The sequence below is a fragment of the Paenibacillus xylanilyticus genome (genome assembly GCF_013359935.1).
GTDB classification, from domain to species: Bacteria; Bacillota; Bacilli; order Paenibacillales; family Paenibacillaceae; genus Paenibacillus; species Paenibacillus xylanilyticus.
On the sequence record NZ_JABMCB010000132.1, the window covers coordinates 1 to 50,076 of the forward strand.

Annotated in this window: 46 protein-coding genes, 1 tRNA gene, 1 rRNA gene, 1 other RNA gene and 1 riboswitch; of the genes, 38 read left to right on the forward strand and 11 right to left on the reverse strand. The window is 47.4% G+C overall.

The window, feature by feature from the left end; genetic code table 11:
* The 11 genes from rrf to HP552_RS02780 form a co-directional block, all read left to right on the forward strand.
* Positions 1-97 (forward strand): 5S ribosomal RNA (gene rrf, locus HP552_RS02730); the annotation flags it as partial.
* A gap of 342 nt (positions 98-439) precedes the next feature.
* Positions 440-1,897 (forward strand): IMP dehydrogenase, encoded by a 1,458-nt coding sequence (gene guaB / locus HP552_RS02735; protein WP_175394132.1) that lies wholly within the window; start codon positions 440-442, stop codon positions 1,895-1,897.
* 415 nt (positions 1,898-2,312) lie between these two features.
* Entirely contained in the window at positions 2,313-3,701 is a 1,389-nt protein-coding gene (locus HP552_RS02740) for a D-alanyl-D-alanine carboxypeptidase family protein (protein ID WP_376768938.1), read from the forward strand.
* A gap of 245 nt (positions 3,702-3,946) precedes the next feature.
* Positions 3,947-4,828: a pyridoxal 5'-phosphate synthase lyase subunit PdxS gene (pdxS, locus tag HP552_RS02745; RefSeq protein ID WP_175394133.1), complete on the forward strand. Its 882-nt coding sequence runs from the start codon at positions 3,947-3,949 to the stop codon at positions 4,826-4,828.
* A 17-nt stretch (positions 4,829-4,845) separates the two neighbouring features.
* Positions 4,846-5,436, forward strand: coding sequence for a pyridoxal 5'-phosphate synthase glutaminase subunit PdxT (gene pdxT / locus HP552_RS02750; protein WP_175394134.1), 591 nt, complete (start codon positions 4,846-4,848; stop codon positions 5,434-5,436).
* Positions 5,437-5,713: 277 nt separating this feature from the next.
* Positions 5,714-6,997, forward strand: coding sequence for a serine--tRNA ligase (gene serS, locus HP552_RS02755; protein WP_175394135.1), 1,284 nt, complete (start codon positions 5,714-5,716; stop codon positions 6,995-6,997).
* A 148-nt stretch (positions 6,998-7,145) separates the two neighbouring features.
* Positions 7,146-7,234: transfer RNA gene (locus HP552_RS02760), tRNA-Ser, on the forward strand.
* 189 nt (positions 7,235-7,423) lie between these two features.
* A complete protein-coding gene (locus HP552_RS02765) occupies positions 7,424-7,765 on the forward strand; it encodes a hypothetical protein (protein ID WP_175394136.1) in 342 nt (113 codons plus the stop codon).
* Positions 7,766-7,789: 24 nt separating this feature from the next.
* Positions 7,790-7,966 carry a hypothetical protein gene (locus tag HP552_RS02770; protein ID WP_175394137.1) on the forward strand — a complete coding sequence of 59 codons (177 nt, stop codon included), beginning with the start codon at positions 7,790-7,792 and terminating at the stop codon, positions 7,964-7,966.
* A 22-nt stretch (positions 7,967-7,988) separates the two neighbouring features.
* Positions 7,989-8,141 (forward strand): small acid-soluble spore protein P, encoded by a 153-nt coding sequence (locus tag HP552_RS02775; RefSeq protein ID WP_095293452.1) that lies wholly within the window; start codon positions 7,989-7,991, stop codon positions 8,139-8,141.
* Between the two features lie 269 nt (positions 8,142-8,410).
* Positions 8,411-9,505 (forward strand): hypothetical protein, encoded by a 1,095-nt coding sequence (locus tag HP552_RS02780; protein ID WP_175394138.1) that lies wholly within the window; start codon positions 8,411-8,413, stop codon positions 9,503-9,505.
* Positions 9,506-9,587: 82 nt separating this feature from the next.
* On the opposite strand, the gene HP552_RS02785 is transcribed toward HP552_RS02780, so the two are convergent.
* A complete protein-coding gene (locus tag HP552_RS02785; RefSeq protein WP_175394139.1) occupies positions 9,588-10,157 on the reverse strand; it encodes a GNAT family N-acetyltransferase in 570 nt (189 codons plus the stop codon).
* A gap of 37 nt (positions 10,158-10,194) precedes the next feature.
* Positions 10,195-10,695, reverse strand: a complete 501-nt coding sequence (gene tadA, locus HP552_RS02790) for a tRNA adenosine(34) deaminase TadA (RefSeq protein WP_175394140.1) — start codon at positions 10,693-10,695, stop codon at positions 10,195-10,197.
* Positions 10,696-11,025: 330 nt separating this feature from the next.
* Here tadA and HP552_RS02795 point away from each other — a divergent pair, with 330 nt between their 5' ends.
* Both HP552_RS02795 and rluF read left to right on the forward strand, forming a co-directional pair.
* Entirely contained in the window at positions 11,026-13,365 is a 2,340-nt protein-coding gene (locus HP552_RS02795; RefSeq protein WP_175394141.1) for an ATP-binding protein, read from the forward strand.
* A gap of 18 nt (positions 13,366-13,383) precedes the next feature.
* Complete coding sequence (gene rluF / locus HP552_RS02800; protein ID WP_175394142.1) at positions 13,384-14,085, forward strand: 23S rRNA pseudouridine(2604) synthase RluF; 702 nt, start codon at positions 13,384-13,386, stop codon at positions 14,083-14,085.
* Positions 14,086-14,224: 139 nt separating this feature from the next.
* On the opposite strand, the gene motB is transcribed toward rluF, so the two are convergent.
* Both motB and motA read right to left on the reverse strand, forming a co-directional pair.
* A complete protein-coding gene (gene motB, locus HP552_RS02805; protein WP_175394143.1) occupies positions 14,225-15,040 on the reverse strand; it encodes a flagellar motor protein MotB in 816 nt (271 codons plus the stop codon).
* A complete protein-coding gene (gene motA, locus HP552_RS02810; protein WP_095362317.1) occupies positions 15,027-15,827 on the reverse strand; it encodes a flagellar motor stator protein MotA in 801 nt (266 codons plus the stop codon). The genes motB and motA overlap by 14 nt, the downstream gene beginning before the upstream one ends.
* Positions 15,828-16,062: 235 nt before the next feature.
* On the opposite strand from motA, the gene HP552_RS02815 reads away from it, so the two are divergent.
* From HP552_RS02815 to rbsK, 3 genes are all read left to right on the forward strand, one after another.
* Positions 16,063-16,356: a hypothetical protein gene (locus tag HP552_RS02815; protein WP_175394172.1), complete on the forward strand. Its 294-nt coding sequence runs from the start codon at positions 16,063-16,065 to the stop codon at positions 16,354-16,356.
* A gap of 258 nt (positions 16,357-16,614) precedes the next feature.
* Positions 16,615-16,911 (forward strand): 4a-hydroxytetrahydrobiopterin dehydratase, encoded by a 297-nt coding sequence (locus HP552_RS02820; protein ID WP_175394144.1) that lies wholly within the window; start codon positions 16,615-16,617, stop codon positions 16,909-16,911.
* 46 nt (positions 16,912-16,957) lie between these two features.
* Entirely contained in the window at positions 16,958-17,941 is a 984-nt protein-coding gene (rbsK, locus tag HP552_RS02825; protein WP_175394145.1) for a ribokinase, read from the forward strand.
* 74 nt (positions 17,942-18,015) lie between these two features.
* Here the strand turns inward: rbsK and HP552_RS02830 are convergent, their stop codons facing one another.
* The 5 genes from HP552_RS02830 to HP552_RS02850 all read right to left on the reverse strand — a co-directional run bounded on the left by HP552_RS02830 (position 18,016) and on the right by HP552_RS02850 (position 23,030).
* On the reverse strand, positions 18,016-18,372 hold the full coding sequence (locus HP552_RS02830) for a c-type cytochrome (protein WP_095293462.1): 357 nt from the start codon (positions 18,370-18,372) through the stop codon (positions 18,016-18,018).
* 135 nt (positions 18,373-18,507) lie between these two features.
* On the reverse strand, positions 18,508-18,999 hold the full coding sequence (locus HP552_RS02835; RefSeq protein WP_175394146.1) for a GNAT family N-acetyltransferase: 492 nt from the start codon (positions 18,997-18,999) through the stop codon (positions 18,508-18,510).
* A 314-nt stretch (positions 19,000-19,313) separates the two neighbouring features.
* A complete protein-coding gene (locus HP552_RS02840; RefSeq protein WP_175394147.1) occupies positions 19,314-19,784 on the reverse strand; it encodes a C40 family peptidase in 471 nt (156 codons plus the stop codon).
* A gap of 3 nt (positions 19,785-19,787) precedes the next feature.
* A riboswitch (cyclic di-AMP (ydaO/yuaA leader) is annotated at positions 19,788-19,925 on the reverse strand.
* 260 nt (positions 19,926-20,185) lie between these two features.
* On the reverse strand, positions 20,186-21,028 hold the full coding sequence (locus HP552_RS02845; RefSeq protein ID WP_175394148.1) for a hypothetical protein: 843 nt from the start codon (positions 21,026-21,028) through the stop codon (positions 20,186-20,188).
* A gap of 10 nt (positions 21,029-21,038) precedes the next feature.
* A complete protein-coding gene (locus tag HP552_RS02850; protein ID WP_175394149.1) occupies positions 21,039-23,030 on the reverse strand; it encodes a M1 family metallopeptidase in 1,992 nt (663 codons plus the stop codon).
* A gap of 101 nt (positions 23,031-23,131) precedes the next feature.
* Here HP552_RS02850 and HP552_RS02855 point away from each other — a divergent pair, with 101 nt between their 5' ends.
* On the forward strand, positions 23,132-23,635 hold the full coding sequence (locus tag HP552_RS02855) for a YwhD family protein (protein WP_175394150.1): 504 nt from the start codon (positions 23,132-23,134) through the stop codon (positions 23,633-23,635).
* Positions 23,636-23,824: 189 nt separating this feature from the next.
* On the opposite strand, the gene HP552_RS02860 is transcribed toward HP552_RS02855, so the two are convergent.
* Positions 23,825-25,903, reverse strand: coding sequence for a transglycosylase domain-containing protein (locus HP552_RS02860; protein ID WP_175394151.1), 2,079 nt, complete (start codon positions 25,901-25,903; stop codon positions 23,825-23,827).
* Between the two features lie 416 nt (positions 25,904-26,319).
* Here HP552_RS02860 and speE point away from each other — a divergent pair, with 416 nt between their 5' ends.
* The 7 genes from speE (at position 26,320) to argS (ending at position 34,483) form a co-directional block, all read left to right on the forward strand.
* Positions 26,320-27,147, forward strand: a complete 828-nt coding sequence (gene speE, locus HP552_RS02865) for a polyamine aminopropyltransferase (RefSeq protein WP_175394152.1) — start codon at positions 26,320-26,322, stop codon at positions 27,145-27,147.
* 14 nt (positions 27,148-27,161) lie between these two features.
* Entirely contained in the window at positions 27,162-28,031 is an 870-nt protein-coding gene (gene speB, locus HP552_RS02870; protein WP_175394153.1) for an agmatinase, read from the forward strand.
* A gap of 898 nt (positions 28,032-28,929) precedes the next feature.
* Positions 28,930-30,111, forward strand: a complete 1,182-nt coding sequence (locus HP552_RS02875; RefSeq protein WP_175394154.1) for a beta propeller repeat protein — start codon at positions 28,930-28,932, stop codon at positions 30,109-30,111.
* 222 nt (positions 30,112-30,333) lie between these two features.
* Positions 30,334-31,815: an alpha-N-arabinofuranosidase gene (locus HP552_RS02880; RefSeq protein WP_175394173.1), complete on the forward strand. Its 1,482-nt coding sequence runs from the start codon at positions 30,334-30,336 to the stop codon at positions 31,813-31,815.
* Positions 31,816-31,930: 115 nt separating this feature from the next.
* The gene (locus tag HP552_RS02885) at positions 31,931-32,113 is read left to right on the forward strand and encodes a DUF6171 family protein (protein WP_246310734.1); all 183 of its coding nucleotides are present in this window, start codon (positions 31,931-31,933) and stop codon (positions 32,111-32,113) included.
* A gap of 265 nt (positions 32,114-32,378) precedes the next feature.
* A complete protein-coding gene (locus HP552_RS02890) occupies positions 32,379-32,804 on the forward strand; it encodes a YwiB family protein (RefSeq protein ID WP_175394156.1) in 426 nt (141 codons plus the stop codon).
* A complete protein-coding gene (gene argS / locus HP552_RS02895; RefSeq protein WP_175394157.1) occupies positions 32,801-34,483 on the forward strand; it encodes an arginine--tRNA ligase in 1,683 nt (560 codons plus the stop codon). Before HP552_RS02890 ends, argS begins: the two co-directional genes overlap by 4 nt.
* Positions 34,484-34,665: 182 nt before the next feature.
* Here the strand turns inward: argS and HP552_RS02900 are convergent, their stop codons facing one another.
* Complete coding sequence (locus tag HP552_RS02900; RefSeq protein ID WP_175394158.1) at positions 34,666-35,820, reverse strand: S8 family peptidase; 1,155 nt, start codon at positions 35,818-35,820, stop codon at positions 34,666-34,668.
* Between the two features lie 427 nt (positions 35,821-36,247).
* On the opposite strand from HP552_RS02900, the gene rpoE reads away from it, so the two are divergent.
* From rpoE to HP552_RS02970, 14 genes are all read left to right on the forward strand, one after another.
* Positions 36,248-36,826: a DNA-directed RNA polymerase subunit delta gene (rpoE, locus tag HP552_RS02905; RefSeq protein ID WP_175394159.1), complete on the forward strand. Its 579-nt coding sequence runs from the start codon at positions 36,248-36,250 to the stop codon at positions 36,824-36,826.
* 493 nt (positions 36,827-37,319) lie between these two features.
* Positions 37,320-38,924: a CTP synthase gene (gene pyrG / locus HP552_RS02910; protein ID WP_175394160.1), complete on the forward strand. Its 1,605-nt coding sequence runs from the start codon at positions 37,320-37,322 to the stop codon at positions 38,922-38,924.
* 250 nt (positions 38,925-39,174) lie between these two features.
* Positions 39,175-39,561, forward strand: coding sequence for a response regulator (locus tag HP552_RS02915; protein WP_175394161.1), 387 nt, complete (start codon positions 39,175-39,177; stop codon positions 39,559-39,561).
* Between the two features lie 259 nt (positions 39,562-39,820).
* Entirely contained in the window at positions 39,821-40,675 is an 855-nt protein-coding gene (gene fba / locus HP552_RS02920; RefSeq protein ID WP_175394162.1) for a class II fructose-1,6-bisphosphate aldolase, read from the forward strand.
* A 147-nt stretch (positions 40,676-40,822) separates the two neighbouring features.
* Complete coding sequence (gene murA / locus HP552_RS02925; RefSeq protein WP_175394163.1) at positions 40,823-42,076, forward strand: UDP-N-acetylglucosamine 1-carboxyvinyltransferase; 1,254 nt, start codon at positions 40,823-40,825, stop codon at positions 42,074-42,076.
* Positions 42,077-42,548: 472 nt separating this feature from the next.
* Entirely contained in the window at positions 42,549-43,874 is a 1,326-nt protein-coding gene (gene rho, locus HP552_RS02930) for a transcription termination factor Rho (RefSeq protein WP_175394164.1), read from the forward strand.
* 99 nt (positions 43,875-43,973) lie between these two features.
* A complete protein-coding gene (locus HP552_RS02935) occupies positions 43,974-45,248 on the forward strand; it encodes a radical SAM family protein (RefSeq protein WP_175394165.1) in 1,275 nt (424 codons plus the stop codon).
* A 103-nt stretch (positions 45,249-45,351) separates the two neighbouring features.
* Positions 45,352-45,549 (forward strand): 50S ribosomal protein L31, encoded by a 198-nt coding sequence (rpmE, locus tag HP552_RS02940; protein ID WP_175394166.1) that lies wholly within the window; start codon positions 45,352-45,354, stop codon positions 45,547-45,549.
* Positions 45,550-45,686: 137 nt separating this feature from the next.
* Positions 45,687-45,954: signal recognition particle sRNA large type (ffs, locus tag HP552_RS02945), an RNA gene on the forward strand.
* A 173-nt stretch (positions 45,955-46,127) separates the two neighbouring features.
* On the forward strand, positions 46,128-47,882 hold the full coding sequence (gene dnaX / locus HP552_RS02950; protein ID WP_175394167.1) for a DNA polymerase III subunit gamma/tau: 1,755 nt from the start codon (positions 46,128-46,130) through the stop codon (positions 47,880-47,882).
* Positions 47,883-47,931: 49 nt separating this feature from the next.
* Positions 47,932-48,243: a YbaB/EbfC family nucleoid-associated protein gene (locus HP552_RS02955; protein ID WP_095293487.1), complete on the forward strand. Its 312-nt coding sequence runs from the start codon at positions 47,932-47,934 to the stop codon at positions 48,241-48,243.
* A 34-nt stretch (positions 48,244-48,277) separates the two neighbouring features.
* Positions 48,278-48,877: a recombination mediator RecR gene (gene recR / locus HP552_RS02960; RefSeq protein ID WP_175394168.1), complete on the forward strand. Its 600-nt coding sequence runs from the start codon at positions 48,278-48,280 to the stop codon at positions 48,875-48,877.
* 214 nt (positions 48,878-49,091) lie between these two features.
* On the forward strand, positions 49,092-49,367 hold the full coding sequence (locus HP552_RS02965; protein ID WP_175394169.1) for a DUF2508 family protein: 276 nt from the start codon (positions 49,092-49,094) through the stop codon (positions 49,365-49,367).
* Between the two features lie 30 nt (positions 49,368-49,397).
* A complete protein-coding gene (locus HP552_RS02970; RefSeq protein WP_175394170.1) occupies positions 49,398-49,667 on the forward strand; it encodes a pro-sigmaK processing inhibitor BofA family protein in 270 nt (89 codons plus the stop codon).
* The last annotated feature ends 409 nt before the right edge of the window (positions 49,668-50,076 follow it).

Below are 50,076 nucleotides of genomic sequence, written 5' to 3' on the forward strand. Positions count from 1 at the left end.
GGTTCCACACGTACCCATCCCGAACACGACCGTTAAGCCCTCTAGCGCCGATGGTACTTGGACCGAAGGGTCCTGGGAGAGTAGGACGTTGCCAAGCAAAGAACCACTGCCGATGTAATTCGGTGGTGGTTTTTATTTGTTCAGGCGCTAATTTGTGGAAGTTCGTTGAAACAAAATTATAGAAGTTTTTAGAGTAAACACCATTTTAAAGAGCATGGTGTTTTTATTATATTCGATGCTTGTCCGCACAAGAGATACAGTTGTATGCATGAGACAGTACACCTGATATAACCAGGGACTTTTCCTTGACAGTCTAAATATCGCTTTGCTAAGATGGCAATAATAAATTTTTCAGAAAACGTATTTTCGGCATAAATACTGCCTGAGATCTTCGGGTTTTGGACCGTAAAGCTGAGCAAACATAAGGAGGAACACCTGCGTGTGGGAAGATAAGTTTGGTAAGGAAGGTTTAACCTTTGACGATGTATTGCTGGTGCCACGGAAATCCGAGACACTGCCAAAAGAAGTGGATGTATCTGTTCGTTTGAGCGATAGCGTAAAGCTGAATATTCCTTTGATCAGTGCGGGTATGGATACCGTTACTGAAGCAACATTGGCTATTGCCATTGCCCGTGAAGGTGGTATTGGTATCATCCACAAAAATATGTCTGTTGAGCAGCAGGCAGAAGAAGTGGACCGGGTTAAACGCTCGGAGAGTGGTGTTATTACCAATCCGTTCTCACTGACTGCTGAGCACCTGGTATCCGATGCAGAAGAAGTTATGGCAAAATACCGGATCTCCGGTGTACCGATTGTTGAAGGTGATCAGAAGCTCGTTGGTATTTTGACAAACCGAGATTTGCGTTTTATCCATGACTACGGTATTAAAATCAGTGAAGTCATGACTCGCGAAAATCTGGTTACTGCTCCTGTAGGTACAACCCTGCAAGAAGCAGAAGGGATTCTCCAAAAGCACAAAATTGAGAAACTTCCATTAGTGGATGAGTCCAACACGCTGAAAGGCCTCATCACGATTAAAGATATTGAAAAAGCCATCCAATTCCCTAATGCAGCCAAAGATGCTCAGGGGCGCCTGTTGGTTGGTGCAGCAATTGGTATCTCCAAGGATACATTTGAACGTGCGGATGCACTCGTACAAGCTGGTGTAGACCTGATCACCGTTGACTCGGCTCATGGACACCACATCAACATCATTGAAGCGGTTCGTCAACTACGGGAGCGTTTCCCGAATTTGACTATCATTGCAGGTAACGTTGCTACGGGTGATGCTACTCGCGATCTGATCGAGGCCGGCGCATCTGTTGTCAAAGTCGGTATTGGTCCAGGTTCCATTTGTACAACGCGCGTTATTGCGGGTATAGGTGTACCTCAAGTCACTGCTGTTTACGATTGTGCGACGGTAGCACGTGAATACGGAGTTCCGATCATCGCCGATGGCGGGATCAAATACTCAGGTGAAATTACTAAGGCACTGGCTGCAGGAGCACATGCAGTTATGCTGGGAAGCCTGTTTGCAGGTACCGCAGAAAGCCCGGGAGAAACTGAAATCTTCCAAGGACGAAGCTATAAAGTGTACCGCGGTATGGGTTCAATGGCTGCGATGAAACAAGGCAGTAAAGATCGTTACTTCCAGGATGATGACAAGAAACTGGTTCCGGAGGGCATCGAGGGCCGTGTAGCTTACAAAGGTCCATTGTCTGATACCATTCACCAACTGATCGGTGGCCTGCGCTCGGGTATGGGTTATTGCGGAACAAGTAACCTTGAGCAGCTTCGCAACGATACAGGCTTTATCCGTATTACAGGTGCGGGACTTCGCGAAAGTCATCCGCATGATGTACAAATTACTAAAGAAGCACCTAACTACTCGTTGTAATCCGAAGAGAGTTAATTATTCCCAGGGCAGGCTTGGCGATTTTCGCCGGGTCTGTCTTTTTTTGCGGATACCCCTGTGATAGAATAGAAAAAGCGGTGACGATCCTTTAACGGATTAGGGCGTTGCGGCGGCTTTTTGACGTGAATCTATGAATATTGCTTTATATGGTATGTTGGGAACAAAAGGCTGCCCAGCGGTAAAGAAGCGCGGACGTCCTTTTACATAAGCATTCACGTAATGCTAACTAAGTGACAATCGATAATGAATTTCTGGAGCAATGATATTGCTCTTTCGATACAGCGCATAAATGACACATCTCACAACATCTTCTACACCCGTTAGGGATCAAGAAAATCGCAGCTCTAGCTGCACTGGGGCATTAAGTTATGCTTCGGAACGAAGGGAGTATTCATCATTGAAAGCCAAACAAATGAATAAAAAGAAACGCCAAATGCTCAAAAAAAGCGTAGCCTCGGTTATGCTGGTAAATATGCTGTGCATGTCTGCAGTAATGCCAGTTATGGCTGCGGCGAATGATTCAGGTCAGGTACTGACAGCTGCGGCAACAACGACGAAGGCAGAGAAAGCAGTGCAAGTCCCTTCTGTCGATTCACTTGGACTTGAAGTTAGATCTGCGGTGCTGATGGAGGCTTCAACAGGCCAGATTTTGCTCAATGTGAATGCAGATAAAGCCATGCCGCCTGCCAGCATGACGAAGATGATGACCGAGTATATTGTCGCTGAGCAGGTGAAACAAGGAAAATTAAGCTGGGATGATGTAGTCACAGTCAAAAGAAATGCTGCAGAGAGCATAGGTTCACGTATTTTCCTGGCAGAAGGCGATCAGCATACAGTTAAAGAACTGTATATTGCGATGGCTGTAGGATCGGCAAACGATGCTACGGTAGCTTTGGCTGAACATGTGGCTGGGTCTGAGGAAGACTTTGTCAAAATGATGAATGAAGAGGCGAAACGGATGGGGATGAAGGATACATACTTCATAAACTCCTCAGGTCTGGATCGTGCTGATATGCCTGCGGACTTCCGTCCAGCCGAAGATAAAGAAACGGTCATGTCAGCATTGGACGCAGCGATTCTGTGCAGATACATCATTCAGGATCACCCGGACTACAAAGATTTTACAACTATACAATCTTACAAATTCCGTCCCAATGATAAAGATCCAATTATCAACTACAACTGGATGTTGGAAGCGAATAAAAATATAACCAATTTCAAAAGCTATGCCTATGAAGGTCTGGACGGGATGAAAACAGGCCATACCACGAATGCAGGAAATAACTTTACTGGTACAGCTGAGCGTGATGGCATGCGTTTGATCAGTGTGGTCATGGGTACCGATTCAGAGCCGGCACGTTTCAGAGAAACGAAGAAAGTTTTGGATTATGGTTATAACAACTTCGAAGTGAAGCAAGCGGTCGCTGGCAAAACCAAAGTGACTGGCTGGGAAACTGTCCCTCTGAAAAAAGGTAAAGAAACGAATGTGCCTGTCGTAACCGATAATGCGGTAAGCTTTGTTGTTCCCAAAGGCACTGAAAACCTGGATGTCACTTTCAAAGCCAACGTTACAGAAGCAGACAAGCTGGTTGCTCCAATTAAAGCAGGAACAAAAGTCGGAACGGTTACTTATACCTATAAGGCCGATGGCATGGAGCCTCAAGAGAAAACAGTAAACCTGATTACCGCAGAAGAGGCTGAAAAAGGCGGCTGGTTCCGTCTGTTCTTCCGTGCCGTCAAGGATTTCTTCGTTGATCTGTTTGATGGCATTAAAAACCTGTTCTAATCGTCTATAGTTTAGTATTTCGGCATAGAAATACAGTGTTTTGCTATTTGTATCGCTTACAACAGACAATATGCAATTAATTCCGACTGAATGCATTGTATATTTACAAATTTTCCGGTAAAATATCAAGTTAGAATTCTACGTATGAATCAGTTGAAAAGTCTAATGTTCTTCTACCCATTACAGCGGATTATTCGCTTTATATAAGGGAAGGAACGGCACATACATTACGGGGGGCATGGAATATGGAAACAGGAACATCACGCGTTAAAAGAGGTATGGCTGAAATGCAAAAAGGCGGCGTCATCATGGACGTCATGAATGCCGAGCAAGCTAAAATCGCTGAAGCAGCAGGTGCAACAGCTGTTATGGCTTTGGAACGTGTTCCTTCTGATATTCGTGCAGCAGGCGGAGTAGCTCGTATGGCTGATCCGACAATTGTTGAAGAAGTGATGAAAGTTGTATCGATTCCGGTAATGGCAAAAGCACGGATTGGTCATTATGTTGAAGCAAAAGTGCTTGAATCACTCGGTGTCGACTATTTGGATGAGAGTGAAGTACTGACTCCAGCGGATGAAGTATTCCATATCGATAAGCACGAATTCACTGTACCATTTGTATGTGGTGCCAAAGACTTGGGAGAAGCATTGCGCCGGATCGGTGAAGGAGCTTCCATGATTCGTACCAAAGGTGAACCGGGAACGGGAAATATCGTAGAAGCAGTACGTCACATGCGTTTTATCAACAGCCAGATTCGTAAAGTAACCAACATGTCCAAGGACGAGCTGTATGCGGAAGCTAAAAACCTTGGCGTTGCTTATGAGCTGCTCCTTGATGTACATGAAAATGGAAAACTGCCTGTCGTGAACTTTGCAGCAGGCGGAGTAGCCACTCCTGCAGATGCGGCCCTGATGATGCACTTGGGTGCAGATGGCGTATTTGTAGGCTCAGGGATCTTTAAATCGGACAGCCCTGAGAAATTTGCACGTGCTATCGTGGAAGCGACGACGCATTACACAGATTACAAACTGATTGCTGAAGTGTCCAAAAACATTGGAACACCGATGAAAGGTATCGAAATCTCCAAACTTACGGCTTCTGAACGTATGCAGGATCGCGGCTGGTAAGAGAAGGGGAATTGCAGATGAAGATTGGTGTTTTAGCACTTCAGGGTGCAGTTACCGAACATATTCGCAGTGTTGAACGGGCAGGAGCAGAGGGACTGGCTATAAAACAGGTTGCACAGTTGGATGAGCTGGACGGCCTGATCCTTCCTGGCGGTGAAAGCACCACGATCGGCAAATTGATGCGTAAATATGGGTTTATGGAAGCCATTCGGGACTTCGCTGCAAGGGGGAAACCGGTGTTTGGTACCTGTGCGGGCCTGATTGTAATGGCTGAACGTATTACGGGACAGGAAGAGGCCCATTTGGAATTGATGGATATGACGGTATCCAGAAATGCATTTGGCCGCCAGAGAGAAAGTTTTGAAACGGATCTGCCTGTCAAAGGGATTGAGGAAACAGTAAGAGCGGTGTTTATCCGTGCGCCTTTGATCGAGAGTGTCGGGGAAAAGGTTGAAGTACTTTCCACTTACAAAGGTGAAATTGTTACTGCGCGTCAAGGACACTTGCTAGCCTGCTCTTATCATCCTGAATTGACCGATGATTATCGCCTGCATGCTTATTTCGTTGACATGGCCCAAACGTATAAGCAGTCGGCCCAGAACCAATAGTGTATGATATACAACCTATGATATCCCGGTAAAATTGGATCACTCCCCATGCAGCCTGTAAGGCTGCATGGGGAGCTGTATCTGGTCGGATGCCTGATGTTGCCCGTATCTGCTTCCAAAGCGGGAATCGCAGCGTAGGGTGTCACCGGGGTTCTATAGGTTGTTTTTTTATTTTAGAATTTGATTAAGATTAAGTTATACGGGACTCCACAAAGACTGTGTGTAGGTTTAGGCTTATTTGTATGGTTTTTGTGTGGTTATTTAGGAGGAATATGTCATGCTAGATGTGAAGATATTGCGGAATGAATATGCACGTGTGGAAGAAGCGTTAACGAATCGGGGTAAGTCACTCGACCTCATTGCTGGATTTTCCGAGATGGATGCGAAGCGTCGGGAATTGCTGCAAGAGAGTGAAACGCTGAAGAATCGCCGGAATACGGTATCGGGTGAAGTGGCCAAGCTTAAAAAGAATCGTGAGAATGCAGACGAATTGATTGTTGAGATGCGTGAAGTATCCGATCGGATCAAAGCAATGGACGAAGAAGTCCGTGATTTGGAAGCAAAGATTAACGATTTAACTATGGCAATCCCTAACATCCCGAATGAGAGTGTACCTGTTGGTGCTTCTGAGGACGATAATGTGGAGATTCGCCGCTGGTCAGAACCCAAGTCATTTGCTTTTACTCCAAAAGCACACTGGGAAATCGCGCAGGATCTCGATATCCTTGATTTTGAAGCTGCTGCCAAAGTAACGGGTTCCCGTTTTACGTTCTATAAAGGGCTTGGTGCACGTCTGGAGCGTGCCCTGATTAACTTCATGATGGATCTGCACAGTGATCAGCATGGATACGAGGAGATTTTGCCTCCATACATCGTTAACCGTGACAGTCTTTTCGGAACAGGTCAATTGCCGAAGTTCGAAGAGGATCTATTCAAGCTGAAGGACACTGAATATTACCTGATTCCTACGGCAGAAGTTCCGGTAACGAACTACCATCGCGAAGAGATTCTGAATGCAGAAGATCTGCCTAAGCACTTTGTGGCATACAGCTCATGTTTCCGCTCCGAGGCCGGTTCGGCTGGACGTGATACACGCGGATTGATCCGTCAGCACCAATTCAACAAGGTTGAGCTGCTCAAACTGTCTTCCCCCGAGACTTCTTACGAGGAATTGGAGAAAATGACGCAAAATGCAGAGCGTGTGCTTCAGCTGCTGGAACTGCCGTACCGCGTTCTTACGCTGTGCACAGCAGATATGGGCTTTACTTCTGCCAAAACCTACGATCTTGAGGTATGGTTGCCAGAGAGCAATACATATCGTGAAATCTCTTCCTGCTCGAACTGTGAGGATTTCCAGGCACGCCGTGCCAACATTCGTTTCCGCAGAGAGCCAAAAGCTAAACCTGAGTTTGTTCATACGCTGAACGGATCTGGATTGGCAGTTGGACGCACAGTAGCTGCCATTTTGGAGAATTATCAACAGGAAGACGGAACGGTAGTTATTCCGGAAGCGCTGCGTCCATACATGGGCGGAATCAGTGTAATTGCACGTCGTTCTTAACATAAGAAGAGTACGGTTCTATCCTTAGAATAAAACAAATCAGCCCGTCATTCATTTGATGACGGGTTATTTTGTAGAAAGGCTTGCTTTTTACTCTGAGAATGTGGTATGATCTATTTCGTGGCAAGTTTATAAAACTTCAATTTCTGGAGAGGTACCGAAGCGGTCATAACGGGGCGGTCTTGAAAACCGTTAGGGTGCAAGCCCACGTGGGTTCGAATCCCACCCTCTCCGCCATACTACACTTATAACAAGGATTCGAGCGTTAAGCTCGGGTCCTTTTTTGCGTCTGCATTTTCTGACCTGCAGCGAGAGTACATACGATGAGAATGGATCAGTTATGATATCTATACTCAGCTATTTGAGCTCCTTCGAATGTATAAAAACATCTTTTTCGCCGCATTTTATAGGAGTGGAGGTGGTTAGATGAACCGCGAGTTAAACATAGATCAGACAGAGCTTGTAGGCGCGTGGCAGGAACGTTTGCCTGAAGTCCTGAATGTCGGGGATCAGGCTCAGGTGATGGCAGATGAAGCTGATCAGAAGGCAATTCGGATTCATATCGCGACTGCAGGGCACCAAATGTACTCATTCGATTTCAAATGTGCTTATGTGGACTCCCGTGAGGTCAGTGTACAGCTGATTGATGTGGAACGGGATGGACAAACGACAGATGAGCGTACAGAACCCATTCAGGAACTGGCTCAAGATTATACACGGCATATTCATGAATGTGCCCAGTCGTTGCAGTCCAAGACAAGACCATAGACCGAATTGAAGGAGTGAATCGGAGTGAGCAAAGGCAAAGCCGGGATTGATAAAAACTTGCAGAATGTTGTCGCTGATCTGGAACAGCCGGCCGTAAATAGCCATCATGCGCAGCAGATTCAGCAGGATACAAATGATCGTCGTCATCAGGATTCGCTGAATCATGACAAAACGGAAGATATGGATCCATCCCATTCCTAATACATGAAGAGGGGGTAACTGCATGAGCAAACCCAAAGCGATACCAGTACCTGAAGTTCAAGCTGCTGAACAACATCGGCGCCCGGAAAAGCATTCATCTGGACAGGAACCGTTGTCCGGATCCAAAAAAGTCAAAAATCAGAATCATGTGGATCATAACAACCCTCAAGGATAAGAGAATGAACAAGGTGTCACTTAAAGTTTGAGAAACATATATTTCTTCTTCTATACAAAACCCCCCTGTTACCTAACAGGGGGTTTTTGCGTATTCATACATAGGTAGAGACCAGTGGTTGAGGATATGTAAAGCTAACATAGGTCTTTGTAGCCATTTTAGAGTGGAAAGATCACAAATTTCCCAAATCGTGTTTCCGTTTCAGAATAAATGGTATATCATTGATGTTGAATTACTTTTTTGGGGTTATCACGAGAGGAGAGAAACAAATGACTAAACGTATGGGGGCGCTGCTTCTTACGTTGCTGTTAACCGTATCCTTGGCATTGACAGCATGTAGCAGCAAACAAGAACCAAAAGAGGCACTGAAGACGGCCGCAGCCAATGCTTCTAAACTGACTTCGTATGAGATGAGTTCCAATTTTACAATTAATGAATTGAGCTATAAACCTGCAGACGAGTCACAACAAGATCCAACAATGACACAGTTTATGAGCATGCTGAAGGATGCCCAATTTAACGTAACGGGCGTTTACCAAAGCGAGCCAATGCAAACAGAAATGACAGTTAGCCTTGAGCTCAAGGGTGATATGGGTATGACATTCACCATTCCTATGGTGATGACAGCAGAGAAGCTTTATGTGAAAGTACCGAGCATTCCGTTCTTCCCAATTCCGGAGACAGTGGTTGGCAAATTCCTGGAGCTTGATCTGAAAGAACTGGCTGAGCAAGAGGGTACCGAATGGAATCCTGACGCTATGGACGCAGCCAAAACACAAAAGCTGAGTAACGAAGTTATGGACGCTGTTCTGAGTGAATATGACCAGGATAAATTCTTCAAAAACGTAGATGTTAAGGATGCGCAGCTTCCAGAAGGTGTAGATGCCAAACAGGTCGTACAGTTCTCTGTTAACAATGACAACGTAAAAGAAGCAATTACTGTACTGGTGACTAAAGCAATGCCTAAAGTGCTGGATATCTTGTCCAAGGAAGAATATCGCGATATGCTGCAAATGGATCAGGCTGATATTGATCAAGCCAAAGAGGATCTGAATATCACTGAAGCGGATCAGGCTGAAATGTCGAAGGATCTGGATCAGTTGAAAGACATTTTGACAATCAACAAGTTCAACATCGATTTCGCATTGGATAAGCAAGACTTCCCAGTGTATCAAAAGATTGCTGCTGATCTGCTGATCAAACCAGTAGATACCAAAGATGAAGTGAAGTTGGCCTTCACCGGTTCCAACACTTACACGAAAATCAATGAGAAGGCAGCTTTCAAAATCAATATCCCTACAGGTGAAAACGTGATTACTATGGAAGAGTTCGAGGAACTGATGAATGCTTCCTACGGATACTAAGTTCACCGTTAATAATGAGTGAGAAAAAAGCCGCTTCGACGTTAAGTCGAGCGGCTTTTTGTTGTTTTAACGTGTAAAGCTGTCATTGCAGTAATTCAGATAAGTCCTCAGCAAGGACAGCATAAATCCGGTGATCCTGATAGCTTCCGTTAATTTTCAAATATTTACGAGCGATTCCTTCCGCTTGAAAGCCGTTCTTCTCCAGCACACGCATGGAACCGGTGTTGGAGGGCAGGATGGCTGCCTGAACACGGTTCAGCTTCAGGGCACGGAAGGCATAGCCTACAGCCAGTTTAACAGCGGCAGTCATCCGTCCACCGCCTTGATAGTCAGGATGGATAAAGTAGCCCATATCGGCATAATTGGCAACACCGTATGAAACGTTGTTTAGACTAACTTGTCCAATCAGAATGTCATCCGTAATGGTGTAAATTCCAAATTGATAACCGCTTCCTTCTTCTGCCGCTTTTAATCTATCTTCAATCCGTCTTCTTTGAGCATTCAGCGTATAGTACTCATCATCCCGAAGAGGCTCTACAGCTTGATAGGGAATGCGGGTGACCTGAATCAAGTCAAGGTAGGCTTGTGTATCATCGATCGTGAGCAGCCGAAGGCTAATCCCGTTCGGGGTATCATATAGTGTCAAGGCCATCGTTATGCACGTCCTTTCAAGAGTGGGAATATAGATATTACTTTTTGCGTAAACGACGGAAAAATTGAGTCAGCATGGTGGAGCATTCAGGCTGGAGGACATCAGGGATCACTTCGGTACGATGGTTGAACCGGGGTTCCTGCAGCAGATTCATTAGGGTCCCGGCACATCCTGCCTTGGGATCGGCGGTGCCATATATGACGCGGGGCACTCGGGACTGTACGATTGCTCCTGCGCACATCGGACAAGGCTCCAGTGTGACATACAGACTGCAGTCAAGCAGACGCCATGCTCCAATCGTTTCGCTCGCCTGGCGAATTGCGACCATCTCCGCATGAGCTGTGGAATCGAGAGTGGTTTCACGCAAATTATATCCTCGCCCGATGATCTGATTGTTTTGCACAATTACAGCTCCAATAGGAACCTCTCCGAGCGCCTCAGCCTTATAAGCCTCAGCAATCGCTTCCCGCATCCAATATTCGTGCTGTGATTCCTCCGAAAGATGAGAGAGATCAAGCGTAGTTGAGTGTTCGTTCATTACAGTGAAGCTCCTTCCAAAGCATTTATTCAGCGAACAAATATTCGTTTGTTAACATGATGTGCATAAGTCTGTGGATAACTGCCGAGTTGCTCACATAGTTATGAACATACTATCCACAAGCCTGTGGATTTGTGTATAATTTTAGTGATTAATCTCATTGTAGGCACGGAAAAGACAAAAAACAATGAAATTCGCGCTTTTCAGCCAAGCGGTAACTTTTGGACTAGGGGCATTTATCCTTTTCAAAACCCCACACAACCGTTATGATGGAGATAGGTTTTGCCATATATCGCCAGAGGGTACAAGCCGAGAGGTGAACAAAAAAAGTTGTCTATTAAAACGAAATTATCCATGATTATGTCGTGCTCGGTGCTTGTTATTCTGGTTCTGAATATCGCGCTGAGTTATTATACTACAGAGGAAAATCTTAGACAGGACAGCGAAACTAAAATGGTCCTCACGGCCAAACAGATTGCAATTTCTGTCGAACAAAATCAAAATAGTTTGGATTATGTAAAACGCCAGATTGGAAATAATCTATGGCTTGCTTCAGTCATGGCTGCAGAAGAATTGGACCCGGATATTAATAATATCACAAATGAAGAACTCGTACGCTTGAGCAAAAAAGTTGGGGTATCGCATATCTCTCTCATGGAGCAAACAGAGGATGATATCGTTGTAACCCGTTCTTCAGATCCACGGGAAGTCGGTTTATCCACAAAGAAGATGACGTATTGGTATCAGGCATTTAAGCAATTGTTCGAAAAACATCAAGTTACCATCACCGAGGGACAGAAATTGGACCATTTTTGGTCCGATGGCTTCGAGTACTCTACATCCAGTCCATCGGATATTGATATCTGGGGTTATTATCATGATGGGAAGAGGAACTACATAATCAATCCCTTCTATAATAATGCTGAAGTTGATGGCTATGTAAAGATCTCTGGTCCGGATGAGATTTTGACCAAGATTCGTGAAGTGAATCCTTCCATTTTGGAGATAACAGGTATCAATCCATTGACCTTTGGCAGTCCAAACATGAGCGACGATGGAAGGGATAGCAATTACAGCAAGTTGAATAATAGACCGATTCGTTTTGGTACTTACCAGTATGGTACAGCAGATGAAGACCACCGTGCGGTGGTGAGGGCCATCCGTACCGGGCAGAACGTTTCTTTTGTCAGTGAGACGCATGATCAGAAGGTGTTAAAAAGTTTTATACCTATTTTTACTCCAAATGAAGCGTCCTATGTGATCAGTATTGTCATGGACTATAAACAAATATCCTCCATGGTATCCGAACAATTGGTCAGCCATGCATCCATATCACTGGTGCTGCTGGAAATCGTCATCTTTGGCAGCTATTTGCTAGCAGGATACATCACACGTCCGATTCAGTCCATTCTGGGCAAGGTCAATGATGTGGCCGATGGACACTTCGACTTCCGTCTGAAAGTGAGAAGGAAGGATGAACTGGGTCAACTGGCCAATCGGATTAATGCCATGATTCGCAATCTGGGTCACTATACCAACCGGCTGAAACAGATGTATGAGGAGAACAGGGCTGTCAAAGAACATCTGGAATCCATCATTAATCAGACCGCAGATGCCATTCATATTACGGATCTTGATGGAAAGGTGCTGCGGGTAAACCGGGCGTTCGAGCAGTTATATGGCTGGCGGAGCCGTGAAGTTGAAAACCGCAAGCTGAAGATTATCCCGCCTGAAGCAGAAGAGGAAATGAAGGAACAGCATGCTCAGTTAGTCGAAGGGCTGTCCATCACCTCTAATGAAACCGTTTGGATGAAAAAAGATGGCACACGGGTTGAGGTTAGTGTCAGCACCGCACCCGTACGAGACGAATTGGGCGAAATTACAGCACTGATCAGCGTATCCAGGGACATCACAAGCCGCAACCGTATGGAAGAGCTGCTTCGCCGCTCAGAGAAGCTGACAACCGTAGGCCAACTGGCTGCAGGTGTTGCGCATGAGATCCGTAATCCGCTTACGACGCTGCGCGGCTTCCTACAGCTTCAGCAAGAGACGAACAAGCTTAATCATCGTCATCTCGATTTGATGTTGTCTGAGCTTGATCGCATCAATCTGATTGTAGGAGAGTTCCTGATTCTGGCCAAGCCGCAGGCTGTTCACTTCCAGGAACGGGATATTCGCTTCATTCTTGGCGATGTCATCTCCCTGCTGGATAGTCAGGCGCATCTGCATGGGGTGGAATTTGTATTAAGTGCGTCACCTGATTCAGCTATGGTACACTGTGAAGAGAATCAGCTGAAGCAGGTGTTTATTAATCTGCTCAAGAACGGTATGGAAGCCATGCCGGATGGAGGCAGCATTCGGATTCGGCTTCATCATGACAAGGAGCTGAACCGGGTACGGATTGAAATTAAGGATGAGGGCATTGGGATTCCGGAAGAGATGATGCCGAAGCTTGGCGAGCCGTTCTTTACCAACAAGGAGTCTGGGACAGGGCTTGGTTTAATGGTCAGTCAGCGCATCATTCAATCACATAAGGGCATGATGGATATTAAAAGCGTCATGAACAAGGGCACGACCGTTATCATTGACCTTCCTGCTTCCAAACAGCTTTCAGAGAGCGTGGAGGTAGAGAATCAGGCGGATCATGCTCCTACAGACGAAGAGAACTAGATGAGGTGAGATTACCTTTTGCGTATTAATAAATTTATTAGTGAAACAGGTTATTGTTCCCGGCGTGAAGCGGACAAATTGGTGGAGAGCGGGAAAGTGACCATTAATGGTGCAACCGCTGAACTGGGCAGTCAGGCAGAAGAAGGCGATGATGTACGCATCAATGGTCAGCCCATTAAGGAAAAAAGAAAACATGTATACATTGCACTGAATAAACCTGTCGGCATAACGAGCACAACCGAACGGCATATTCAGGGGAATATTGTTGACTTTGTAGGCCACAAGGAGCGCATTTTTCCGATCGGTCGACTGGATAAGGATTCGGAAGGACTTATTCTGATGACTAACGATGGGGATATCGTTAATCGGATCCTCAGAGCAGAGGGACGGCACGAGAAGGAATACATTGTTACAGTAGACCGTCCGGTCACGCCGAGTTTTCTGAAGGGTATGAGTACAGGTGTCAAAATTCTTGGTGAAATGACGCTGCCCTGCACCGTTACAAGGATCTCCGAGCGGGTATTCCGCATTATACTGACCGAAGGGAAAAACCGGCAGATTCGCAGGATGTGTAGTGCATTTGGTTATGAGGTGCGCAAACTGAAGCGTGTTCGTATCATGAATATTCATCTTGGTGAGCAGGCTTCAGGCAAATGGAGAGAACTGACAGCAGCAGAAAAATCGGAATTGGGTAGTCTGCTGGACTACACTTTGGAGTAAGATTTCATTTTCTTAAAAAGCTCTACCTCCCTTGCTGAAGGGCAGGCAGAGCTTTTTTTTATTTTAACAAACGGAGCATACAAAAAAAGTCGCTCTCCTCTAACCTAGAGAAGAACGACCTATGGAACCGTATAAGCTTCTAGTTTGCTTGATCGACTGCTTTGACAGCCTTATTGTTACTTTGGTACTTCCGGATGATCGAAACCTCTACACGGCGGTTCTGTGCCCGTCCGACATTGGTTTGGTTGCTGGCGATCGGGTGGTACTCTCCATAACCGCTAGGTGTGAATTTCGCAGGATCGAGTGCATCGTTCAATAACAGGATTTTAAGGAAGTTCAGCGCGCGATCCGCACTCAGATCCCAGTTATCCTTATATTGGCTGTTCGAAATGGGAATATTATCAGTGTGGCCAGATACAACCACCTCATATTCCGGGAATTCCTGCAGCATGTTGGATATGGCTTTCGCCAGTGAGCGTGATTCAGGCTTCACATCTGCCCGGCCTGAAGAGAACAGAGCATTATCACTGATGGTGATCTTTAGCTCAGACTGATTCAGCTTGGTGTTGAGTTGGTCGGAAAGCCCGTTTTTGCTAATATATTGATCCAGTTGTTTCTTGAGTTTTTCGAGATCTTCCTGCTCTTTTTGAGCCATCTGTGCATCGGTTATCTGAGACTTGTTTTTGGTGATCTCTTCAGGCACCTGTTTGTTTTTGCCCAGGTCTGTAGTGGCTTCCGTAGGGTTCATGGATGTATGATCCAGTACACCTGCGCCACCGTTCAGCGCACTGCTCAGTGCCGAAGCCATCTGCTCAAACTTGGCTGCATCGAGTGAACTCATGGAGAACAGGGTGATAAACAGGGCAAGCAGCAGTGTCATCAAGTCAGAATACGGGAGCAGCCAGCTCTCGTCTATATGTTCTTCATGCGGCTCATGTTTTTTAGCCTTTTTCACCTGATGATCCCTCCTTCTCTTCCAGCTGTCTACGTTCGGAAGGTGTCAGGAATACAGATAATTTTTGGTTGATGGCAATGGTGGATACTCCGGATTGAATGGATAACAATCCTTCAACCATCATCAGCTTGATCTCCATCTCTTTCTTGGACATCCGCTTCAACTTGTTGGACATGGGATGCCACAACACGTAACCACTAAAAATACCAAGGAGTGTAGCGATAAACGCAGCCGCAATAGCGTGAGACAGTTTTTCCATATCACTAAGGTCGGCCAGGGCTGCAATCAGACCTACAACGGCCCCGAGAACCCCGAGTGTTGGTGCGTACATCCCCGCTTGTGCGAAGATTAATGCTCCACCACGGTGACGTTCCTCAGTGGCATGGATATCTTCCATCAAAACATCACTAACAAATTCCTGGTCGTTGCCGTCAATAATCATGCGCATACCGCTGCGAAGGAATTGATCATCAATCTCTTCGACTTTTGATTCAAGTGCCAGCAAACCTTCACGACGGGTAGTGGAAGCCCAATCCATAAATGTGCCGATCAGGGAAACACGGTCAATCAGTTGCTGTTTTTTGAACAATACCCCGAAAAGCTTGGGGATTTTCTTAACTTCAGACATTGGAAATGCCATGAAGATTGTTGCTGCTGTACCAACAAAGATAATAACGTAGGCTGCAGGGTTGTTAACCAGATTGATCAGGGGAGCACCCTTCAGGAACATCCCGAGTACAAGTGAAACCAGCCCCAAAACTAGTCCGATAATCGTTGAAATTTCCATCATACACCTCATCCATGAGATAAAATTGAATCCTTTCAAGCGGCTGTATTCGGGCTTCCGGACGAATGTTTGGCCGCAATCCGTTTAACCTTTGGCATTTTATAGAAATGCTGTAACAGTTAAAACGGTCATGTATAGTATTTATCGACCAGTAGGCCTTTTTTTTTAAGGGTTATTTTCAGGTATAATAAGAACAAATCAGCTCTTTAGGGGCCAAACAGGAGTGAAAAAGCCAATGGGCGTAAAGCATGGACGGGATTATGAAGGAATATTGACAGATTTGACACAGGCGATTGGCCGCATACCGGACCGGTATGTATTCTTTGAAATGGATGAGGAAGAGTGGGGCCGCCTGGGTGAAAATGAGCAGCTGGAGGTGGATGAGGCTCTGGCAGAGGATTTGTTCTATGCTCTGGGCACTCAGTCTGTCATTCCTGTAGGGAGTGGTGTGGTTATTCATGACAAGGAACAGCACCGCATTCATATTTTGATTGGAGAAGAAGAACTGACATTTGTACCGCTAATCTAGTGGGAAATCAAGGGCTGTTTTAGCGTGGAAACGGAGAGGGGAAACTCCTGGAAGCCTTGCGGGTATTGGCTCTAACCCGGTTCGCAGTATTGGATTTTGAGTTGTGTACGTGGTAAGATGATAGTCATGAAACGGGCGGGCCGCAGAGCGGTTAACCTATGACGGTTGGGGTTACTGTGGTAGCACCAAGGTTTCGATGACATGAGGAACGGGGACAGATACTACCCTAGTGTCATCTTATGGGGAGGAAGATAACGTATGGTTTTTACGCAAGAGGAAGTCGAAGCTCATCTGGGAAGGCTGGAAGGCTGGGAACTGGAAGAGGGACGGTGGATTATCCGCAAGTTCGTATTTTCCAACTACATGAAGGGGATTGCATTCGTGGATGAGGTCGCCGCGATCTCGGAAGCATTCAATCATCATCCTTTTATTACAATTGATTATACAACGGTTACCCTTCGTCTCACGTCGTGGGATGAGGGTGGAATTACATCTGTAGATATTAAGGAAGCAGAGCAGTTTAACGAAACGTTTGAGAAAATGAGGACGACGTAACCGGAAGTCGGTTAATGTTGTGCTGCCAGAAATGAGTGAAGCGTACATGTCAGACTCGAATCAGAATAAGCCTCTTATCGCGGTTGTCGGCAGTCTCAATATGGACCTCGTGGTGAAAACCGATACGATTCCAGAGGAGGGAGAAACCGTAAGCGGGGAAGAACTTCACTACCTGGCAGGGGGTAAGGGAGCCAACCAGGCTGTGGCTGCTGCACGTCTGGGGGGACAGACGACCATGATTGGGGCGGTGGGCTCGGATGTTTTTGGTGAACGCCTGCTGCACAGTCTGACCGAGAGTGGGGCAGATGCCTCGCAGGTTCGCGTATTGGAGGATACGGTTACCGGTACAGCCTCCATCTGGCTCTCCCAGGGAGATAATCGGATTATCGTTATTCCTGGTGCGAATGGGCAGGTGGTGCCGGAGATGCTGGAAGAGGCGGATACGGTAAAAAGCCTGACTGCAGCCGCAGCGGTGCTGCTGCAGCTTGAGACCCCGCTGCCAGCGGTTACCCGCGCCGCCGAACTGGCGGCAGAAGGCAGCGCACTGGTGGTGCTCAACCCGGCTCCAGCAGTGCCGGGTCTGCCCCAGGAGCTCCTGCGGTGCGTCGACGTGGTCACGCCGAACCGCAGCGAGCTCGCCGTGCTCACCGGCCGGGATGATCTCCGGCCGGAAGACGTGGATGCGGCGGTCGCAGAGCTCGCCGCATCGCTCGGGGCCGCTGTCGTCACGACGCTCGGCCCCGAGGGGGCTGTGTACGCGGCGGCGCCAGGCGGCCGCGTACAGGCAGGGCGTGCCGGCGCGTGCCGTGCGCCCGGCTACGCCGTAAGCGCCGTCGATACGACCGGCGCTGGCGATTGCTTCAACGGCGCGCTGGCGGTCGCCCTCGCGCGCGGAGAAACACTGGACGCGGCAGTAGGCTACGCCATGGGAGCGGCCGCGTTATCCGTGACGAAGCTCGGCGCCCAGTCCGGGATGCCGTCTGCACGTGAAGTCGAGGCCTTTTTGGCAGAACACGCTGCCAAAGGCTGAACCCTATGACAAAGAGGCCCTTACTTTCCCGAAAGGGAAGGCAGGGGCCTCTTTGCTGTTTATCCAAATTATCGTTATTTCTTCTCAGCCAGCCACATCGCAATATTGGCAATTTCCTCGTCCTTCAGTTTGTCCTTGAAGGATGGCATGCCGCCTTTACCTTTGATAATGGTAGAGTAGATCTTCTCCACATCATCCTTGCTGCCGATGTTTGCGAGAGCAGGTCCTACGCCACCTTGAAGCTGATCTCCGTGACACGTGATACAATTGGCTTTGACCAGTGCTTCAGCCTGTCCGGCATCCATTGCCACTTCCGGCATGGTTGGTTTCGCTTCTTCAGCCACTTCCTCTTTCCCTGGAAGCGTAAACATTAATACAATAGCCAATGCGCATGCTGCAAAAAATACCCCGCTCATGATCCATTTGTGCATCCGTTATGTCCCCTCCAGAATGAAACTGTCCATATCATTATAACGGAACCTGTTATGACATCATAGCATTTTGTGGTAATTTTTTGAACTAATCACATAACCGGATATAAAATCCGTTCATGGCGGGCCAAAATGCTAACGAGGTCCTTCATAAACCATGCAGTAAAAAGGCATTAAACCGCTCGGTGTCTGTCGTTCGTATGTGTCCTGAGTGACAAATCCCGCCTTGAGGTAAACCCGAATGGCCCGCGTATTCCAGGTGAGCACTTCAAGATCAATCTCATGGGTAGGATTTCGCCGAATGGCTTCCCTCACGATCGCAGAGACGAAGGCAGTACCATGGCCTTGTCCACACTGTTCGGGATGCATGCCAAGCCCGATCCGCGTCACGCCTTCGAGCGGAAAGTATTGAGCGAATCCGCATAGTTGATCCTGCTCTCCGAGTACGACCGCATACTGCTCTTTCCGAAGCTGCTCATCACCGAATTCGACCTCCAGCGCCTTCATCTGTTCCCAGGGCAGCCAGCTATAGATGTTATAAGGCGGATCATACTGCCAGCTGCAGATCAATTCTGCATGCTCTTCTTGCATCGGCACAACGTGAAACGTTACAGAAGCTTCATCCATACCACTGCACGCTCCTCTCATGGTGTGCAGGTCACCTGAATTCATTTCATAAAGGTTTTGCTGCATATGTCATTCCATATTTAATCCTGATGAGTTCACTCTACAAAAGAGGAGGGCATTTGGCAAGTTTCCGTTCATTGAAAAAAATGAAACAAAAGATCCGGTAATTCCGTTTATATTATAGTAGGATGGGTAAAAACATCATAAGGGCATGGACGAACAAGCACAAAAAAACCGCCGGATACATTCCTGCGGAGAATGTACCGGGCGGTTGATTTATGCTTCGTTACAGTATGATGTTGCTCAGCTTGTCCCTAGTCGAGGGCCAGTGACTCATATGCGTCCGTGCTCATAATCCGTTTAGCGCCAACATAGCGGTTAGCCCAGTAGTTCTCACTCAAAGAACTGATGGTAACCCCTTTGGAAGACGAGGAGTGTGCAAACTTCCCTTCCCCCACGAAAATGCCTACGTGTGAAACCCCTTTACCCGATGTATTGAAGAATACCAGGTCGCCTGGTCTCATGTCCATGCGGGATACCGAGTCACCCATGTCGAATTGGGAGCTGGATTGGCGAGCCAAATCAATGCCCAGCTTTTCGAATACATACCGTGTGAATCCAGAGCAGTCAAAGCCGTTAAGCGTTGTTCCGCCGCTTTTGTATGTAGTTCCCATTGCTGAATCAATTACTTTATCCATTTTTGAATCTGCGAACGCGCTGCCTGCTCCAAGTGATAGTGCGAATGTTAAGCTAAGTACAGCTGCGGTTAATTTCTTTTTGAACAAGAGATATACCCCTTCCAACGCCTGCGAGGTTAGCTTAAGGATTCGGTTGAAGGTCCCCTATGATCCCTCTGTAGCAAGATCAATTCACCCATAACTGGTTCCCCCGCTTCCCAGGTGCCAGGAATTTGGCTATGCTAGTTGTGCACCTGCGAAATCAAGAAATGACGATTTAATTTTAAGTAGTTACAATTCATAAGGTAAAGATTACAAAGTTGTTACTAAAAACTCACTGCGATTATTGTAACAGAGGAGCAAGGCTTTGGCAACGTTTAACAGCAAAATTAGCAAAAAAAACCTCGACCTTTGACGGGGAAAGGTCGAGGTTTGCTTTTGTGAAGCGTTATCATTGACACGAGTTTACATGGAGATGGTAACAATTTTCAAATGGTTCATTACACTTTTTAACCTTTGGAAGACTTGGACTGCCACAGACGGAAATGGGCACATATTTTCCACAGGTCCAATAAACATCTGGCAAGCGGGTACGTCTGCTGCAGAATAAGCCCGATTAGTCCGGTTAAAAACCAGGAAGCGGATGTAAAGGTACCGAAGATGAGCAAATGGAGTCCTCCCAAAAGCACTGCAATGCCAGTGACAGAAATGATATGACGCAGGGCAAGCAGCAGAGCCTGAAATGTACCTCGTGCCCCGCCCTGTCCATCAGGTGCGGAGACACCAAACTGCATATAAAGCAACGCATGATGTATGAACCACCCATAAATGATCCAACCCGCTACGTATGGAATGCCTGGCAGCAGCAGCTGCAGGGAGTGGAACCCATCCAGGAAGATGCCATACAGCTTGGGGACAAGCCAGTATGCAGGCAGCAGCAATAATAACGTTTTAATGAAGTGCAGCAGCAGCATGGGTTTCCATAATACCTTGATCCCCCGTACAAATGGAATACGTTCTTCTGTGTGATTGAAGTGCTGCAACGAATAGATCAGCCCTGCCTGGATAAGGGGGGTGAGCAGCATGCGAAGCAGCAGCATGGCTCCCATTATCCAGAGATAGCGATGTACCTCGGGATGTGTAGACAGACTGAGCTGGCTTTCCATTTTGAATAGAATCGTACTGAGCTCTCCAGCGTCAGGGTCCGGATAACGCAGCAGCAAGGGAACGACAGCCGAATGTACCATCCTATAGATGAAATAACCCCATACCAGTTGATAGAGAAACAAGAGTGCCGCAATGAACATATGCTGACGGACGAGAAACCAACCCTCACGTATTTTTGCTTTCACTGTCTCCACCTCACCATGACAGACCTCCGAATATGGCTTCAATAATTTTGGTTGCACTCATGCTCCAGCGGAATTTGGTTGGTTCATCCAGCCCTGCCTTCAGAAAGTTGTTCATATGACGATTCTCCAACACAACGGTATATAACGGGTCGGTCATTGCCCAGGATACAGGTGAACTATAAGTTAACTTGTACGTGATTCTCCCATTACTGCCATCCCACTCCTTGGTGATGATGTGTCCATCTTCAAAAACAATGCGAACAGGTACCTTCTCATAGTCGCTGCCTTTCTTCAATAATGTAACCGATGACTCGTACAACATCTGACCGTCTTTCTCCACAGGCTTGATCTCGATGTTCTCCACAGCGAAGTCAGCCATGCCATCCCCATATACGTATTGATCAAAATACTCAGTCCAGGACGTACGGGTCACTTGTTCCACGACCTTTTGAAAATCGGCTGACGTGGGATGTTTGAACCGGTACTTTTTCACATAAGTCGATAGAATGCGTTCCATCGTTTTTGTCCCCACTTGTTGTTCGATGCCTAACAGGACGAGCTTGCCCCTTGTGTAGGCATTGGCTGCGTAATGATTCTGGGAATCAAACTTCCAGGATTCCTGTGTAAGTGAGGCGGGAGAAGTGATTAAACCAGATTGAACCGGAAGGTTCGGAATAAGTCCGTATTCCTGCTCCATCAGTTTGTCTTCTGCGTAAGAGGTGAACCCTTCATCCAGCCAGGCCTCCTCAAATTCATTGCTGGCAACCATACCATAGAAGTACTGATGTCCGATCTCGTGTACAACCGTGCGTTCCAGATCGTAACCTGGCGTAGTGTCATCAGCACCAAAGGCCGTAATTAAGGTCGGATACTCCATGCCGCCTGCTCCATTGCCCGTTTTTGGGGGAACCACAATGGAAAGTGTAGAATAAGGGTACGGACCAAACCACTTGCTGTAATTGGAGAGTGCTGCCTTGGCCGCATAGAAGTAACGTTCCTTCAGATCCTGGTGTGCAGGGTCCAGATAAAGCTTGATTCGTACACCGGGAACGTTTGGAGAAGAGAAGGGTTCTTCAGCATAGACAAAATCGGGTGAGGCTGCCCAGGCAAAGTCGTGCACATCGTCAGCATAGAATTGATAGATCTTCTCGCCGTTCTTAACAACGGCCTGCTTCGTTGGAAATCCGGTCGCGGCCACTTTGTATGTTTCCGGTACCCGAATACGTACACTATAGATGCCAAAATCGGCATAAAACTCGGAGTTGCCATGATACTGGTGCAAATTCCAGCCCTCTGCTGTACGTCCTCGCGTGCCTGCGGGCTCGTATACGCTAAGTTTGGGAAACCACTGTCCTGCCATAACAAAGTCTTCGGCTGTTCCCATGCGGGCAAAAATTTTGGGCAGCTTGACCTCAAATCGGGTGTGAAGTGTAATGCTCTCTCCGCCCTTGACAGGTTTGGGCAGCCTGACTTTAATGAGCGTTTTGTCTTTCATGTTTCCGTCATCCGGCTGTACATACTGCATTCGATGGAGGAGAGAGAGCCCATCCTCCGTTTTCATCTCTGTAATGTTCATGGAGCCGTAGCCGTCCGTTGGCATCACATCACCGCGAAGTTTTCCGCCAGATTCTTTCATAAATGTCGTGTCGGAAGAAGAAAATGCGTTGGGGTACAGGTGAAAATAAAGTTCGCTGACTGTTTTCTTCCCCGGATGAGTCCAGGTAAGTGTCTGCGTTCCCTCCAGTACATTACCGTCTACCAGCTTCACATCCATGTGATATTCCACCACGCGGTTGCTGAATACCTCAGCAGTTGGTGTCTGTACGCTTTCTGGAGGTGCCGGAGTTTGGACTTTTCCTGGAGGCTTGCCCAATTCCGGGGCGAGCGTTGGCAAGTCGGATGTCGTAGAGCGAGTGTAGCCCAGAGCGATCCATATGCCTCCGGTAAATACACACAGGGCGAGGAATGCAGTGAGCCAGCTCTTGGCGCGTAGTGGAATCATCGTTAAATACCTCCCGTTGACAAGCATCTACAGCATGTATATGTTTGCAATGGGACGATTATTAGTTAAAATATTTGTATCAACCCTTGGAGGCTATAAATATGGATCAAAACGAGCAAAACGGCAAAAAACAGATTGCCTTGAATATCGTAAGTGCCAAAAGCAAACACAAAGGTTTCGGTGCAGGCTCCATTGATCTGAACAATCTGTCACCGGTCATTATTGACAATGGCGAAGCGAAGATTGATATTGGTGCCATGCACGCAAAGAGCAAGGTGGAACGCGGTATCAAGTTTTCCACGAACCGGGAAGATGTACCTAACGGACGCCAGGTATGGCTCGTATGGGTAGCTGTGGATCGTACGGAGCAGGGTCAATTGTATGGCGGTGCAACGGCATGCGAGATGTGGATTGATACAGAGGCAAAACGCGGATGGAAACTGCTGGCTGACCATGTGAACCGGATGGATTATGCGATGAAGCGTCGTTTCATGCTGGATGAACTTGGTCCAGAAGACCGTGCTGCCCTCAAAAAGTTGCTGGTTACACACAACGAAGAGTGGTGGAATGCTTCTCCGGATGAATTGAAAGAAGCGCTCGCCTGATTACTGTGTTCATGCTGTTTCACCCAAAAAGAACATGAAAAGCCCCATAACCGAAAATATCGGTTTGGGGCTTTTGTTTTATAGGTGGGGAAAGAACTGAATGAGTCGTACACAACGGAATGTACGAGTGAGTTAGAGGTGACCCAACCCAATATTATAGTGACGCAACTAAGTCATTACGTATTTGCGTCATTCTACCCACCAGCGTTTGAAGTCCTTCCACCACGAATGCTTCTCTTCCTGTATTCCTTGTTGATTCTCTGCTTGACGGCTGCCATCGTCCTTCTCGGAATCTGTCCCATCTGTTGTGCCGCGGCAGGTTTCTGTTGGCTCTGTGCCATCAATGAATACTTCAAGCCGCTTCTCTTCACAGCCGTTGCCTGCCAATTTGCCGGATTCCGGGTCGATATACACGCTGACCACATGATCAGGGACAGGGAAAATCTTCGGCGGCACACTCGCAAGAGCCTGCTCTGTAAATTGGGCAAACATCGGTGCTGCACGGCGGCCATCCGAAGTGGAAATGGCTTTGCCCTGATCATAACCAACCCATACGGCAGTGGAGAGCTCGGGAGTGAAGCCGACCATCCAGGCATCGGTATTGGTCGTGCCTGTTTTGCCGGCAACCGGACGCTTAATGGTTGTAGCTACCCGATTCCCTGTACCACCATTCTCGAAAACACTTTCCATTAAACGTGTTAAAACATAAGCGGCAGCAGGTTCTACTACTTTTTCAGCCTTGGTTTGTGGTGCTTCGTAAATTACACGTCCTGCCGCATCTGTCACTTGCAGGATGGCAACAGGAGGTGTTCGTTGTCCGCCTGCAGCGATAACAGAAAAGGCTGAGGCCATTTCCAATGGACTCACGGGTGAGGTGCCCAGAGCGAGAGAGGGGACAGCACTCAGTTTGCTGGTAATGCCCAGGTTTTTAGCCATGTCCACGACCTGCTCAGGTCCGATCTGCATGATCGTGTTCACCGCATAGATGTTGTCCGAGGCGGCAATTGCCTGCCTTAAATCAATTTCCCCCAGATATTTGTCACCAAAATTGCCAGGTTTGTAGGTTTTACGGTCATTGTCATAGTGGAACAAAGTTGGTTCGCTATTGAAGATGGATGCACTGGTCAGCTGTTTGGATTCCAGCGCAGCCAGATACATAATTGGTTTAAATGCCGACCCTGGCTGACGTGTTGTCGCCAGTACATGGTTGATCTGATTGGTGCGATAATTTTTGCCGCCTACCATTGCCTTGATATATCCAGTGCGAGGGTCTATGGACACAATGGCCGTCTCCAGCTCGCCTTTAGGGTCCATGCCTTTGGCTACGGCGTCTTCAGCAGCCTTTTGCACACGCAGATCCAGTGTGGTGTATATATTTAGTCCCCCGTGGTCCAGCATCGCTTCGCTAATGCCCAGCTCCTTAACTGCCAGGCTGCGGATGTAGTCCCGGAAATAGGGAGCACTTTCTACCGTTTTTCGTTCACTTTCTGGCTTGAAGGAGAGCATTTGCTCATAGGCCTTGTCTGCTTCGGCTTTTGTTATTTTACCGATATCGACCATAGCGGCAAGTACAATCTTTTGCCGATCCTTCGCATTCTTCATATGGTTATATGGAGAGTAGTAGGTTGGACCCTTCGGAATGCCTGCAAGCATGGCGCTTTCCGCCAAATCCAGTTGTTTGGCTGATTTGCCAAAATACATGCGAGAAGCAGCTTCAATCCCGTAAGCACCATGACCATAATAAATTTCATTGAGGTACATTTGAAGAATTTCTTCCTTGCTGTATTTCATTTCAAGCTGTGCGGTGTACATCGCCTCTTTTGCCTTCCGAGTCCATGTCTTCTCATGGGAGAGATACAGATTACGCGCAAGCTGCTGTGTGAGGGTGCTGGCTCCTTGAGACATCTCCATATGTTCCAGGTTAACGAGCACAGCTCGTCCCATTCCTTGAATGTCGAAGCCATAATGGTTATAAAATTTGCGATCCTCGACAGCCAGTGTAGCGTTAATCAGGTCTGGTGAGATATCTGTCAGCAGCACGGGTACGGAATCTTTGCCGCCTGCAGAAAAGGTAGCAATGACCTCACCCTGGCTATCGAGCAGCCTGGAGTTGCGATCCGAATCGGCCAGGGGCAGGCTGGTAGCATATAGATAGACCAATCCTGCAACAGTGGCGATCATCACAAGAACAGCGAGCAGGGAGAGGCTTTTAATCCATTTGAATAAACGGAACCCGCGTTTGCGGGTCTTCTGGCGAGTTTGGGTCATGGAACGGGCTCCTTTCTATCTTTTATTCCCAGTATGGGGTTTCATTGACAGGGATATTCAGTCTTCTGCCGAACAGTTTAAAATGTAGCATTGATGCAGTAAAAACCGTTTTGCAGTATAAACATCTATCGCGTATAATGCAAAAGGTAATGAAAAGGTACAGTTTGGCACAACATACAATAAGGCACGGAAGAACGAACAGCATCAATCGTCATTGATTTGTTGATTCAATCAAACGCTTCGCACGTTCTGGTCAAGTTTAATCTATATAATGAAGTGAAACGCGGATCTTTCCGCGGCCAGCAACCATAACGCTAAATGGCGCCATGACGCTGGAGTGCTTGGGTGAACCGGCGGGCACAAGTGCTATGCTGGGTACGGCTGATCATTAACTTTACGGAAAGAAGGTAGAGATCATGGAATTATGGTTCACGGAGAAGCAGACCCCGGCATTCGGGATCACCGCGAAGATTAAGCAGACATATGTAAGCGAAAAGACGGACTTTCAAGATTTGGCCATGGTAGAAACCGAGGAATTCGGGAACATGTTGCTGCTCGACGGCATGGTAATGACTACGGTGAAAGACGAATTCGTTTATCATGAGATGGCTGCTCACCCTGCGCTGAACACTCACCCGAATCCGAAAAAAGTTTTGGTTGTAGGTGGCGGCGATGGCGGGGTCATTCGTGAAGTCATTAAGCATGCTGCAGTAGAAAAAGCAGTTCTGGTCGAAATCGACGGTAAAGTCATTGAATATTCCAAAAAATATTTGCCTGAAATTGCCGGCAAACTGGACGAGCCCAATGTTGAAGTGCTCGTCAATGACGGCTATATGCATATTATTGAACATAAAAATGAATACGATGTAATCATCGTGGATTCCACGGAGCCTGTAGGCCCGGCTGCTCCACTGTTTGAGCGTGGTTTTTACCAGGGTATCCATGAAGCGCTGAAAGAAGACGGCATCTTCGTTGCTCAAACCGATAACCCTTGGTTCAAGGCGGATTTGATTCAAAAGGTAAACAAGGATGTTAAAGAGATCTTCCCCATCGTACACGTATACGGCTGTAACATTCCAACTTACCCAAGTGGTCTGTGGACATTTACAATGGGCAGCAAAAAATATGATCCACTTGAAGTGGACGAGACCCAAATTCCAGAGATGGATACCAAATATTACTCACCACGTTTGCACAAGGCAGCCTTTGTACTTCCTAAATTCGTGGAAGACTTAACGAAATAAAGGGGAAATCATTCATGAAATTGGATCAAGCTTATTCTGGTAACGTATTTATTTGCAGTTCTGAGGATTATGAGAATTCCAAAGCGGTCATCTATGGGATGCCGATGGACTACACTGTCAGCTTCCGTCCGGGTTCCCGGTTCGGTCCTTCCCATATCCGTCAGGCATCGGTTGGACTAGAAGAGTACAGCCCATACCTCGATAAAAGCATTGTCGATATGACATACTTTGATGCAGGAGACTTGCTTCTGCCTTTCGGTAACGCAGGACGCAGCCTTGAAGTGATCAGTGAATACATCGGCAGCCTGCTGGCTGACGACAAATTCCCGATTGGCCTCGGTGGAGAGCATCTGGTTACTTGGCCGGTCATCCAACAAATGTACAAAAAATACCCGGACCTTATCCTGATTCATATTGATGCCCACGCGGACCTTCGTGAACATTATGAAGGCGAGCCATTGTCCCACTCGACGCCAGTGCGCAAAGCAGCCGAGCTGATGGGCGGCAAAAATATTTATCAGTTCGGAATCCGTTCCGGCTCCCGTGAGGAGTTCCAATATGGACGGGAGAACATTAACTTCTATCCATTTGAAGTGGCAGCTCCGATGAAAGAAGCCCTTCCAAAAATGGGCAACCGTCCGGTGTACGTAACCATCGACATCGACGTGCTTGATCCGTCCGCAGCACCGGGAACAGGTACAGCAGAAGCGGGTGGCATTACATCCAAAGAACTGCTGGAAGCCGTTCACATGATTGCAGCTTCTGATGTAAATGTAGTCGGCTGCGACCTGGTTGAAGTAGCGCCGATCTATGATCCAACACAACAAACACAGATTGTCGCTGCGAAGATGATCCGTGAAATGCTGCTTGGATTCGTGAAGTAACAGCCAAGTTGAAGTTGACTTCATTGGAACATCAGCCAGGGTGTTCTGGTTCAGCCATATACGGCAAAAAGAGCCTTTGTCATTGGTAGCAACAAAGACTCTAGGTTTAGAAGGCTGTGGATCGCCACGGCGCCCTTTAAACTTCATAGCTTAGTTCAAGCGAACCCCACCGTCATGCTCCTACCTATGAGGTGGGTTTTTGCTTGTTACGCAACTTTTTACGCAACCAGCGGTATAGCCTTTGTACACTCAGTGCTAGACTGAGAATGGCAGCAATCTACCGGATTACATCAAGCAACGCCACAAGTTTGACCTTCGACGTCACTCCCTTTTGGGAATCTGCGCCGTGTCATGAAAACATCCACCATGATTTAAAGTCCATAAGAGCAATTATAGTACATTTGTTCCCATGACAATACCATTTGTTGTAGATTTGATGCAATTATGAGGGATAATTCTGTATAATATGGGAATAGAGGAAGGTGGATATTTATGAATGCGATTCGGGCTCATTTGAGTATGGTTCCCAAGTGGTTTAGTGTGGTACTTATGATATTTATAATCAATCTAATATTAATGATGACAGTATTCTTTAATTTATCTTTCATATTGGTTAATCTAGCGATCCTTTTCGCTGCATATAGTATTCGGGAATTTAAGTATAACAAACTGCATTTCGGATTTTGCCTGTTTTTAAGTATCAGTTTTGTTATTATTGCTATTGAGACAATTTCGGTTTAACTTAGATCAAACAACGTTTTGAGAAGGACCGCCTGTACCTATGGATACCAATCATGGGTGTGGGTGGTTTTTTTATTGCAATAATGTCACTCAGGATAAACAGATTGTTACGTTAGAACTCGCATAATCGGGTAAAAACATAGAAGGAGGTGTCGCGATGACAACCAAGAGTACAACGACATGGAAACGGATTGGCGCACTGGCATTATCGTTAACAATGGCTTGGGGACTGGGACCGGTACATATGCAGTCAGGTGCAAGTTCAGCATCTTCCCCGACATGCGGAAGTGGAGATCACGGATTGTCTGCTACATTGAACGAGGGCAGCGGTGTGGAAGATCAGCAACTGCAGTTTACTGACATTGATTTCCTTAACAACACAACTGGCCGGGCAGCCGGAGAGGGTTTCCTCATCGGCACCTCGAATGCAGGGTGTACATGGCAGTCCATCTATACCGGGCAATGGCAGTTCACACAGCTTGATTTTCCTAATAATGTGAACGGATTTGCTCTTGCGCAAATGAAAGATTCAGCCAAGACATACTTTATTCGCACAACCGATGGTGGATCACACTGGAAGCGGCTTGATACTCCTGGCATTCAGTTCAAGCGAATTGATTTTAAAAACAAAAATGAAGGCTACGGCTACACCTACAATGGAGCGTATCGGACACAGGACGGCGGATTGACCTGGACTAAAATCAACACTCCGGCGAATACGCGATCAGTAGCTTTCGCAACAGATAAACAAGGGTATGCCGTTGTAGTCGTGCCTGGCTCAGGCTATCACTTGCTCTGGACTTCGGATGGAGGCAAGAACTGGACAACCTCTCTCCGAATCGTTTCTGCTGCATGGAACGGGGCAGACCTATATGCAAACGGGAAACAGGTATGGGCTGTCTTATATGGTGATGCAGGTATGTCGCAACAATCCTATTCTCTCTATGCAAGCGGGAATGAAGGCAGAAACTGGCGGCAGGTGTTTGCCCAGTCGACAGCAGGTGGAGGCCCTGCACCTGGTGGAAATAGCCTGGGTAAAGGTAAAGGACCGGCTGATCCCGGTGGACATCCTGGGAATATGGCATTGATCGGAAACCAGACTGCATACCTTTCAGGCGGGTCTCCCGCAGCAGGCAAAGTGGGTATTGGGCGCTCTTACGACGCTGGTTCCACGTGGAAAAATGCAGACTTGGATGGAACGGGCTACAGTTCCCGAATCTCGTTTCCCTCCGTCAAAACCGGATGGCTTGTCGTTACAAGCAATGAGTCCCCTACGATTTATGAAACAACCAACGGAGGAAGCACGTGGAAACAAAAATTCTTATTGCCCGGAGAGTAGGGTGAAACGACACTTTATTTGAAATAACAATATGATAAATTCAGGCACAAAGAGGACCAATATTGGTTATTTATTGTCTATTGGCCTATGCAGCTAGAAACAAGCCCTTTCCTAGAACTATTTGTCAGGAAGGGCTTGTTTTCGTCTGAATAAAAACGGTTGAAACCTGTTCAAAAACAAGTTAATGTAAGCGATAACAACAGTTTTTGGGAGGTTGAAATGATGGTAGATGTTATTTTAAAAGCCAATTCAGAACAAGGATTAATAAACCGCAATATTTACGGACACTTCTCCGAGCACTTGGGGCGTTGCATTTACGAAGGGTTATGGGTGGGAAAGGACTCACCCATTCCAAATACGGAAGGGATCCGGAATGATGTCTTGACGGCGCTGCAAAAGCTTAATATTCCTGTGCTGCGCTGGCCTGGGGGATGTTTTGCCGATGAGTATCACTGGAAAGATGGCGTGGGCCCGCTGAGTGAACGTGCACGCATGATTAACACAAACTGGGGTGGTGTGGAAGAGAACAACCATTTTGGTACGCATGAATTTCTGAGATTATGTGAGCTGCTGGGAACCGAGCCTTACATCAGTGGCAATGTGGGCAGCGGTACGGTGCATGAAATGCAGCAGTGGGTTGAATACATTACGTTTGACGGAGAATCACCCATGGCAAACTGGCGGAAGGAAAATGGCAGGGAGCAGCCCTGGAAGCTGACTTATTTCGGTGTAGGAAATGAGAACTGGGGATGCGGCGGCAACATGCGTGCAGAATACTATGCGGATGAGTATCGCCGATATGCTACATACGTACGCAATTACTCCGATAATCAGATTTACAAAATCGCCTGTGGCCCCAACGAGGATAATTATCATTGGACCGAAGTATTGATGCGTGAAGCAGGGCAGCATATGAATGGATTGAGTCTTCATTATTATACATTGCCAACGGGTGTATGGCAGGACAAAGGGGAGTCTACAGGATTTGACGATCAAGCCTGGTTTCAGACCCTGAAGCGTACATTGCATATGGAAGAACTGATCGTGAAGCATTCCGAAATTATGGATAAATATGATCCGGATTGCAAAGTGGGACTCATTATTGATGAGTGGGGAACTTGGTATAACGTAGAACCGGGAACAAATCCAGGATTCCTGTACCAGCAAAATACGATGAGGGATGCGCTTGTGGCGGGCATTAACCTGAATCTGTTCAATCGCTACAATAAACGGGTGCAAATGGCCAACCTGGCACAGATCGTTAACGTTCTGCAGGCATTGGTGTTGACAGAAGGTGAGCGTATGCTTCTCACGCCAACGTACCATGTGTTTGATATGTATCAGGTTCATATGGACGCACAGCGATTGGAACTAAACTATGAGAGTCCTGGATACACTCTCGGGGAAGACACCATTCCTCAGCTTAGTTTGTCCGCTTCCCGCAGTAAGGATAGAGTTATCCATGTAACCGCATGCAATTTGAGTCACACGGATGAACTGGAAGTGGTATGCCAACTTGAAGCTGTGGAGTCATCTTCGGTGTCGGGACGAATTTTGCATCATGCCGATTTTGGTGCATTCAATACGTTTGAAGATCCGAGCCGGGTGGAGCCTGTTGAATGGAAGGGTGTTACCCTTGCTAATCAGGAGCTGCGCTTCGTTCTGCCGCCTGCATCCGTAGGTGTTATTGCCGTCCAAGGGTAATGCGATGAGTACATCCGGTTCAAGTCGTTTTGTGACAAGGCAAGAGCATTGCAAGGGATGTAGTGATCAGCATGCTGTAAACATCAGTGAATCCAAAATGGCTCGACTGGTGGAAATGGCCTCACGTTCACGTCCTGTGGTACCGGATGAGGAGTATGCGCAGCGGCTATCCTCGTGTGCAGACTGCCCGGCACTGCAATACGGCACCACGTGTCGCTACTGTGGCTGTTTGGTCCAAGTACGTGCCAAGCTGGTGGAATCTACTTGCCCGTTTCCGTATGAATCTCGATGGACCTGATCTTTCCGTATGATCTTATTATAATGTAGCGAAGCAGGGCTGCACTTTGAGGGTGCAGCTCTGCTTTTTTTGTGATGCAGAGCAAAAACTCTGAATTTGGATTTGAATTGAGCGAGTGAACTGGATATAGTTATACAGTAGAGTGTAGGATAGAGAGCTATCCGGTAATATTAGCGCGTATAGCGGTACTTGAATTCGGGAAGGGCTGTTCTCACCGGTCCTGCCCGATTTTGCGCCGCCTCGAATATATTGGAGGTTAACATTCATGTCGAACATGCGACCGGTTCAGATCCGGCTGCACAGCCGTTATGAAGGCGAAGATGTGCTGCAGGAAATGAAGGGTGAAGCCGTGTTAAAAGGATCTGTGCTCTACGTTCGTTACGAAGAGCCGCAGGCTGGACCGGAAGGCGGTATTACCCGAACAACATTGAAGCTTGGCGGACAATCGCTCAAGATTATACGCCATGGTGAGGTGGAATCGGAGCAAACGTTTGAAATGAATCGCAAGCTCCCAGGTTTTTACCGATCACCTTACATGTCATTCACCCTGTCCACGCATACACATAAGCTGGACCTTTCCATACAGGGATTAAGCGCACGCGCAGCGTGGAGCTATGACTTTTACAGCTTTGAGGAAGAAGCCGGACATTTCGAGATTAGTTTGCACATACAGGAGGAACCAATTTCATGACACGTAATCCATTGGATACTATTAACGAACGGGTAAGTACCGCGATCGGCAATGCTGTTGTAGCTGCCGGTATCGTTTCACAAGAGGAACAACTGCCAGCTATTACACTTGAAGTGCCACGCGACAAATCGCACGGGGATCTGGCAACCAATGCAGCGATGCAGCTGACCAAGATTGCCAAACGCAATCCTCGTCAGATCGCAGAAGAGATTATTGCAAACCTGAACCTTGCAGAAGCCGGAATCGAGAAGGCAGAGATTGCCGGACCAGGGTTCATTAACTTCAAATTGGACAAGAGTTATCTCTATCCGGTGCTTGGACTTGTTCACGAACAGGGTGAGAACTACGGACGAATCAATGTCGGCGAAGGACGAAAGGTCGAGATGGAATTCGTCAGTGCGAACCCGACAGGCAGTCTTCACCTGGGACATGCCCGCGGAGCAGCTGTGGGTGATGCACTTTGTAACATCCTCGATTACGCCGGCTATGATGTAACGCGTGAATACTACATTAACGATGCTGGTAATCAGGTGTTTAATCTGGCACGTTCGATTGAAGCACGTTATTTGCAAGAACTGGGTCAGGATGCCGAGATGCCGGAAGATGGATACCATGGCGAAGATATCAAAGGGTTTGCGAAGCAGCTTGTTGCCGAAAAGGGAGACAGCTTGCTGTCGATGCATCCAGGTGACCGCGCCGCTTATTTCCGTGACTTTGGTCTGGAGAAAGAGCTGGACAAGATCAAACGCGATCTGAATCGCTTCCGTGTTGAATTCGACATCTGGTTCAGCGAGACGTCGTTGTATGACAATGGAGAAGTCCTTCGCGTTCTGGACGAATTGCGTGATCGTGACGAGATTTATGAGAAAGATGGCGCTACCTGGCTGAAAACCATGCAATATGGTGATGACAAGGAACGTGTATTGATCAAAAACGATGGTACGTACACCTATCTGACACCGGATATTGCGTATCACCGTGACAAGTATTCCCGTGGATATGACACAATGATTAACATTTGGGGAGCCGATCACCACGGATATATTCCGCGGATGAAAGCGGCAATGCAAGCACTGGGCAACGATCCATCCAAGCTGGTGGTACTGATTGCACAGATGGTGAGCTTGTTCCAGAACGGGGAAAAAGTGAAGATGTCGAAGCGTACCGGTAAGGCGGTAACGATGGAGGATCTGATGGATGAAGTAGGCATTGATGCGATCCGGTACTTCTTCACCATGCGCAGTATGGATTCCCATTTGGACTTTGATATGGACCTCGCAATTTCGACGTCTAATGAAAATCCGGTGTTTTATGTACAATATGCACATGCCCGTGTATGCAGTGTATACCGTCAAGCCGAAGAGCAGGGCATCGAGCTGCTGCCACTGGCGCAGATTGATCTGTCCAAGCTGACAACGGAACATGAATTCGATCTTCTTCGCAAAATGGGCGAGCTGCCTGAAGAGATTGCCGCAGCTGCTACCGGATATGCGCCTCACCGCATTATCCGTTATGTATATGAGTTGGCATCGCTGTTCCACAGCTATTACCGTGCTGAACGCGTCATTACAGAAGACGCGGGTCAGACCCAAGCGCGTCTGGCGCTGATTGGTGCAGTGCGCACCGTCATCGCGACAGCGCTCCGTCTGGTGGGCGTATCCGCACCGGACAAAATGTAACCCCGAGACCAAGCGGCGCACCTGCCGCTCGGCGAGTGGCAAAAAGTCTCCATGCATCACGCCTGCAATTGCAGCGTGGACATGGAGACTTTTTGCTGTGCCCGGTGGTCAATCCCGCCATTTCAGTGGCGGACCACCCGGGCACCAGGGCAGGCCAGCCTGCCATTGGCTGCAGCTGCCCGTTACCCGCCGCCCTCCTGCATCAGCCGGAGGGCGTCAATCTCTCCACCGCGTATTTTGCTCTTTGCGGTGGTGGACTTGCGTGCGCGCAGTGGTACGGTTGCACGCTTGACAAGCATCTTGATCTCGCCAGGCGAGAGACCCGGATGCTTCGCGAGCAGCAGCGCAATGGCGCCGCTCACATGGGACGTTGCCATGGATGTACCACTCATCTCATGGTGCTTGCCCTGCACCCAGGAAGAGACGATTTTGTCGCCGGGTGCATAGACATCGACGTATGCACCGCGATTACTAAAGGAAGCAATTCGCCGATTCTTGTCGGTGGCCCCTACGGAAATGGTCTGCGGATAACGTGCAGGATAATCAATGCTTCGCCGTTTGCCGTCGTTTCCTGACGAGGCCACAATGACAATACCGGCTTGATATGCCCGATTAACCACATCAAGGAGAGCCTTGCTGCGGGTCTTCATGCCGAAACTCATATTGATAATATCGACCCGGTTACGCACACACCAGTCGATCCCCAGTACAATATCGGATACGTAGGCTGAACCGTTATGGTCAAACGCCTTGACCGGATAGATCAGAGAGCGCGGAGCTACGCCAATCATGCCTTCCATGCTATTGGCTGCAGCGATCGTTCCCGCAATGTGGGTACCGTGGCCGTTGTCATCATGGGGAAGCATACTCCGGTTTAACAGATTGATCCCACGTGCCAGGGAGTATCGAAGGTCGGGATGTTGATAGTCGGCCCCTGTGTCAATCACACCAATTTTGACCCGGTGTCCTGTAGAGACGGACCACACTTTGGGGGCACGAATCTGTTTAACTCCCCATGGAACTCCTTGTACTGTGGCCGGTTTATTGTGAAGTGCCGTTGCATGAAGCGAGATCTGCACATCTTCCTCCACTGTAATCTCGTCGCTGTATTGTTTCAATTCCTCCGGACAATGTACTGGAGCAATAATGGAACGAGCCAGCCGTGAAGAGCGCACCATTCCAAGGTGGGTATACTCATTCCGCATCCGCGAGAGCTCAAGCAGACAGGCTTCATATTGTCCTGGTTTGGCGAACCGGATCAGGTACCGCCCTGCCTGTTCCGGTTCAGGACGCTGCATTCCTTCAACTAATTGATGCAAAAAACCAGTATAGTCCATTATGGGCTGCCCCCTTCGGGATGAACATGCTGAGGTATTCTATGAATGCATTCATCCCGCCGCATGGGGAACTTGCCCTTTTTTTACAAAAAGACGTTCTCTCCGTGTCAAAACGGGCGCAGGGACATATGATGAATGGAGGGCGAGAGGGCTCTTGCGGGGACCCTGGTAAGGAGCAATCCTTCAAGGGTATACAGTCAGAAGGCGGAGGGGACTCCGTCTTTTTCAATGTTCACTCACTTTTACAGAAAGGGGATCGTTGCCAATAGGAAGTGAAGTGTTCCGAATTTGTATCTCATGCCTACATAAAAACTTGCTTTTTACCGCTAAATAGGTTTTACTTAGGTTTGTTAATGGATATGTTATACGTAACGGTCCAGCTCGTAGGGATATAAAGTGAATTATGTGTGAGAGGAAGTGTCTGTCAGTGAGTACCTCGCTCAATTTGAAAATTGATAAAGAAAAGGTAAGAGAGATTCCTTTGGTTGACCTCGCCTTTATGGTGCTGAAAGCGGCCAATACGCCGTACTACTACCGTGATTTGATGAATGAGGTAGCAAAACAGCGCGGAATGACTGATGAAGAAATCAACGAGTTTATCGCCCAGCTATATACCGAGATCAATATCGATGGCCGTTTTGCCTGTGTCGGTACAAGTCTTTGGGGATTGAAACGCTGGTATCCAGTTGGTGGAACAGAAGATTCCATGACAGGTGCGAAGCGTCCGCGTATCATCAACGATGAAGATGATGATCTGGAAGATGAGGACTTTGGCGAAGAGGAAGACAGCTACAACAGCGACGAAGACTTCGACAATGCAGATGATGATCAAGATGACGATGACGATGACGACGATGACGACGACGATGATGTCATCTTTGATGAAGATGACAGCGATGAAGAAGTTCTGGTTGAAGATGACGATTTGGAAGAAGAAGACCTCGATGAAGACGATGAAGATGAGTCCGAAGACGAGGATGAATTTGACGACGATTCCGATAAGTAACCGTCATTTTTGATGTCGATAATTTACCTGTTTCCCCCAGATAGTCAGCCTTGACAGCGCACGGGGGAACGGGTAAACTATTGCATGGGCTTATGAATGAGCGAGAATATATTTATGTTTTTTATAAAAAAGTGCCCCGTCCTGCGGGAGTACTTTTTTTTGTATTTTTAGAGGCAGAATATTGCAAAATGATTGATTTCCGCACGCTCCCGGCCAAACATCCGTGGCCCATTTTTTGTATATAAAAAAACGTCAGCAAGAGATGGCTTGATACCATTTTTGGGGACAGGCATGGATGAATGGCTTTCGGAAAATTTGCACCATTCTTAGCTGTAGAGCAAGTTTGTACACATGGTCTTCGCGCAAAAGAGCAGTTCGCAGATGCAGGGAATTTCTGCCATTGCTCTTTTTAACGATGATTACCTGGGAAACGGGTTACGATAACACCATATATCGCCTGAATTTCTGTATTTATATTAGGAGGGTAATAACAGTGACAAAGTATATTTTCGTGACGGGCGGAGTTGTGTCTTCCCTGGGTAAAGGGATCACCGCTGCCTCGTTGGGCAGACTGCTGAAGAACAGAGGTCTCAAGGTAACCATTCAAAAATTTGATCCATACATCAACATCGACCCGGGAACAATGAGTCCTTATCAACATGGTGAGGTTTTTGTAACCGATGATGGCGCGGAAACGGATTTGGACCTTGGTCACTACGAACGTTTTATCGATATCAACCTCTCCAAAAACAGCAACGTCACGACCGGTAAAGTGTATTCCTCCGTTATCAGCAAAGAGCGGCGCGGAGAGTATCTGGGCGGTACGGTACAAGTTATCCCGCACATTACGAACGAAATCAAGGAGCGCGTTTTCCGAGCTGGACGTGAAGCGGGTTCGGACGTTGTTATTACGGAGATTGGCGGAACAGTAGGCGATATCGAGAGCTTGCCTTTCCTGGAAGCTATTCGTCAAATCAAGAGTGATGTGGGCCGTGACAACGTAATGTACATCCATGTAACGCTGATCCCTTACATCAAGGCAGCTGGTGAAGTGAAAACAAAACCAACCCAGCACAGCGTGAAGGAATTGCGCAGCATCGGAATTCAGCCGAACGTTATTGTATGCCGTACAGAGTACGAGCTATCCAAAGACATGAAAGCCAAAATCGCTCTCTTCTGTGACATCGATGAGAACGCCGTAGTTGAATGTCGCGATGCGGATACATTGTATGAAGTACCTTTGAACCTACGTGAAGAAGGTTTGGATGAAATCGTGGTAAATCACCTGAAACTGACCACTCCTGCACCGGACATGAGCGAGTGGGAAGGGCTGGTTGACCGCATCAGCAAATTGGAGCGTACGGTTGAGATTGCAATCGTAGGTAAATATGTAGCATTGCACGATGCTTATCTAAGTGTTGTTGAATCCCTGTCGCATGCAGGATTTGCATCCAATGCAGATGTGAAGATCCGTTGGATCCATTCTGAAGATATCACGGATGAGAACGTAGGCGATCTGCTGCACGGCGTTGGCGGTATCCTTGTTCCTGGTGGTTTCGGAGATCGTGGTATTGAAGGAAAAGTGTCGGCGATCCGTTATGCCCGTGAGAAGAACATTCCGTTCTTCGGTATTTGCCTGGGTATGCAGGTATCCGTAATCGAGTATGCACGTTCCATTGTGGGTCTGAATGGTGCGAACAGCTCCGAGATTAATCCGGCTACCGAATTCCCGGTAATCGATCTGCTTCCAGAACAAAAAGATATTGAGAATCTGGGCGGTACGATGCGTCTGGGTCTCTATCCTTGTAAGCTGCAAGAAGGTTCTTTGGCAATGGCTTGTTATGATGACGAGCTGGTGTATGAGAGACACCGTCACCGGTATGAGTTCAACAATGAGTACCGTGAAGCGATTGAAAAAGCAGGTCTGGTCATCTCCGGTACATCTCCGGATGGTCGTCTGGTTGAGATCGTGGAACTTCCGGGACATCCTTGGTTCCTGGCTGTACAATTCCATCCGGAATTTACTTCCCGTCCGAACCGTCCACAGCCATTGTTCCGTGAATTCGTAAAAGCTTCTTTGGAGAATGCGGAAAAATAATATAGAATTAACCCGATGATAAAGAGGGGTGTTTGCCGATAGCCTGGGATTACAGGCTAGTGCGGTGAGCATCCCTCTTTTGATTTTATAATAGGTTTCCCTCAAGCGGAGAGGAGATAAAATGTTTAGCTGTAATTTGTGTGTGGGGCAGGATTTTAATGGGAAGGGTAGAATACTTATCATGACGACTATGGGATAGTTATCCAGATTCGGAGACATACATGCTTTCCTAAATCCAGGAGGTTACAGAGTGGAAAATAAAAAAGTGTTAATCGTTGATGACCAGAACGGGATTCGGATCCTCTTAATGGAAGTGTTCAGCAGTGAAGGATATAACACGTTCCAGGCACCCAATGGCAAGATCGCACTGGAGATTGTGAACAACGATAAGCCTGATCTGGTGTTGCTTGATATGAAGATTCCTGGCATGGATGGCCTTGAAATTTTGAAACATATTAAGGAGATTGATCCCGATATCAAAGTTATCATGATGACAGCATATGGTGAGCTGGACATGATCAAGGAAGCGACTGATCTCGGTGCGCTAATGCATTTCACGAAACCTTTTGATATCGATGAAATGCGTGTGGCGGTCAACATGCAGCTTCGTAATGACACGGCCAATAGGTGCAGCTGAATCCTGTGATTGCAGGATTTTTTTGTCTGTATGAAACGGGTGTGTACTTCTTGGGGGTTATGGGTATTTCGGCCAATTAACGAGGGAATATTGAAAATGGGAGCGGCTTCATGCGCTATCTATGAAAACTGTGCTGCAAAGCACAGCATTTTTGCAAATGCTTGTTTAGTATTTGACATGGGATGTGGTATAATAAGCCCGTATGTGATTTCGGCTAAAAACCATAGACACAACCCAAACCCCTAGGAGGATTGAAACCATGCCATTAGTATCTATGACAGACATGTTGAACAAAGCGCTTGAAGGAAAATATGCAGTAGGTCAATACAACATCAATAACCTTGAGTGGACTCAAGCCATTCTGGGTGCTGCTGAAGAAGAAAAATCCCCAGTAATCCTGGGTGTATCCGAAGGTGCAGCACGTCACATGGGCGGCTTCTACACTGTAGTTAAAATGGTAGAAGGACTCATTCATGACATGAAAATTACCGTTCCGGTTGCTATTCACCTGGACCACGGTTCCAGCTTCGACAAGTGTAAAGAAGCGATCGATGCCGGATTTACATCCGTTATGATCGACGGTTCCCACCACCCAATCGACGAAAACATCGAAATGACTAAAAAGGTCGTTGAATATGCACACGCTAAAGGCGTTTCTGTTGAAGCCGAAGTAGGTACAGTTGGCGGACAAGAAGACGACGTAATCGGCGGCATCATGTACGCTGACCTCGAAGAGTGTGTTCGCATCGTGAAAGAAACAGGTATCGACACATTGGCACCAGCTCTTGGTTCCGTTCATGGTCCTTACCACGGCGAGCCTAACCTGGGCTTCAAAGAAATGGAAGAAGTTCGTGACGCGGTACAAGTTCCACTCGTATTGCACGGTGGTACAGGCATTCCTAAACACGACATCGACAAAGCCATTTCCCTGGGTACTTCCAAAATCAACGTAAACACAGAGAACCAAATTGCTTTCTCCAAAGTGGTTCGCGAAGTGCTTGCAGCTAAACCAGATGCTTACGATCCACGTACGTTCATCGTACCAGGCCGTGATGCAATCAAAGAAACCGTTAAAGGTAAAATCCGCGAGTTTGGTTCCAACAACAAAGCGTAATTTATCTTTACCAGTTCCATACTGTGAAGTGGAAAGAACACCGCCTAGCCGGTGTCTTTCCATTTTCACACCTTATTTCACGTAGGAAGCCATCAGCAGGTAATGCCGTTATTCGGCTGCAAAACACGTAGGGGGACATTAAGCTTTATGGAAAAATTGATGATTAGTGGCGGACGTCCGTTACAGGGGACTGTAACCATAAGCGGCGCCAAGAACAGCGCCATTGCGCTTATTCCTGCAGCATTGCTTGCCGAATCAGAGGTCGTGCTGGACAACCTGCCGCTTTTGAGTGATGTGGCGGTTTATGCGGAAATTTTGGAGGAACTCGGAGCTCGTGTAGTTTGGGAAGGCAGTCAGATGAAGATTGATCCTTCCGATATCAAATCCATACCCATGCCCAATGGACCAGTGAAGAAGCTGCGTGCTTCGTATTATATGATGGGAGCATTGCTTGGGCGGTTCAAAGAAGCAACAATTGGTTTACCTGGGGGCTGTAACTTTGAGCCTCGTCCGATTGATCAACACATCAAAGGTTTTGAAGCGCTTGGCGCAACAGTAACAAATGAACACGGCTCCATTCATTTGCATGCCAAAGAGCTGCGCGGAGCAAAGATTTACCTGGATGTAAGCAGTGTAGGTGCAACCATTAACATTATGCTGGCGGCAACTCGTGCCAAAGGCTCTACAATTATCGAAAACGCGGCTAAAGAGCCTGAGATTATAGATGTAGCAACACTTTTGAATTCAATGGGTGCCAGCATTAAAGGCGCAGGTACTGAAACCATCCGCATTGAGGGTGTGTCGGAGCTCAAGGGCTGCCGTCATTCCATCATTCCGGACCGCATACAGGCGGGTACGTATATGATTGCTGCAGCGGCAACGCGTGGTAATGTTCTGATTGACAACGTCATTCCGAAACACCTGGAGGCTTTGACGGCCAAACTGCTGGAGATGGGCGTGGGCATTGAAGAACTGGACGAAAGTATTCGTGTCATTGGACAACCTTCATACAGCCATGTGGATGTTAAAGCGCTCGTGTATCCTGGCTTTCCAACCGATTTGCAGTCTCCAATGACAAGTGTACTAACTCAAGCAACAGGTGTAAGTGTTCTGAGTGATTTTGTTTACAGTAACCGATTTAAGCACGTTCCAGAGCTGGTGCGTATGGGTGCCAAAATTCGCGTAGAAGGTCGTTCAGCCATTATCGAGGGCGGCGCACTGAATGCGGCCAAGGTAAAAGCATCTGATCTTCGTGCCGGTGCAGCGCTGGTCATCGCCGGTCTTACAGTTAGTGAAGGTGTGACTGAAGTGACAGGCGTCGAATTTATCGATCGTGGCTATGACCATCTTGTTACGAATCTGCGAATGCTTGGTGCAGATGTATGGCGTGAGACCGAGTAATGAATTAGGCATATTCAGGATTGGTGACTTGCCGTTATTATTTTGACAGAACTGCATATCTTTACAACAATTGGGTAAACCTATTCTAATAGAGTTCTCAGCCTCTCCGGGATAAGATGAAATAGTTCTTTTTCCTTACCCGGAGGGTCTTTTTTTGGATCAAATATCATATGGCTGTAAGAACTGACATCATTCCTTTTCCCCAAACCCCGGTTTGTCTGTGCTCCTTGCCTGGTACCCGGATCGAAAGCCTCGTGAATTATGTATTCACTCACAAGCGGATAGCACTGTATGTTGGTCATCCCGCCCGGTAACTTACACTCAACGACAAGTATTTGCATTATAACGGTTACATTCCGTACAATGGACAGAAGAGAATGCAGCAGAGCAGAATTATGCTGTTCTCCATAGCCGGATCATCAAGCGAAACTATCCATTTCACGGACTTATTAATTGAATAGGTGGTTATTATATGGATCTACAAATTTCCGATTTGGAAGAAATGAAACTAACGGACCTCTACAAACTGGCCAAAAAATATCAGATTCCCTACTACGGCACACTGAAGAAGAAAGAATTGATCTTTGCCATACTTCGGGCTCAGGCTGAACAGAGTGGTTTGATGTTTATGCAGGGTGTGCTTGAAATTTTGCCCGAGGGTTACGGATTTCTTCGCCCGATTAACTACCTCCCTAGCACCGAGGACATTTATATTTCTGCCTCACAGATTCGTAAGTTTGACCTCAGGACAGGTGACCTGGTATCAGGCAAATGTAGAACACCGAAGGAAAACGAAAGATATTTCGGTTTATTGCAAGTCAATGCCGTGAATGGTGAGAACCCATCAGCGGCTGCGGAAAGACTTCATTTCCCGGCATTAACCCCATTGTATCCGCAGAAAAAACTGGTTCTCGAAACATCCCCCAACCATTTGTCCACACGCATTATGGATGTGCTGGCCCCTGTAGGATTGGGACAGCGCGGATTGATCGTAGCACCTCCCAAAGCAGGTAAGACGCTTCTCCTCAAAGAAATTGCCAACAGCATTTCAACCAACAACCCAGAAATTGAATTGTTTGTCCTGTTGATTGATGAACGTCCGGAGGAAGTGACGGATATGTCTCGTTCGGTTAAAGGGGAAGTTGTGGCTTCTACATTCGATGAGTTGCCTGAAAATCATATCAAGGTTGCGGAATTGGTGTTAGAGCGTGCTCTTCGTCTGGTTGAGGCCAAAAAGGATGTAGTTATTCTGCTGGACAGCATTACACGTCTTGCTCGCGCATACAACCTGGTTATCCCGCCATCCGGCCGAACACTTAGTGGTGGTATTGATCCTGCAGCATTCCACCGTCCAAAACGTTTCTTTGGATCTGCACGGAATGTGGAGGAAGGAGGAAGCCTGACTATTCTGGCGACAGCGTTAATCGATACGGGGTCACGTATGGATGATATTATCTATGAAGAGTTTAAGGGTACGGGCAATATGGAGCTTCATCTGGACCGCAAACTGGCAGAACGCCGTATTTTCCCGGCCATCGATATTCGTCGTTCCGGTACACGTCGGGAAGAAGTGCTGCTAAGCAAGGAAGAGCTGGATACGATCTGGGCCATTCGCAAAAATATGAATGACTCACATGACTTTGTGGAAGGCTTCCTGAAAAAACTGCGCAACAGCAAAACGAATGCAGAATTTTTGGCAGCATTTGATGCAGCGGGCAACAGCCCGACGAGTAATTCGGGGACCACGACAACTCGTCGTTCGCCAAGACAGACGGCCACCTCGGCAACAACAACATAAAATAGCATTATTTGATCAACTCTAATTTGGCAGTCATACTGCTGAATTCACCATAATACTCGTCGTTCGGTTTAACCCATTAGATGTGAGGAGAACATCATGTATTTAGTATACGCAGATGAAAAAGGCAATGTATTTGATCATCCATCGCTGTATGGGCTTGCCCGTAGTGGAGATATGATCGTTGAAATTATGGAGGATGAACTTATTCCTCTACCAGAAGGTGCAACACTTGTTGGATTACCAAGCACTCGTCCCATCGGGATGGATCCGGATACCGGCGAAATGATGCCTCTCCCGAGTGACACGCAGGCCGTAGGAGCTTTGCTTCCGCAAGGCTTCACTCGGCTGTGTTTGCCGGGTTATGTGAAAACAGACAAAGAGTACAAGCTCCCATTGTTCGGGTATTCGGCTGTCGTGTGGAAAGATGACGCATTCTACGTCACTGCCCGTATGTCCGATCATCCGGATCAATGGAATCCGTTGAACTGTGATCGCGATGATGTGCGTGCCGGAGTTAAGCGTCTGACGGAACAGTATCCTGAAAACCGCCTGTACACTCATTTGTCCAACTGTGCGCTTGGGTATGAGTGTCTGACATCATCCAATACGTTCCTGAATCGTTGGGAAGGCGGAGTCCCTGTATCGTATTCCTGTAATGCAGGCTGCTTTGGGTGCATTTCCGAACAGCCGGATGACAGTGGCTTTGTTTCCCCGCAGACTCGGATGAACTTCCGGCCACGTGTGGACGAGATTGTTGAGGTTATGCTGGAGCATCTGAAAACGCCGGAGTCCATTATCAGCTTTGGACAGGGGTGTGAAGGTGAGCCTTCAACTCAAGCCAAATTGATAATTGAAGCGATTCGTGAAGTGCGTTCGATCACGGACATGGGGTATATCAACATTAATACCAACGCTGGTTTGAATGATCACATCCGGGGTATCGTGGATGCTGGTCTCGACTTGATGCGTGTAAGCACCATAAGTGCACTCGATGACCACTATAATGCATACTACAAACCGCGCGGATATACGCTTGCCAATGTGGAGAAGTCGATGAAGTATGCGGCTCAACAGGGTGTGTATACATCCATTAACTATTTGATCTTCCCGGGTGTTACGGATCGTGAGGAAGAGATTGAAGCGATGATCGAGTTTGCCCGCAGAACAGACCTGCGTTTGATTCAAATGCGTAATCTGAATATCGACCCGGAGAGCTACCTGGAATTGATTCCTCCAGCTCAAGGCGATATTTTGGGAATGAAGCAGATGATTGAAATCTTTGAAGAAGAGCTGCCTGATGTTGTTATTGGCTCGTATACCCACGTTCCGCCAGCCGGAATGGCACGTCCCAAACGCCTAATCACCTCTTGATAATAATGGATTGCAACCGGCATTAGGCCGTGTTATAATCTCTGAAGTTGTGCCATTTACTCTGGGTCCGCTTGAGGCTCAGGGCGGAAAGAGGTGAAAGGTAATGAAAGCAGCAATTCATCCTAAATACACGATTGGTCAAGTAACCTGCGCTTGCGGGAATACTTTTGAAACTGGTTCGGTTAAAGACGGACTTCGTGTAGAGATTTGCTCCGCGTGCCACCCGTTCTTCACCGGTAAACAGAAGTTTATCGATGCTGGCGGCCGTGTCGATCGTTTCAAGAAAAAATACGGAATCTAATTCAGCAATTCCCCGGGAATTGTCTGCTAATTGCATCCAAGCCACCCCTGCCTTTGGCAGGGGTTTTTATATAGGGATAAAGGTTCCAGCTCGCAGCTGGTTGCAATTTGGATAACCTTACGTTATACTATTTCTTACCGTGCTAGATGGGGAGGTAGCGGTGCCCTGTAACTCGCAATCCGCTATAGCGAGGTTGAATTCCTGCTAGAGGTATTGTCGATGTGAGGTTTGGTCCCTGAACGTGGTGTTGACGGTTGGGTCCTCCGCAATGAGTACTCATGAACCTGGTCAGGTCCGGAAGGAAGCAGCCATAAGTGAGATCACTCTTGTGCCGGAGGGTTGCCTAGCCTGAGCCGTTGTTCAGGGGTGCCACTTGGATCGCAATTATCGATAGCAGGTGCACGGCTTACCATTTGAATGTAGAGACCTTTGCAGTTGTATGTATGCAGAGGTCTTTTTGATATGTACAAAAAAACCGCGCATGATGGGTCAGATAAAGTTTGGAATCACCCCGGAATATAGTATAATGGGGGAACGACAAAGGACTCGAATGCGAAGTGGAAGGAAGGTAACGCATCATGGAGCATATCGCGTTATACCGGGCTTGGCGTCCCCAGTCGTTTCAAGATATGGTGGGACAACAGCATATTATTCAGACCTTGCAGAACGCGATTCGTGAACAGCGGACTTCCCACGCCTACTTGTTTAACGGGCCCAGAGGAACAGGGAAGACAAGTGCCGCCAAGATTTTGGCCAAAGCTGTAAACTGCGAACGCGGGCCTGCGCCTGAGCCTTGTAACGAATGTGAAGCTTGCCGTAGGATTACGACTGGTGCTGTAATGGATGTGCAGGAGATTGATGCTGCATCCAACCGGGGTGTTGAAGAGATCCGTGATCTTCGCGAAAAGGTTAAATATGCCCCGACCGAAGTGCGGCAAAAAGTCTATATTATTGATGAAGTACACATGTTAACAACAGAAGCGTTCAACGCTTTGCTCAAAACATTGGAGGAACCGCCTCCGCATGTAATGTTTATTTTGGCAACGACCGAACCACATCGCCTTCCGGCTACCATTATTTCCAGATGCCAGCGATTTGATTTTCGCCGGGTTTCTCTGGAAGAGCAGACGGCCCGCCTCACGCTGATCTGTGAGCAGGAGGGCATGGAGGCTGATCAGGATGCGCTCCAATACATTGCTCGTCTGTCTGACGGAGGGATGCGGGATGCGCTCAGTGTGCTGGACCAGATCTCTTCCTTCACAGATGGAAGGGTAACGTACCAACAGGTCATGGATATGACCGGAGGAATCCCTTCAGAGCAATTTGCAAAGCTCGCTGCTTCGCTGCTCAAGGGTGATGTCGGACATATTTTGCAGATGATCGAAGGATTTATGCATGAAGGCAAGAGCGCAGATAAATGCATGGAAAATTTGCTGTATTACTTCCGCGATTTGCTTATGATCAAGATGGTGCCGGATGCAGATAAGCTGACCGATCGGGTGCTTAATCCGGAGTCGTTCCGCGATATGGCAGAATCATTCACGAAGGAGCAGCTGTTCCAGATGATTGATACGCTTAATCGATATCAGAGTGAAATGAAATATGCAGTACAGCCGCAAACGCTATTTGAGGTCGCTCTCCTCAAACTGTGCAGCATACCTGCGCAGGGAGAGGCATCAGGTCAGACTTCTGCCTCGGTAGGTACAGCTGCGACTTCACAGGCTGACAGCGGGGAGATTAACCGTTTGAAACAACAGCTTGTTGAGTTGGAGAAGAAACTGGATCGTGCTCTGAAGAGTGGTTTGTCTGGAGGAGAGGCTGCACCAAGTGGCCCATCTCGTCCGGCAACGCGAGCTCCGGTATCGCGAGGCAATTCTCCGGCAAAGTTGCCTGCACAGCTGGATCAATACGTTGCGCGCAAAGGATCTCCTGAATTCATGGAGGTCAGCAAAAAATGGAGCCAGATCTTGCAGCGTGTAAAAGAGGAGAAGGTTACAGTCCATGCTTGGTTTATGGATGGTGAGCCGGTTTCTGTGCTGGAAGACAACGTATTGGTTGCATTTAAGAATAATATTCACCGTGAAACGACAGAGAAGCAGGCCAATCGTGAAGTGATTGAGCGTGTATTGTCCGAACAACTCGGACGTTCAGCGCGTCTGGTGACAATGATGCTCAAGGATTGGACAGGAGCAATGGAAGGAGCTACTGAAGCGCCAAAGGAGGACTTTAAGCTTGAACCTGAGCATGAAGACGGCGGTTCAGGCAGTAAGCAGCCTTGGATTGATGAAGCCATCCAGCTCTTCGGTGAAGATCTTGTAGTGATCAAGGAATAGATATATCAAGCGCATAGCGTTATAACTATTACAAAGGAGATGAATAATCATGAACAACATGAACCAAATGATGAAACAAGTGAAGAAAATGCAGGAGCAAATGCTGAAGGCACAAGAGGAATTGGCGGACAAAACAGTCCAAGGTACTTCTGGTGGCGGTGTAGTAACGGCTGAGGTTAACGGACATAAAAAATTGCTGTCCATCACGATCAAACCTGAGGCAGTAGATCCGGAAGATGTAGAAATGCTTCAGGATCTCGTTATGACGGCAGTGAATGATGCAATGAGCAAAGCTGATGAAATTGCTAACCAGGACATGGGCAAATTCACAGGTGGCATGAAAATTCCGGGATTGTTTTAATTAAAATTGATCCTGTCAAAGGAGACGCAATCGATTGTATTATCCCGAACCGATAGCAAAGCTGATTGATGCTTTTACCCGATTGCCGGGTATTGGCCCCAAGACAGCTGCGCGACTAGCCTTTCATGTGCTTAACATGAAGGAAGATGACGTTATTGATTTTGCCAAAGCGCTCGTCAGTGTGAAGCGTAACCTTCATTACTGCTCGGTGTGCTGTAATATTACGGATACTGATCCGTGCCGTATTTGTCAGGATAAGTCCAGGGATGCTTCGGTTATCTGTGTAGTTCAGGACTCCAAGGATCTTGTCGCGATGGAGCGTACCAAGGAATTTGACGGGTACTATCATGTATTGCAAGGTGCCATTTCTCCGATGGAGGGAATTGGCCCAGACGATATCCGCTTGAAAGAGCTTTTGACCAGGCTGAGTGATGAACGGGTACAGGAATTGATCCTTGCAACGAATCCAAATATCGAGGGTGAGGCTACGGCGATGTATATATCGCGCCTGGTTCGTCCATTTGAAATTACGGTAACCCGGATAGCCCATGGACTGCCTGTAGGGGGAGACCTGGAGTATGCGGATGAAGTGACACTGTCGAAGGCGTTGGAAGGCCGCAGAGAGATCCGATAAGGGTGCGTAGCGGGATTTAGGTGACCATACAGGTTTAATAGGAAGTTGTTTGATGGAGAGTGGAATACGTTTAGCAGGAGAGCCGAGAGGCTCTCTTTTTTAATTGGTTGTGAAATAGATTTGCTTCGGATTTTATATGGCTCATAGTTCTAAGTTTGTCCTTTCCTTGATAAGTATGAGAATATGTCGTGCTGAATCAAAGGGGGAAGAGCTTATGTTTTTCTGGAAAAATGCAAGAAACTCGGTGGAGAGACGTACTCAATTACAGAAGGAGATGGAAGAAGAGCAGATCTATCTGGAGATTGAAAAGGCCAAAGCGGAATGGGAGCGCGCAGTGAGGCAGTTTGAAGAGGCCCAGGGGAAAGATGAGATTGATTATGCGATATTTGTTCTGGAAGCGGCTGAGCGTAAGTACCAGATCCATCTGAAACGGGCCAAACGGGCAGGGATGAAAAAGTCGCCTGTAATGGACCGAGGCATGAGTGTGTGACGAGAGGAATACGAGAAGGGGGTATGAACTATGAAAAGTGTGATCTTAGGGAGTGTGCTTGTAGCTTCGTTGCTGGCGCTGGTAGTTATCTTGTTCCGGAAACGAATCGGGTTGTCATGGCTCACGTCATTCGGGATACATCTCGCTCTGGCTGCGATTGGCATCTATGTTGTTAATTACTCGGGTTGGATCACTGGTGCATATATACCACTGAACCCTGCCACAATCGGTACTGTGAGTATTTTGGGTTTGCCGGGAGTGGGGCTGCTGCTGGGCTTGAAAATTTCTTTATTCGGGTAGTTGACTCTGGAATTGAATCTGTGGTACATTATATCTCGTTGCTTTGCTTGCTTGGTCAAGAGCGTTTGAAGACAAAACGAAGTTTAATAATAACTTCAAAAAAAAACTTCAAAAAAAGCTTGACGAAAACAAACGAAGTATGGTATATTATAAAAGTCGCCGCTGAGAGAAAATAGTGACGACAAAGAACGAAGTTTGATCTTTGAAAACTGAACAACGAGTGAGTAATCATCCTGCTTGCAGGATGAACGTGAAGGTTTTTGGTACATGCCATCTGGCTGTATGAAAACCGAAGCACAATTGAGATTTTTAATCTCGTCAGATTCAAAATGAGCTAATCGCTCTTTTCAATACTTTATTGGAGAGTTTGATCCTGGCTCAGGACGAACGCTGGCGGCATGCCTAATAC

Excerpts from the sequence above, each read along its gene's own strand:
- HP552_RS02765 (WP_175394136.1), top strand. The coding sequence starts at position 7,424 with ATGAACCGCGAGTTAAACATAGATCAGACAGAGCTTGTAGGCGCGTGG.
- HP552_RS02830 (WP_095293462.1), bottom strand. The coding sequence starts at position 18,372 with ATGCACAAATGGATCATGAGCGGGGTATTTTTTGCAGCATGCGCATTG.
- HP552_RS02835 (WP_175394146.1), bottom strand. The coding sequence starts at position 18,999 with ATGGATGAAGCTTCTGTAACGTTTCACGTTGTGCCGATGCAAGAAGAG.
- HP552_RS02875 (WP_175394154.1), top strand. The coding sequence starts at position 28,930 with ATGACAACCAAGAGTACAACGACATGGAAACGGATTGGCGCACTGGCA.
- rbsK (WP_175394145.1), top strand. The coding sequence starts at position 16,958 with ATGTCAGACTCGAATCAGAATAAGCCTCTTATCGCGGTTGTCGGCAGT.
- argS (WP_175394157.1), top strand. The coding sequence starts at position 32,801 with ATGACACGTAATCCATTGGATACTATTAACGAACGGGTAAGTACCGCG.
- HP552_RS02815 (WP_175394172.1), top strand. The coding sequence starts at position 16,063 with ATGGGCGTAAAGCATGGACGGGATTATGAAGGAATATTGACAGATTTG.
- HP552_RS02850 (WP_175394149.1), bottom strand. The coding sequence starts at position 23,030 with ATGATTCCACTACGCGCCAAGAGCTGGCTCACTGCATTCCTCGCCCTG.
- HP552_RS02820 (WP_175394144.1), top strand. The coding sequence starts at position 16,615 with ATGGTTTTTACGCAAGAGGAAGTCGAAGCTCATCTGGGAAGGCTGGAA.
- HP552_RS02880 (WP_175394173.1), top strand. The coding sequence starts at position 30,334 with ATGGTAGATGTTATTTTAAAAGCCAATTCAGAACAAGGATTAATAAAC.
- HP552_RS02965 (WP_175394169.1), top strand. The coding sequence starts at position 49,092 with ATGTTTTTCTGGAAAAATGCAAGAAACTCGGTGGAGAGACGTACTCAA.
- HP552_RS02890 (WP_175394156.1), top strand. The coding sequence starts at position 32,379 with ATGTCGAACATGCGACCGGTTCAGATCCGGCTGCACAGCCGTTATGAA.
- HP552_RS02935 (WP_175394165.1), top strand. The coding sequence starts at position 43,974 with ATGTATTTAGTATACGCAGATGAAAAAGGCAATGTATTTGATCATCCA.
- fba (WP_175394162.1), top strand. The coding sequence starts at position 39,821 with ATGCCATTAGTATCTATGACAGACATGTTGAACAAAGCGCTTGAAGGA.
- rho (WP_175394164.1), top strand. The coding sequence starts at position 42,549 with ATGGATCTACAAATTTCCGATTTGGAAGAAATGAAACTAACGGACCTC.
- rpmE (WP_175394166.1), top strand. The coding sequence starts at position 45,352 with ATGAAAGCAGCAATTCATCCTAAATACACGATTGGTCAAGTAACCTGC.
- HP552_RS02785 (WP_175394139.1), bottom strand. The coding sequence starts at position 10,157 with ATGGCCTTGACACTATATGATACCCCGAACGGGATTAGCCTTCGGCTG.
- murA (WP_175394163.1), top strand. The coding sequence starts at position 40,823 with ATGGAAAAATTGATGATTAGTGGCGGACGTCCGTTACAGGGGACTGTA.
- HP552_RS02860 (WP_175394151.1), bottom strand. The coding sequence starts at position 25,903 with ATGACCCAAACTCGCCAGAAGACCCGCAAACGCGGGTTCCGTTTATTC.
- HP552_RS02900 (WP_175394158.1), bottom strand. The coding sequence starts at position 35,820 with ATGGACTATACTGGTTTTTTGCATCAATTAGTTGAAGGAATGCAGCGT.
- HP552_RS02775 (WP_095293452.1), top strand. The coding sequence starts at position 7,989 with ATGAGCAAACCCAAAGCGATACCAGTACCTGAAGTTCAAGCTGCTGAA.
- speB (WP_175394153.1), top strand. The coding sequence starts at position 27,162 with ATGAAATTGGATCAAGCTTATTCTGGTAACGTATTTATTTGCAGTTCT.
- HP552_RS02780 (WP_175394138.1), top strand. The coding sequence starts at position 8,411 with ATGACTAAACGTATGGGGGCGCTGCTTCTTACGTTGCTGTTAACCGTA.
- pdxT (WP_175394134.1), top strand. The coding sequence starts at position 4,846 with ATGAAGATTGGTGTTTTAGCACTTCAGGGTGCAGTTACCGAACATATT.
- HP552_RS02955 (WP_095293487.1), top strand. The coding sequence starts at position 47,932 with ATGAACAACATGAACCAAATGATGAAACAAGTGAAGAAAATGCAGGAG.
- pdxS (WP_175394133.1), top strand. The coding sequence starts at position 3,947 with ATGGAAACAGGAACATCACGCGTTAAAAGAGGTATGGCTGAAATGCAA.
- HP552_RS02885 (WP_246310734.1), top strand. The coding sequence starts at position 31,931 with ATGGCCTCACGTTCACGTCCTGTGGTACCGGATGAGGAGTATGCGCAG.
- speE (WP_175394152.1), top strand. The coding sequence starts at position 26,320 with ATGGAATTATGGTTCACGGAGAAGCAGACCCCGGCATTCGGGATCACC.
- tadA (WP_175394140.1), bottom strand. The coding sequence starts at position 10,695 with ATGAACGAACACTCAACTACGCTTGATCTCTCTCATCTTTCGGAGGAA.
- motA (WP_095362317.1), bottom strand. The coding sequence starts at position 15,827 with ATGGAAATTTCAACGATTATCGGACTAGTTTTGGGGCTGGTTTCACTT.
- HP552_RS02970 (WP_175394170.1), top strand. The coding sequence starts at position 49,398 with ATGAAAAGTGTGATCTTAGGGAGTGTGCTTGTAGCTTCGTTGCTGGCG.
- dnaX (WP_175394167.1), top strand. The coding sequence starts at position 46,128 with ATGGAGCATATCGCGTTATACCGGGCTTGGCGTCCCCAGTCGTTTCAA.
- HP552_RS02855 (WP_175394150.1), top strand. The coding sequence starts at position 23,132 with ATGGATCAAAACGAGCAAAACGGCAAAAAACAGATTGCCTTGAATATC.
- serS (WP_175394135.1), top strand. The coding sequence starts at position 5,714 with ATGCTAGATGTGAAGATATTGCGGAATGAATATGCACGTGTGGAAGAA.